Below are 56,008 nucleotides of genomic sequence, written 5' to 3'. Positions count from 1 at the left end.
CCAATACCCGCCGCCTGTCCCGGCGCGGCTTCACTTGGGAAGACATCGTCTGGCTATCGTGGACCGATACCGCCGCCGTTTTGTTGAAAGGGTGACGTGATGCGCCGCTTTACCCTGATTTTCCTGCCCTATATCTGGCTTCTAGCCCTCTTCATGGTGCCGTTCCTGATCGTTTTCAAGATCAGCCTCAGCGATATCGCCACAGCCATTCCACCCTATACGCCAACCTTGGATTTCACCGAGGGCTGGCAGGGGATCAAGGCGTTTTTCAGCGCGTTGGACCTAGAGAATTTCGCCTTTCTGACGACCGATGATCTCTACTGGAAGGCGTATGTCTCCTCACTCCAGATCGCCTTTCTTGCCACCATCCTGACCCTGTTGGTGGGCTATCCCATCGCCTATGGCATGGCCAATGCGCCGGATCACTGGCGCCCGACCCTGATGATGCTGGTGATCCTGCCGTTCTGGACCAGCTTTCTCATCCGGGTCTACTCTTGGATGGGCATCCTCTCGACCGAAGGCTATCTCAATCAGCTGCTCTTGAAACTCGGTCTGATTTCCGAGCCGCTGATCATCCTCAACACGCCCACGGCGGTCTATATCGGCATCGTCTACACCTACCTCCCGTTCATGATCCTGCCGATCTATTCCGCGCTCGAGCGGATGGATGGCTCTCTGCTCGAAGCGGCCGAGGATCTGGGCTGTTCGCGGATCAAGGCATTCTGGTTGATCACGGTCCCCCTATCGAAAACCGGCATCATAGCCGGATGCTTTCTGGTCTTTATCCCGGTTATCGGCGAGTTCGTCATTCCCTCGCTCTTGGGCGGATCGCAAACCCTGATGATCGGCAAGGTGCTCTGGGAAGAATTCTTCAACAACCGGGATTGGCCCGTGGCCAGCGCCGTGGCCGTCGTCCTGTTGCTGATCCTGATCGTCCCCATCGTGCTCTTTCAACGCAACGAGCAAAAACAGCGGGAGGCCGAAGAATGAGACGGCTCACATGGTTCAACGCCACCTCGCTCACGCTTGGATTCGCCTTTCTCTACCTGCCGATGATCATCCTGATCACCTATAGTTTCAACGAATCCAAGCTGGTGACGGTCTGGGCCGGGTTCTCGACCAAATGGTATGGCGAATTGCTCAGCAACCAGTCCTTCCTCGATGCCGCTTGGGTGACGGTCAAGGTGGCGGTGGCCTCCTCGACCATCGCCACGATCTTGGGCACCATGGCGGCCCTCGTGCTGGTGCGCGCCGGGCGGTTCTATGGTCGCACGCTGTTTTCTGGCATGATCTACGCGCCGCTGGTCATGCCCGAGGTGATCACCGGCCTGTCGCTCCTTCTGCTCTTCATCGGCATTGGGCTGGATCGCGGGATCTTCACCATCATTCTGGCGCATACCACGTTCTCGATGTGTTTCGTCTCGGTCGTTGTGTCGTCGCGCCTGGCCACCTTTGATCGCTCGCTCGAAGAGGCGGCACTCGATCTGGGCTGTTCGGCCTTCGATGCCTTCCGCCTCGTGACCCTTCCCATCATCGCGCCCGCGGTCATTTCCGGCTGGCTTCTGGCCTTCACCCTGTCGCTCGATGACCTCGTGATAGCCAGCTTCACCGCCGGTCCCTCGGCCACCACCTTGCCGATCAAGATCTGGTCGGCGGTGCGTCTTGGCGTCTCGCCGGAAATCAACGCGCTCTCGACCATCATGATCGGGATCGTTGCGGTTGGGGTCATCTCCGCCTCGCTGATCACGAAACGCGCCTCGCTGCGCCAACAGGCTGACGAACGCGCCGCCGTGCACGCATGACCCGTGTTTTTCCCGCCCATGCCTATGGGGAAGGCCCGCGCGAGCGCTGTTATTGGCCGACCACGGCGACGCCGCCCGATTACCCCGCAGCAGAGGGGGACATCACCTGTGATGTCGCCGTAATCGGCGCTGGCTTTACCGGCCTGTCCACTGCGCTGCATCTTGCAGAGGCGGGGCAGGATGTCCGGGTGTTCGAGGCCCAGATACCCGGTTGGGGCGCATCGGGCCGCAATGGTGGCTTTTGCTGCCTCGGTGGCTCCGCCGCCTCCGACGCGATGCTGCGCAAGATGCACGGCGAATCCGCCCGGCGCGAATGGTGCCGCACCGAGGTCGAGTCGGTGAATTTCACCCGCGCCCTGATCGACTCCCACGGCATCGCCCCCGACATCCATTCCGATGGCGAAACCGTGCTCGCCCATACGCCCAAGGCCGCCGCTAGCTTTGCCGACCGTGCGATACGGATCAAATCCGATTACGGGCTCACGCCCACCTTCATCCCCGGCTCCGAACTGTCCCAGATGGGGATGAAAGGCCCGTTCTACGCGGCGCTCACCACGCCCCTTGGCGTGGCCCTCAACCCGTTCAAATACGCAAATGGTCTGGCACAGGCCGCAAGCCGGGCGGGCGTGCGTATCCATGCCAACACGCCCGTTACAGCGATCCAGCAGACCGGACTTTTCACTCTCACAACACCCAACGCACGCATTACAGCCCGCCGCCTGATCGTCGCCACCAACGGCTATTCGTCAGATGATCTGCCGGGTTGGATGCGCGCGCGGTATATTCCCACCCAATCCAACGTCATCGTCACCCGCCCCCTGACCGACGATGAGCTGGCCGCCCAAGGCTGGACCACGCGGCAGATGTGCTATGACGACCGCTTTTTTCTGCATTACTTCCGCTTGATGCCCGACAATCGCATGCTCTTTGGTATGCGTGGCGGTCTCTTTAGCTCTCCGGGTTTTGATGCCCGGATGCACCGCACGATCCGGCGGCATTTTGAGGCGATGTTTCCGGCTTGGGCGCATGTCGAAACACCGCATAGCTGGAATGGCCTCTTGTCCCTTGCCCCGGATCTGACCCCCTATGCCGGGCCGATCCCGGATATGCCGGGCGCCTTCACTGGCCTCTCCTATCACGGCAATGGCGTCGCAATGGCGAGCTATGCCGGTGCGATCCTTGCCGACCTGGCGCTGGACCGCACCCCACGTGCCCTCTACCCTGAGATCATGCGCAAACCGCCGCGCCGCTGGCCTCTGGGCCGATTCCGGCGTGCGATGCTGTGGCCGCCCTATGCTCTGGCCACGCTGACCGGAGGCTGATCCTACTCCGGCGTCCGGGCCGAACGTGCGCGATTGCGCTGGATACCCAACTGCCGCTCACGCAGTATGATGATGATGCCCGCCAGAATGACCAGCGACGCCCCTGTCAGCATCGCGCGCGTCGGCACCTCATCAAAGATGAAATAGCCAATCCCCAAGGCAAAGAGGATCGACGCATAGTCAAACGGGGCCACCACACTGGCATCAGCAAAGCGATACGAAGACGTCAGAAATATCTGGCCCAATCCGCCAAGCAGGCCCGCCAGAACAAGCAGTCCAAGCTCCGGTCCGGTCGGCATGACCCATCCGAACGGGATCGTCAGAAACGACAGCACCGTCGACGTGACCGAGAAATAGAACACAATCGCGCTGGTCTCCTCGGTCTGCACCAATTTGCGGACATAGATTTGCGCGAGCGCGGCACAGATCGCCCCTGTCACGGCCAGCATCGCGCCCACCGCCTGCATGGTCTCCACCGTCGGCCCACTCAGCGCCGTCAGGCGCGGTGCCAGAACGATCAACACACCCCCAAGGCCAAGCGCCACCGCGCCAATCCGAAAGACGCCGACCTGTTCATTGAGAAACATCGCCGCAAAGATCACCACCAACAGCGGCGCGGCATAGCTGAGCGCCGTCACCTCTGGCAACGGCAACATACCCAAGGCGGCAAAGCCAAGGCCCATCGCCGCAGTGCCCACGAATCCCCGCCAAAAATGGCTCATCGGCGAGGTGGCCCTGAGACCCGTGCGCAGATCCCCACGCAGCGTCAGCCAGATCAGGATCACCGGAATCGCAAAGAACGAGCGAAAAAACACCGCCTCGCCCGGCGGTACATGCGCCGCCGTGGCCTTGATCAGCGATGACATGGTGATGAAGAGCATCACCGAAATGAGCTTGAGCGATATTCCAGTCAGAGGGCGCATGTTCTCGGGTCCATCGCCCTATGATCTGTAAACTCAGTCTCTGTTCCGCCTCAGGCGTCGGTTTCCGCCGCCTTGCGTGGCAACACCCAATCGGCCCGCGGAAAGTGGCAGGTATAGCCCTGCGGGAACCGCTTGAGATAATCCTGATGCTCCGGCTCCGCCTCCCAGAACTCCCCGACCGGCTCCACCTCTGTCACCACCTTGCCGGGCCAGAGCCCACTCGCCTCGACATCGGCAATCGTGCGCAGCGCCTCGGCCTTTTGCGCTTCGTTGCAAAAGTAGATCGCCGACCGATAGCTCATGCCCACGTCATTGCCCTGCCGGTTCACCGTGGTCGGATCGTGGATCTGAAAGAAGAACTCCAACAGCCGACGATAGGTGACCTTGGCCGGATCAAAGTGGATCTCGATGCCTTCGGCATGCGTCCCATGATTGCGATAGGTGGCATTGGGAACATTGCCGCCGGTATAGCCCACGCGGGTCGATATCACGCCCGGAATCTTGCGGATCAGATCCTGCATGCCCCAGAAACAGCCCCCTGCCAATACGGCACGTTCGCTCATGCTACATCCTCCACCTGATCGAGATACGCTTCGTATCCCTCTGCTTCCATGTCATCACGATGTATGAATCGCAGGCTCGCTGAATTGATGCAATAGCGCAACCCGCCCCGATCCCGCGGCCCATCCGGAAAAACATGGCCAAGATGGCTATCGCCATGCGCGCTGCGCACCTCCGTCCGAATCATGCCCATCGTGAAATCATGTGACTCTTTCACATGCGCAGGCTCAATCGGCTTGGTGAAACTCGGCCAGCCGCACCCCGATTCGTACTTGTCCGAACTGGCAAAGAGCGGCTCGCCGCTGACAATATCCACATAGATCCCCGGCTCCTTGTTGTGCAGATACTTGCCGGTGCCGGGATGTTCTGTTCCGCTCTGCTGCGTCACCCGGAATTCTTCGCGGCTGAGCGCTGCGAGTTTCTCCGGGGTTTTGCTGTACTGGGTCACGGTAGACACCTCCTGTGATCATTCTATGTTAACAGATGGGGTGGCGCGGCAAAAATCAAATAGCGTGACGTGATCCGCAATGTCTGTCACGGCGTATCTCTACAGGTTGACAGGAGGATATCATGCGCCTGCTCGGTTTCATTCTTGTGTCCCTCGTCGCGCTGCCCGCCGCAGCGCTCGACCTCACGGCGCCCTTTGGCAATATCGACGGCGGTGAGATCAGGCTGTCGGATTGGTCTGGCCAGCCCGTGCTTGTGGTCAACACCGCGTCACGCTGCGGCTTTACCCCACAGTATGACGGGCTTCAGACGCTCTATGACCGCTACCGTGACAGGGGTCTCGTCGTGCTTGCCGTGCCCTCGGACGACTTCCGCCAAGAGCTGTCCAGCGAGGCAGAGGTCAAGGAATTCTGCGAGGTCAACTTTGGCCTCGATCTTCCCATGACCACCATCACGTCCGTGAGCGGCAATGCTGCGCATCCGTTCTATGCGTCCCTCCGCACCGAGACCGGATTTGCCCCGTCCTGGAACTTCAACAAGGTTCTGATTGCGCCCGATGGCCGCGTTATCGGCACTTGGGGGTCGACCACTCGCCCAACCTCTGGCCAGATCACGCAAAAGATCGAGGCGTTGATCGACTAAGTCGGGGATGCCCGGCTGCCCTTGGCGGCAGAAACGCCAGCGATCTTAGAAAAATGCCCCGGCGTTTCCGCCGGGGCCAACTGGCAAGCACTTTCGTGAGTGATGGCGCTGCCAATTTGATCGTACACTGCGCGCAACTCGTCAACCTGACCATTCGGGTACATGTCGCAGAAATCAACCTTATCTTCATGGGGAATAACCGGGCTCTTGTCCCGTATGGAAAACCTTACCTTAGGGCCAAATGAGCGCATGACGTCGCGTCACCCACGGCATGAAAAAGGCCCTGGCGTTTCCACCGGGGCCAATGTCAAACGGCGACTGCGTTTCAGTCGGCGTCTTTATCGCCCTTCTCGGGCGCGACCTCTTCACCAGTGACCTGATCGACAACTTTCATCGACAGACGCACCTTGCCGCGATCGTCAAAGCCCAAGAGCTTGACCTTCACGTCCTGACCTTCCTTGAGCACGTCGCTCGGATGGTTCAGACGACGGTTCTCGATCTGGCTGACATGCACCAGACCGTCCCGCTTGCCAAAGAAATTGACGAAAGCGCCAAAATCCACCAGCTTGACGACCTTGCCGTCATAGACCTTGCCCTCTTCCGGCTCGGCCACGATCGACCAGATCATGTCATAGGCCTTCTTGATCGATTCACCATTCGGCGAGGCGATCTTGATGATGCCCTCGTCGTTGATATCGACCTTGGCCCCGGACACTTCGACGATCTCGCGGATCACCTTGCCGCCCGATCCGATGACTTCCCGGATCTTGTCGGTGGGGATCTGCATGGTCTCGATGCGCGGCGCATGAACGCTGAACTCTGCCGCACCCGACAGCGCCTTGTCCATCTCGCCGAGGATGTGCAAACGACCGGCTTTCGCCTGCTCCAGAGCTTTCTTCATGATCTCGGGCGTGATGCCCGCAACCTTGATATCCATCTGCAGCGAGGTGATGCCATCCGCGGTGCCAGCCACTTTGAAATCCATATCGCCGAGGTGATCTTCATCCCCCAGAATATCCGACAGGATCGCAAAAGAGCCGTCTTCTTCCAGCACGAGACCCATGGCCACACCGGCCACAGACGTCTTGAGAGGCACGCCCGCATCCATCATCGACAGCGACCCGCCACAGACCGAAGCCATGGACGAAGAGCCGTTCGATTCGGTGATCTCAGACACCAGACGGATCGTGTAGGGAAAATCGGTCGCGGGCGGCAGAACCGCCTGAAGCGCACGCCAAGCGAGCTTGCCATGGCCGATTTCACGACGACCCGGAGGGCCAACGCGCCCAGCTTCGCCCACCGAATACGGAGGGAAGTTATAATGCAGCAAGAAGTTCGATTTGAAATTCCCGTGCAGCGCGTCAATGAACTGCTCGTCATCGCCGGTGCCCAGCGTGGTCACGACCAGCGCCTGCGTTTCGCCGCGTGTGAACAGCGACGACCCATGGGTGCGCGGCAAAAGACCCGTTTCGCAAACGATCGAACGGATCTCATCTAGACGACGCCCGTCGATCCGGTTGCCATTCTTGACCACGTCGCCGCGCAGAACACTCGATTCCAGCTTCTTGAACGCCGAACCAAGGTTTTCATCGGCAAGCTGCTCTTCGCTCAGCTTGGCCTTAATGGCCTCACGGGCTGCGGAAATCGCATGGGTGCGTTCCTGCTTGTCGCGAATGGCAAAAGCCGCGTGCATCTGCTCTGCACCAGCGGCTTTGACCGCTGCGTAGAGCTCCGAGTAATCCGGCGGGGTAAAGTTGAACGGCTCTTTCGCGCAGTCTTCGGCGAGCGAGATGATCAGGTCACAGACCGGTTGGATTTGCTCATGCGCAAAGGTAACGGCGCCCAGCATTTCCTCTTCGGTCAGCTCATAGGCCTCGGATTCGACCATCATCACGGCATCTTTGGTGCCCGCGACAACCAGATCGAGCCGCTGCTCGGGATTGTTGCGCAGATTGTGCATGTCGTCGATTTCGGGGTTGAGGATATACTCCCCATCCACAAAACCCACCCGGCAACCCGCGATCGGACCCATGAAGGGTGCGCCCGAAATGGTCAGCGCCGCAGAGGTTGCGATCATGGCCACGATATCGGGGTCATTGACCAGATCGTGGCTGAGCACGGTGCACATCACCAGTGTTTCATGTTTGAAACCCGGCACGAACAGCGGGCGGATCGGACGGTCGATCAGGCGTGCGGTCAGCGTCTCTTTCTCAGAGGGCCGTGCTTCACGCTTGAAAAAGCCACCGGGCACTTTGCCGGCGGCATAGTATCTCTCTTGGTAATGAACGGTCAGCGGAAAAAAGTCCTGACCGGGCTTTGCCTCTTTGGCAAAGGTCACATTGGCCATGACCGAGGTCTCGCCAAGGGTGGCAATAACCGTTCCATCCGCCTGACGGGCGATCTTGCCAGTTTCCAGAGTGAGGGTCTCTTCCCCCCACTGCATCGATTTTTTCGTCTCTTTAAACATCACGTTTCCTAATTTGGCCGATCCGGGCGTATCCCGTCGGGCCCATTTGCATCCGGGGCCGCATTGCCCCGCGGCTTTTTGGTCTTCATCCTGCTATCCCGGCAAAGCCAAACCGAGACAGCAATCGGATCATACGAAAACCGCGCCCTTTTGGAGGCGCGGTATTTTGTCTTAGCGGCGGATGCCGAGGCGCTTGATGAGGTCCAGATACCGGCCCTCGTTCTTGCCCTTGAGGTAATCCAGCAGCTTGCGGCGCTGTGCGACCATCATCAAAAGGCCACGACGACCGTGGTTGTCTTTCTTGTGGGTCTTGAAATGCTCGGTCAGCGTGGTGATCCGCGAGGTCAGAATGGCAACCTGCACTTCCGGCGAACCAGTGTCGCCTTCTTTGGTTCCGAATTCCTTGATGACGCGGTCTTTTTCTTCTGCGGTAATCGACATCGGGGTCTCCTTGCATAAAGTGTGTCGGGCACAAGCCGGGATGTCGTCCAGCAAGGTCCATGGAAAGCCCTCGGGACCATGCCCAAAGGATACGCGCGTATAGGAGAAAATCTCTGGAATTGAAAGCGCGAATCGCTGCGGCTGCGCCCTGTGGCTAGAGGCCGCTGATTTCGGCCATTGCGCTCTGCGGTATCAGCGCGATGTGATCCAGCGTCAGGCCGGATGCATTGGCGATCGTTGCGATGGCAACACCATTCAACAGCAGGTTTTGGACCGGGCCGCCCTCTGCATCAGGTTCAAGGCTGAGCGTGGGATCACCACCGCTCAACGCATCATAAAAGACCAAGAGCCGGTCCTCTTCGGTATCAAAATCGACGATCTCCGCCGCATGACCCGCCGAAATCCAATCCCCCAGCACAATCAAATCGGCCCCCTCCCCCGCATCCACCAGATCGTCATGACCGGCGAGGATCAGATCGTCACCGGGGCCACCATTGAGGAAATCACCACCGTCGATGTCATCAAGACCAAAGGTCGCCGGATCATCGACCAGCCCAACGACCACATCATCGCCCCAGCCGCCAAACAGCGTATCACGCCCCAACCCCCCGTGCAGCGTATCATCGTCCAGATCACCGTGCAGCGCATCGTCGCCCGCATCCCCGTGCAAGAGATCATTTCCGGCGCTGCCGACAAGGCTGTCATCGCCCACGCCGCCAGACAGATCATCCGCGTCATTATGGCCATAGAGCGCGTCGCGCCCCTCTCCCCCCGCGAGCACATCCGCCCCATCGCCGCCATGCAGGGTATCGTCGCCGGCCTCGCCGGAAATCCGATCATCACCCTGAGCGCCAAGCAGACTGTCATTCCCGGTCCCGCCGGAAATCGTATCATCTGCCTCCAGACCGTTGATCTGATCGTCCCCCTCGGTCCCGGTGATGTCCTCTGCCTCAGGTGTCCCACTGACGACCTCGCCCGCGCCGACAGGCGGCTGCGGACCAAACACGCTCTGGATCAGGTCAGGCCCCTCATTGCCGCGCTCATCTTCGCCGCTGTCGGTCTCAACCTCCTCCGCCACGGGTTGAAATCCAACAAACGCCGCCGCGCCAACGGCGACCATTCCCAGAAGACTCGCAAACATCAGCATCGCACGCCACTCACATTGACCCGCGATGATTAAAGGCCCAACGCGCCTGTCTGGCAAATCTTTCCCGACTCCGTGGTTAACGGCCTAGCGCCCCGGCGGGACAACCTCATAGCCCTGTTCTTCGGGCTCATCATCAACCATTTCCGCCGGAAACCCCGGGGCGCGAATATCAAGGCCGGTCGCCTCTTCCAGTCGCCGGATGATATCATCCGATTGCGCCCGCGCGCCATAACGCCGAATACCGTCGTCAAAGATCGAGATCATCAGTGGCGAAATTTCCAGCGGCACGCCCGCATCATCGGCGATCTTCTGAAACAGCCCGATATCCTTTTTGACCAGATCCATGGTGAAACTGATGTCGCGGCTCCCGTTGAGGATCACCTGACTTTCGGTCTCATGCACAAAAGACGTGCCCGAACTGATCTTGATCGCCTCATAGGTCGTCGCAAGGTCAAGCCCGGCCCCCTTCATCGTCACCATCGCCTCGCAGAGCGTCAGCAAATTGGCGGTCGCCAAATAATTCGTCATCACCTTGAGCAGAGACGCGCTGCCCAGATCGCCCGTATGCAAAACGCGCCGCCCCATGGTTGTCAAAAGCGGCAGAATACGCTCGAACGTGGCCCGGTCACATCCGGCAAAGATCGAGATATTGCCGGTATCGGCCCGGTGGCAGCCGCCCGAGACCGGGCAATCCACTGCCGCGCCCCCCCGCGCGATCACAAGCCCGCCCAAACGGCGGATCTCATCCGCATCGGTGGTCGACATCTCCAGCCAGATCTTGCCGGGGCCGACCTCGGGCAACATCTGCTGCATGACGGCATCCGAGGCGGCGGGCGACGGCAGGCAGGTGATCACGATCTCGCAATCGCCCATCATCTGCGCCGGGCTTGCGGCGGCCTTGGCCCCGCGCACCACGAAGGATTGCACCAGCTCCGCATTCAGATCGTGCACCGTCAGATCGTGACCGTTGCGCAATAGGCTGCCCGACAGCTTGCCACCAACATTCCCCAGCCCGATGAAACCGATTTTCATGTCTCTCACAGTCCTTCCCTGCACCGCTCTTTGGACGGCTGAGCGCAGCCTTTTGCGATTCGCCTCAGAAATGCAAAGCCATTTGCGACACAAACAGGGAAAAGATGTTCAGCGACGGCGCAGCGTGTCACCAAGGCTCAGCGTCGGTTCCAGCGTGATGCGCACCGGCTCCACTTCACCGGGGCTCACGGCCCGCGCTGCGATGATCTCGGCCGCCTTACGCCCGATTTGCAGCCGGCAGGCATCCATCGTCGCCAACTCGCGTGGCAACCCTTTCAAAAGATCCACGCCGTTGAACCCGGCCAGCCCCATCTGTTCTGGAATGTCGATTCCCTGCTCCAGCAGATAGAGCAAACCGCCGGCCCCGATCATGTCATTCGAGTAGTAGAGGAAATCCAGATCCGGCGTGCGCCGCAGCATCTCAGCGGTCATTTCCCGCCCCTTGAGCAGCGCCGATCCCCCCGAATAAAACTCGTGATCCGCCATCTCGATCCCGGCCTTGGCCAGCGCCTCTGTGAACCCCTCGAACCGTTTGCGCGCCCGGTGATCGAGCGGCATCTTGGTGCCCATGAACCCGATCCGCCGATAGCCCGCCTTGATGATCGCCTGCGCCATCTGTTGCCCGGCGCGCCGGTGCGAAATTCCCACGACCGAGTCAATCGGCGTGCCGTCCACATCCATGATCTCGACCACGGGAATCCCGCTCGCCCGCAGCATGGCGCGGCTGGCATCCGAATGTTCCAGTCCCGCGATGATCACCCCAGAGGGCCGCCACGACAGCATCTCATAGAGGACTTTTTCTTCCTTTTCCGGTCGGTATCCGGTCAATCCAACCACCGGCTGAAGATCGGTCTCCTCCAGCACGGCACTGATCCCGGTCATCACCTCGGGAAACACCATGTTGGACATCGACGGAATGATCACGGCCACCAGATTGACCCGTTGGCTGGCCAAGGCGCCCGCGATCTTGTTTGGCACATATCCCAGCCGCTTGGCCGCCTCGAGCACGCGCTGCCGGGTGCCGTCTGACACATCGCCCTTGTTGCGCAGCACCCGACTGACCGTCATCTCCGACACGCCCGCCGCTTCGGACACATCGCGCAGGGTCAGGGGGTGTCGGTCATGTTGTGTCACGGGAAATATCCACAAAGTCTGATGCCCATTGTTACCGCGAACGCCCGGACAGGATCAAGCATGCTGCGCATCCCCACACCAAAACGTCCCGTCATAGAAATCGGACGATGACAAACGCCCCCGCGCGCGCTAATCAAGTCCCCGCGTGGCCCCGTGGCTCAACAGGATAGAGCAGCCCCCTCCTAAGGGGCAGGTTGCAGGTTCGAATCCTGCCGGGGTCACCAAGAGTGTTCAGACTACGCAGTAATCGCGGGGCATTTGGCCTTGCGCTGAGCGAGGGGAGGAATCGCCTTGGTTTCAGCGTTCTCCCATAGCACCGCAGGCCCGCCTTACAGATCCTGCCGCATTCTGCCCTTCATCACCCGCATCCGCTCCATAGCCTCCCGGTGGCGCTGTTCCATCAGCCGTTCAGTCCGCCCCGAGACCTCCTCTAGCGCGTTGAAGTCCTCGCGGCAGACCAGCGCCGCCACCTCTTTGCCGTGTCGAAAGATCAGCACCCGATCTCCCGTTGTCATGACGTGATCAAGGTAGTTGCGAAAATTCGCACGGATCTTGCGGGTGTTGGCATTGACGAACATGGCTGGCACTCCGGGGCTTTGGCGGGTTGATGTCACCCTGCCTTGATCCCGGTTAACGTCACCTTGACGCGCCGTGCGCCCGCCATCCACGCCGCTTGGATGGCGTGTACAAAACGCGCGTACCTAATGTACCTGCTGTACACATGGTCAGCCCGGCAAGCTGCCGTTCAGGACATACTTGAGAATATCCACCACCTGCGCCGGTTCCCGCGCCACGGCGAGTGCTGCGGCATCCACCTCCTTGAGCGCATGGTCATGTTCCGGGCGTTGCAGGATGATCAGCGACTTGCCAAGTGCGGCCGCATAGCCCGCATCAAAAGCGGCATTCCATTGCTTGTAGTGTTCACCAAAGCGGACAACCACAACATCTGCGTCTGCAATACCCTTGCGGGTGCGGATCGCATTGACCATCGCCCCCTTGTGATCGTGCCAGAATTTGTTGGGTTCTTCCCCCAAAATCGCGACACCGCAATCGTCCGAGGCCGCATGATCGGTGACCGGACTCAAGAACTTGACATCAAGTCCTTGAGATCCCTCAATAATCTGATCCCGCCAGTCGGTGTGGATTTCTCCCGACAGATAAACCGTCAGCATGGTGTCCTCCTCTTGTCTCAGCCCCGCAGCACCCCGCCGGTGGCCTTGGTCACTTTCTCGATGATCTTGGCCGAAACAGTCTCTATTTCGGCCTCAGTCAGCGTTTTATCGCGCGGTTGCAGCCGCACAGTGAGGGCCAGAGATTTCTTGCCCTCGCCCAGATTGCCGCCGATGAACGCGTCAAAGATACGCACATCCTCGATCAACGCCTTATCTGCGCCGGACGCCGCATTGATCAAGGTGAGCGCTTCGATTTGCGCATCCACGACAAAGGCGAAATCCCGTTCAACGGCTTGCAAGTCACTGATATCCAAAGCGCCTCTGCTCGCCGAGCTCTTGCGCGGCAGGGGAATATCAGCCGGATACAGGGTAAAGGCCACGGCAGGTCCTTTGACATCCAGCGCCTGCAAAATACGCGGATGAACCTCTCCGAACACGCCCAGAACCTTCTTCGGGCCAAGACAAATCCGCCCATGCCGGCCCGGATGGAACCAGACCGGACCATCCCGCAGGATCTGCACCTTGGACGGTGCGCCAATCGCTGACAGGATCGCTTCTGCATCCGCCTTGGCGTCAAACACATCAACCGCCCGCGCGCCCCCATGCACGTCCTTCGGTCCGGTGCGACCAACCAGCAGACCCGCTACCTGTAGGTGTTGCTCTCCCGGTTCACCCCCATGGAATGCGTGCCCCACCTCGAATAGGGCCAGATCCATGATCCCTCGCGCCTGATTGCGCGCTGCCGCTTGCAACAGACCGGGCAGCAAATCGGGGCGCATATGACTCATGTCCGAACTGATCGGATTGGCCAGCATTGTCGCATCATCTCCACCGCCAAACAGCGTCGCCGCCGCATGGTCGATAAAGCTGTAGGTGACGCATTCATTATAGCCAAGCGCCGCCCCCGTACGCCGTGCGATCTGCTCGCGCTTTTGCATCGGGCTCAGAATTGGCTTCGGCACGCCCGGCAGCGCACGCGCCATTGGGCGGCCTTTCAGTTTGGTCAGCGACGCAATCCGCGCCACCTCTTCCACCAGATCGGCCTCGCCCAGAATATCCGGTCGCCAGCTAGGGACATAGGCCATGCTGCCCTCAATCTTGAACCCAAGCGCTGTAAGTGTCTGACGTTGCTCGCTTTCTGGAATGTCCATCCCGACGAGAGATTGCACCCGAGCCGGGTCGAGCCGATAGGCGCGGCTCACATCCGGCACCTTGCCCGCGACCACGCGGTTGGACGGAACGCCACCGCAAAGATCCAGGATCATCTGCGTCGCCAGATCCAGCGCCTCCATGTTGAACGCGGGATCAATGCCACGCTCGTTGCGATAGCGCGCGTCAGAGTTGATCCGCAGGGCACGGCCCGTCGTGGCGATTTGCACCGTGTCCCAGACCGCCGCTTCCAGAAAGACATTCACGGTCTCATCGGTGCATCCCGTTGGAAGCCCGCCCATGATGCCACCAATGCTCTCGATGCCGCTGTCATCGGAAATTACCACCTGACCGGGGCCAAAGGTATATTCCTTTTCGTCGAGGCCAATCAGCGTCTCGCCGCCTGTCGTGCGATGCACACGCAGATCACTGCTCACCTTGTCAGCGTCGAACACATGCAAGGGGCGGTTGCGGTCATAGGTGAAAAAGTTGGTAATATCGACAAGCGTTGAAATGGGGCGCAGCCCGATGGCCCGCAACCGCTGTTGCAGCCACTCCGGCGAGGGACCGTTCTTGACCCCCCGGATCAGTCGTCCGGCAAAAACCTCACAGCCGCCGGTCGCGGTATCTTCGTCAATCGTCACGCCAATGGGGCAAGAGAATTGCCCTTCAATATCAACGGTTTTAGCGGGTTTCATCGTGCCCAGCCCCCGCGCCGCGAGATCGACTGCGATGCCGCGCACGCCAAGCGCGTCGGGACGGTTTGGGGTAATCGCAATCTCGATCACCGGGTCCACCTTGGCGGGGTCATGTGTGGCCAACCAATCAGTGAACCGCTCACCAACTTCGCCCGAGGGCAGCTCGATGATGCCGTCGTGCTCTTCGCTCAACTCCATCTCGCGCTCGGAACACATCATGCCATAGCTCTCGATACCACGGATCTTGCCCACGCCGATGGTGGTGTCGATCCCGGGCACATAGACGCCCGGCTTGGCGATCACTACGGTAATCCCTTCACGTGCATTGGGCGCGCCGCAGATGATCTGTGTCTCGCCATCCGCCGTGGCCACCTGACAGACTCGCAGCCGGTCCGCATCGGGATGCGGTTCCGCCTTGAGCACCTTGCCGATGGTAAACTCACGCAGCCGCGCGGCGGGATCGGTGATCCCCTCTACCTCCAGCCCCAGATCGGTCAGGGTCTCGGCGATCTCGGTAACCGAGGCCGTGGTTTCCAGGTGCTCTTTCAGCCAGGACAGTGTGAATTTCATGCGTGCTCTTCCGCCTGCAAATATGGGTTACAGAGGGCTTTACCGGATATGTCGGGCATGGAAAACCCCGCATTGCTGCGGGGCTTTGTCTTGGTCGCCGGTTCAGGCGGATTACTTCTTCCAGCGGCCCGAGAAATCAAAGGCGCTGTCATAACCGAAGAGCGCAACAGAACCCCCGGTATGCAGAAACACAACACGCTCGCCTTTCTTGAAATGCCCCTTGCGGATCAGGTCGATAAAGCCCGCAGCCCCCTTGGCCGAATAGACCGGATCGAGCAGGATCGCCTCCAACTCGGCAAACATGTGAATTGCCTCGATGCCGGATTCTGTAGGAATACCATAGCCTTCGCCGACGTAATCGGTATTGGCGACCACATCCTCGCGCTTGACCACTCCGGCGCAGCCCAGCTTTTCAGCAGTGGCACAGGCGAGGTTATAGACGTTCTCTTCCTGCTTTGCCTTGGGCGCGCGCACGCCAATTCCGAGGAGCGGAATCTGCGCATTCATCGCTTTGAGCCCGGTGATCAGCCCCGCCTGCGTGCCTGCACTTCCGGTGGCATGGACAATGTGATCCACCTTGAGCGCCCGATCATTGAACTGCGCCAGCATCTCAAAGGCGCAGTTGACATAGCCTAGCGCGCCCGTCGGGTTCGACCCACCACCGGGGATGGTATAGACATTGCGCCCCTCGGCGCGGAACTTGTCCGCGACCTTTTCCATCTCGGCATTCATATCGCCGCCGCCGGGGCGCTTTTCCGTGGTCGCGCCGTGCATATGGTCCAGAAGGACGTTGCCGCCATTGTTGTAGTTGGCGTTGTTGGAGCCGGTTCTGTCCTCAAGTAGCAGGTGGCAATCCATGCCCAGCTTGGCCGCAAAGGCCGCCGTTTGGCGCGCGTGGTTGGACTGGGTGGCGCCCTGGGTCATCACCATATCCGCGCCCTGCAATTCGGCCTCGGCCATCAGGAACTCGAGCTTGCGGGTCTTGTTGCCACCGGTGCTGAGGCCGGTGCAATCGTCGCGCTTGATCCAGATTTCCGGCCCGTTCAATTCCTTGGTCAAACGATCCAGCCGCTCCAGTGGCGTTGGCAGATGGGCGAGAAAGCGGCGGGGATAGCGGGCAAGATGCATGGGTGTCCTCCATTAACATGCGTTTTCTGTAGGCTAAGGCGGGACATTGGCCGCGTCTAATGCTATTATCGTCACCTATAATGCAAGGAGTGCAATATGCGGATGGAATGGCTGGATGATATTCTGGCAGTAGCAGATGCGGGATCACTCGCACGCGCCGCCGAGATACGGCATGTCAGTCAATCCGCCTTCACCCGACGTCTGCGTGCCATTGAAGAGGCGCTCGGCGTGCCGCTCTTTGACAGGCGGCGCAAACCCGTGGTGCTTTTACCCGATATCGAGGCGCAGGCAGGCGAGATGCGGGCGCTGGCCACGCAACTGCGCCACCTACGCGAGAACCTGATGCAGAGCTCCGGCGCCCGCGGCCTCACGCTCGCCTGTCAGCATGCCATCACCACCACCCATTCCCCCGCGATTGTCAGCATCCTGACCGCACAAGGCGGGCGACCCGTGCGGGTGCGCTCTGACAACCGCGAGGAATGTCTCTTGCGCCTTTTATCCGGCGAGGCCGATCTGGCCGTGGTCTATGCCGTGCCCGAGATTGCGCCGCTCACGCTCAGCCGAAGTTTTGAGCAGGTGCTCTTGGGACGCGAACGGCTGAGGCCCGTGGCGGCCCCGCGTCTTGCGCAGGGTGACGATCTGCCGTTCATCGGCTATCCGGGAGACGTGTTTCTGGGTCAGATCATGGCCCGCGCGATCCTGCCACGGATTCCCGCGAACCGTATCCTGCGCCGTCGGGCCGAAACCGCCCTGACGCTGGCAGCCCATGAATATGCGCGCCGGGGAATCGGGGTGGCATGGCTTCCCGAAGGCATGGTGCAACGCGATCTGGATGAGGGGCGTCTGGTGCCGCTCGATCTGACCTTGCCGGGGCAGGAAATGGAGCTCTGGATGATCCGGCTCAGTGAACGCAGCGATGATGGCTGGGCGCATGATTGGTCGAGGCTGGTCGCGGCATTGGGTGTCTGAGCCAGCTCAGACCACCCGGATCACATCCTTGTCGATGGCGAGCATATAACCATGACGCGCGATATTCTTGACCAAAAGCTCGCTCACCAACTGATTGCCCAAGGTATCACGAAGGCGTTTGATCCTTGTGGCGCCCGCCGCCTCTTCGCAATCCTCGGGCTTGCGGCCTGAAATCACCGCCTCAATCTCTGCTCCGGTCATCACGTCATCATCCATCCGCGCCTCGGCCAGAACGCTGAGGGTTTCCATGGCGGCATCGGTCAGCTTGAATCCCATATCGTTGAGATAGACCGTCTTTTCATCGCGGCTGATCAACAGCGAACTGACCTGAATTCCCGACCGCTCGATTTGTGCCATCCGGCGGTTGAGGGCAATCAGCATCACCAGAAACACAAGTGAGGCCACGAGGAGCGCTGTTGCAAAGACCAGCAGTACAAAGATGACCATCCTGTAACTGACCAATGTTTCTGAGAATGCCGTGCCAGAAAGAGCAAGGATCTCCAGCAGTTTGATTTCGCCTTGACCGGTCAGTGCGTCGTTCTCGACAAATATCCGCTCGACCCGCGCATTAAAGGCGTTGGCGTCCGGCAGGCTGAGAAACAGGAAAATGGCCGCAATCGTGAGGATCGCCACAATGCCACCCACTCCGGCAATCACCACGCGGTTGCCAGATCGGCGCGCATCGGCGGCGGTGGTGGTTATTCCGCGCATCGGAGTGCCTGTGAAAAAGTCACCTTAGTTTTCCTTCTTCGACAGCACCTTGAGCAAGGTCAGCCCTTGCTGTGCCAGTTGCGCTCGAAGGGCCGCCTCTGCCGAGGCGCAGGGCGCGTTCACGACGGTCACGTCGTAATAAAGCTCAAGCGGTTTGTCGCGCTTGGCCTTGTATTCCACCTGACAGGCCGCATGCGCCGAAGATGCGGCAAGGACGAGGCCAAAGGCAAGAATGAGGGGGCGTATGCTTTGTGTCATTCGGCGAAGATGCGCCAAGGCCAGCAGCTATTCAATAACTTGTGCGACGGAGTGACCGCGAAACGGCGTGTTATCTGATATCATCTGGGCGTTATTGCCTGTCTGGACAGCCTGCCCTCACCCTTGGGTTACAGCGTCCGGTCATGTGGGCCGACGCAGAGTAACGACCGTCAGCATCCTGAAAGGAATGACCATGCATCGCAAGTTCATCGCTCTCATCATCGGCGCGGCTCTGACCGTGACCAGCCTCACCGCCGCACCTGTCCAAGCGCAGAACCGGGGCGAGACCGCCGCCATCATCGCCGGTGTGGCTGCGCTGGCCATCGTCGGCGCCGCGATTTCCGACGACCGTAACCGCGACCGCCGCAAGGATTATGTCACACGTGGTCACGGATATCAGCAACCCTACTATGCCCCCAAAAGACATCACAAGCAGGTCTACAACCACAGCCCCAAGCGGCATCACTACAACCAGCAGCGCTATTATCAACCCCAGCGTGGCTATGGGCGTCCACACCAAGGCCGCCCGGTTTATCAGCGCGGGTATGGCAACCACGTTCCTTACCACCGGGACAATCATCGCAACTAAACTCGTCGCATCTGAAAGGAGCGTCCGATGTTCAGCAAGTTCACCTCAGTCCTTATGATCGGCGCTCTTGCGCTGACCACGGTCACCGCAACGCCTGCGCTTGCCCGCGATAAAAGCGACAATCGCAACCTCGCCGTTGGGCTTGCCTTGGGCGCAATCGTTGGCGCGGCGATTGCCAGCAACAACAAGCAGAAAAACAACGGCGGGTATCGGGACTACGATGGTCGAAATGACTACAACCATGATCGTCGCCATGACAACGCCTATGACGATCGCGGCCATGGCAACGGTCGCGGAGGCTATGGCAACACCTATGGCCGGGCGCAGCGCGTCAACTTGCCGGGGGCCTGTCGTGTCTACGCGGGCAACCGGGCTGGATATTCTGGCCGCTGCCTGAACCAGCGTTACGGTTCTTACAATGCCCTGCCGTCAGCCTGTGCCGTGCGCGTAGGCGGGCATCATCAGGTGATCTATCGCGACAATTGTCTGAACCAATACGGCTATTACTGAACCCTTCGAGCAGACGGGAGGGGGAGGGGCTTGCCCCTCCCTTTGCATTTGCCGCCGCCCTGTGTATTTGCGGGCCATGTCCGGTCCTGATTTCAGCCATGAACACACCGCCCATTCACAGGGCTATCGGCGCATTGCCGGTGTTGACGAGGTCGGGCGCGGACCGCTGGCGGGGCCGGTGACCGCCGCCGCCGTGATCCTGGATCCGGGCAATATTCCCGAAGGCCTGAATGATTCCAAAAAGCTGAGTGCTGCCCGTCGCGCGGCGCTCTGTGGCGTAATCCTCGCGACGGCACATGTCAGTGTCGCCCATGCCAGCGTAGACGAGATTGACCGGCTTAATATCCTGCGCGCCTCACATCTCGCGATGGAGCGTGCAATTGCGGGGCTTGGACTTGCGCCTGACCTCGCGCTGATTGATGGCAACCTGATCCCACGCGGTCTGACCCTGCCAGCCCGCGCCATTGTGCGCGGCGATGCCATTTCACTCTCTATTGCGGCAGCCTCAATTGTCGCGAAAATCAGGCGCGATCAGATCATGTGGGATTTGGCGCAACAGTTTCCCGGTTATGGCTGGGAGCGAAACGCAGGATACCCGTCGAAAAGCCACAAGCAAGCGCTTCTAAATCTTGGGGTGACCCCACACCATAGACGTTCATTCAAACCAGTCCACAATATATTGTATCAAGAAGAATAACTAACCCTATGATTCAAAAAAGAAATTGACGGCGAATCAGCTTTGACTCATCTTGGTCCCCAACCACCAGAGCGCAAAAGCGCCGGGACAGAGGCAGAAGATGACAACAATGACCAAAGCCAAGAGCGCGCCTGCGCTCCCTCTCAATACGATTATTGCCGGTGATTGCATCGAGGTGATGAACAGCTTGCCAGAGGCAAGCGTCGATCTCATTTTTGCCGATCCACCCTATAATCTCCAACTCAAGGGCGATCTGCATCGTCCTGACAATAGCCAGGTGGATGCGGTCGATGATGCGTGGGACCAGTTTGCCAGCTTCGCTGCTTATGATAAGTTCACCCATGACTGGCTCAAAGCGGCGCGCCGACTGCTTAAACCCCATGGGGCAATCTGGGTCATCGGATCTTATCACAACATTTTTCGGGTAGGGGCGGCGTTGCAGGACGCGGGCTATTGGATCCTGAACGATGTGATTTGGCGCAAGTCCAACCCGATGCCGAATTTCCGCGGCAAGCGCCTGACCAACGCGCATGAAACGATGATCTGGGCCTCGAAATCAGAGGGCGCGAAATACACATTCAATTACGAGGCGCTGAAATCGCTGAATGATGGCGTGCAGATGCGCTCGGATTGGGTGCTCCCGCTCTGCACCGGGCATGAGCGGCTCAAGGATGACAAGGGCGACAAGGCGCATCCGACGCAAAAACCCGAGAGCCTGTTGCACCGCGTCTTGGTCGGGTCCACCAACCCCGGAGATGTCATTCTGGATCCATTTTTTGGCACGGGCACCACAGGGGCCGTTGCCAAGATGCTGGGCCGCGACTACATCGGCATCGAGCGTGAGGCCGCCTATCGCGTGGTCGCGGAAAAGCGGCTGGCAAGCATTCGCAAATTTGACCGCGACGCGCTTCAGGTCTCGACCTCGAAACGGGCAGAGCCGCGTGTGCCCTTTGGTCAGTTGATCGAGCGCGGCATGTTGCGTCCCGGTGAAATGCTCACATCCATGAACGGGAAATGCGCCGCAAAGGTGCGCGCTGATGGCACTTTGGTGGCTGATAGTATCAAGGGCTCGATCCATCAGGTCGGCGCACATCTCGAAGGCGCGCCCTCTTGTAATGGCTGGACCTATTGGTGCTTCAAGCGCGAGGGCAAGGTTGTGCCCATCGACGTGCTACGCCAGCAAATACGCTCGGAAATGGAAGAGCGCCCCAACTGATCCCCAAGACACCGCCGGTGCCCAAGGCCTGACTTTCTCGGGCACCATTGACCTGCCCCGCCTTCATGGCGGGGCTTTTTTCGTCACTGGTCCGGGGCACGAGTGACAAGAGCGGTCAGCTCGGAAAAGAGTGTATTGGGCTGCAATAGTCTCTCTTTCATATCCCAGAGCGCGGAGATGCGCCCTGCGGACAGAACATGACCAGCCATTGCATCTAACTTGGCTCTTATGTCCGCCTCGGGCATCGGGGCCTCAGGTCCGCCGCGCGCATTGACATCGCCTGAGGAAAGCCGCCGCCCGTCCCGCAGGATGGCCGTGACATCCGACCAGCGCCCGGCGGGAAAGCGGGCGGAATGGCGCGGTTCTTCGCGCACGGTGATACGGGCATGTATCTTGGCAACGTCTGCATTCCGAAGTCCTGCGCCGGTTATGTGTTCCGGGCCGATCCGCCCATGAACCAACAAGGACGCGAGAGCAAAGCCAAGCGAATACTGTGCCTCGCTGGTGGTGGTGGGAAGTCCGGAGTAAAGCGCAGCAGATTCAGCAAAGGTTGCAACCTCAAGCGTCTCGATTTCGGGTCCAGTAACCGCGTGCTCGACCATCAGCACGCGAACGCCTTCGAGCGCACCATGGGCCCAACGACAGATTGGATAGGGCTTAATGTAGTTCCGCAAGAGCGTCCAATCCTGTCCCAAATCTCCCCAAATATGCGTCACGTCGGCCCCTTCGACCGTGATGGCGGGCGCGCCGATAAAGCCACGCTCGGCCTGTATCAGAGACGAAATCCCAACCAATGCGCCCATTCCTGAGCCATCATGCAGCATGGTGGGATTGGCAATCTCGCGCATCATCTGACTGCGCGGCCCATGGTATTCGGCGATACCCATGGCCTGACGCAACACCTCGGGCGTTTGCCTCCGAAGATGTGCCCCGAGTGTCGCGACCCCTAATGCATTCCATGCCCCCGACGTGTGGTAATCAGCGGTGGTTGCATGCAGCGCGACGCCCGCCCGCGCGGCTATCTCATAGCCCACGGCAAGGGCTGTGAGCGCCTGCCGCCCGGTCAGATCCAAGGATTGCTCGGCATAGGCAAAGAGCGCTGGCACCAGGGCACAGCCGATATGTCCCTTGGTCGGGTTGTAGCCATCATGCCCATCGAGATTGTCAATCTGCGTGGCCAAGGCCCAAGCCGCCCCCGGCCTCGCGCAGCGCCGACCATCAAAGAGCAAAGTTGCGCTGTGTTTGTCACTACTCGCACCGTGAAAATCGACCGCAAACTCGCGCGCGATCCTACTCACGTCGAGCGATGCCGCCCCCGCCGCAACCCCAAGTGTGTCGACAAGCAGTAATGCGGCCCGTTCAAGCACCGCCTCAGGAATGGAAACCGAAGGATCAAGCGAAAAGTCAGCGATCTTATCAAACTGATGAGGCACCGGAGCAAAGGACATCAAGGCATCTTTCTGCAAGGAACATTTCCTCACCCTGACGCGATTACGCGAAGCCTTGAGTCCTGTTTGCGACATGTCCTATCCTGCAATCTCCTCTTGCAGCATAAGAAATCGGCTGTTAGCTATTGGCAACATCCGTTGGGGTGCCCGTTTTCGGGCTGAGAGACATTACGTCAACCCATCGAACCTGATCCGGTTGATACCGGCGTAGGGAACGGACATCAGCACGCAACACGCGTCCCAAGTCCGTTTCCCTCGACATGAGAGGACTGGCCGATGGTGGCAACGGCATTGACAATCGCGGGCTCCGATAGCGGTGGAGGTGCGGGGATTCAGGCGGACCTCAAAACCTTTTCGGCCCTGGGTGTTTACGGCACCAGTGTGATCACCGCGGTGACCGCACAAAACACCTGTGCGGTCACCGATGTGCATCCCGTTCCGAATGCCGTTGTTGCCGCTCAGATCGCTGCTGTTTTGGGCGATATCAGGGTCGATTGTATCAAAATTGGCATGTTGGGCGATGCCAGCCTGATCGAGACCGTGGCAGAGGCTCTGGCGGGGTACTCCGGACCGATCGTGCTTGATCCGGTCATGGTTGCCAAATCCGGAGCAAAGCTCTTGCCGGATGCAGCCCGAGAGGCTTTGATCGCGCTGCTTTTGCCGCGTGCCGATCTAATGACCCCGAATTTACCCGAGGCCGCGAGCCTTCTTGGCGCCTCAGAGGCTGAGGATGACGCTGAGATGCAAGCTCAAGGTCAGCGCCTGCGCGACATGGGTGTTCAAGCGGTACTGATGAAGGGTGGACACGGACGCGGCGACACTTGCAGCGATTGGCTGATCTCTGACGGGGTGGTGAGGTTCGACGCGCCCCGTATCGCCACGCGCAACACCCATGGGACGGGATGTACTCTGTCCTCTGCCATCACGGCGGGGCTCGCAAAGGGCCTAACATTGCCCAAAGCGGTAGAAAACGCACATATCTGGCTGCATCGGGCGATTCTGGCCGCCAACATGTTGGAGATCGGCCAAGGACATGGCCCGGTGCATCATTTTCACGAGATCTGGACATGAGCAAGGCGATCACCATACGAGGGGCGGGGATCGTGGGCCTCTGCGTTGCCACAGAGTTGATCGCACAAGGCGCGCGCGTGATCCTGCGTGATCCTGCGCCAGAGCCGGGACCAACCGCATGTTCTTGGTGGGCGGGGGGTATGCTTGCGCCTTTTTGTGAAGGATTCAGTGCAGAAGAACCCGTAGTCCGCCTGGGTCAACAGGCGGCGGATTGGTGGTCAGCACAGGGCGTCAAAGTCGAGCGTAAAGGCACTCTTGTGGTAACGTTGCAACGTGATCGCCGCGAACTGGATCAATTTGCCCGAAGGACCAAGGGGCACCGGCTGGTATCAAGTGAGGAACTGGCCAAGTTAGAGCCGCATTTGGCCGAGCATCACGCTCGTGCGCTGTATTTCAAAGATGAGGCGCATATTAACCCGCGCATGGCCCTCGCGCAGTTGCGGGATTGGCTTGTTCTCTCTGGCGTCGTATTCGAGCAAAGCGCTGAGACCCCGCATGGCCCTGTGATCGATTGCCGCGGACTTGCGGCGCAAGATGCATTGCCTGAACTGCGGGGCGTCAAAGGCGAAATGGTCATCCTGCGCGCCCCGGATGTGACCCTAAATCGGCCCATCCGTCTACTTCATCCCCGCTTTCCACTCTATATTGTCCCACGTGGAGACGGTGTTTTGATGCTGGGTGCGACGCAGATCGAAAGTGAGGAACGCGGGCGCACCTCGGTCCGGTCTGTGATGGAGTTGCTCTCTGCTGCCTACGCACTGCACCCGGCCTTTGGCGAGGCGGAGGTGATGGAGATCGGTGCAGACGCTCGCCCAGCTTTTCCCGACAACCTGCCGCGCATCATCCGCAAAGGGGACACGATCTATGCCAACGGCCTCTTTCGTCACGGCTTTCTTCTGTCGCCTATCGTGGCACGGATGGTGGCCGGTTTGGTGACAGGCGACAATGCAAACCCGGAGTTTTTGGCCCATGAATATCACGGTTAACGGCACCACGCAGGATACCGCAGCCACAACGCTCGACGCGCTGCTGACCGAGTTGGGCTATGGCGAGGCCAAGGTGGCCACAGCGGTGAATGAAAGTTTTGTTCCTGCTATAAAAAGGCCGGAACAGAGACTGAATCACGGCGACCGCATCGAGATCGTCGCACCACGGCAAGGGGGCTGAGATGCCTGTTTTCTACGAGACCGAGATCGCATCGCGGCTGATGTTGGGCACTGCGCAATACCCGTCGCCGGCGATCCTCGCGCAGGCGTTCCGCCGCTCTGGCGCGGGCATCGCCACCGTTTCGGTGCGCCGGGAGTCCGGGGGCGACCGCGCGGGACAGGCATTCTGGGACATGATCCGCGAACTAGGCGTGCACGTCCTGCCCAATACGGCCGGCTGTCACTCGGTGCGCGAGGCGGTGACCACGGCGCAAATGGCGCGCGAGATCTTTGACACCAACTGGATCAAACTAGAGGTAATCGGCCATGCCGACACCCTGCAGCCCGACCCCTTTGGATTGGTCGAGGCGGCCCGAATCCTGTCTGAGGACGGGTTTCAGGTGTTCCCTTACTGCACCGAGGATCTCGTGCTCTGCGAGCGGCTTGTCGAGGCCGGGTGCCGGGTTCTGATGCCTTGGGGCGCACCCATTGGTACGGGGCTGGGACTCAACAATATCTATGGATTGCGCAGTTTGCGCGCGCATTTCCCCGATCTGCCCTTGGTGATCGACGCTGGCCTTGGCCTTCCCTCACAGGCGGCGCACGCGATGGAACTGGGCTATGACGCCGTTCTTCTGAACACCGCCGTCGCCAAGGCTGGCGATCCGGCCATGATGGCCGAAGGGTTCGCGCGCGCGCTAGAGGCCGGGCGGCTGGCCTTTGAAGCCGACCCGATGGAGCCGCGCGACATGGCGGCACCTTCGACCCCCGTTCTGGGGAGGGCCTTTACCTGATGACCTTGCCGCGTTTCTATCCGATTTTCGATCACGCCGACTGGTTGCACCGTCTGCTGCCGCTCGGCGTGGGGTTGGTCCAATTGCGGATCAAGGATGTTCCCAACGGCATGCTGAAACAGCAAATCGCGCTGGCACAGGGTCTGTGCCGCGCCCATGGTGCAATTCTCGTGGTTAACGATCACTGGCAGGCGGCGATTGATGCAGGCTGCACTTGGGTGCATCTGGGGCAAGAGGATCTCGATACCGCCGATATCCCTGCGCTCCGCCGCGCCGGGATCAAGATCGGGCTTAGCACCCATGACCATGCCGAACTGGACCGCGCGCTGTCCTATGCCCCTGATTACGTGGCGCTTGGTCCGGTTTATCCGACCATCCTGAAAAAGATGAAGTGGCACGAACAAGGGCTGGGCAAGCTGACGGAATGGAAGCACCTGATCGGTGATATCCCCCTCATCGCAATCGGCGGCATGTCGGTGGAGCGTGCGCAAGGCGCGTTGAGCGCCGGGGCGGATGTGGTCTCTGCCGTGACGGACATTACCCTCAACCCTGACCCCGAAGCTCGGGTGCGGCAATGGTTGGACGTGACTGGATGAGTCGTTATGCGCGTCAGATCGCCCTCCCCGAGTTCGGGACCGTGGGGCAGGACCGGCTGGCCGCGGCGCATGTGCTGGTCGTGGGCGCAGGCGGGCTGGCGGTGCCGGTGCTGCACTACCTCGTGGGTGCAGGCGTCGGGCGGATCACGTTGATGGATGGTGACCACGTTTCCCTCAGCAACCTGCACCGTCAGACGCTGTTTCGCATGGCGGATATCGGCAAACACAAGGCACGGGTTGCGGCCACACATATGACCGCTCTCAACCCGGATTGCACGATTTCCGCCGTGTTAGAGCCGCTTGATCCGCTAAACGCTCCCCGCTATGTCGCTGCCGCCGATCTGGTTCTCGACTGCGCTGACAGTTTCGCGGCGAGCTATGTGCTGTCCGACACCTGCCTGACGCAAGGCAAGCCGCTGATCAGCGCCTCCATCGTTGGCACCTCTGGCTATGTGGGCGGCTTCTGCGCTGGCGCGCCCTCTTTGCGCGCGCTTTTCCCGGATTTGCCCGACCGGCTGGGCAGTTGCGATGCCGATGGCGTGCTGGGCCCGTCGGTTGGCGTCATAGGTAGCCTTCAGGCGCAGATGGCACTGGCCGTTTTGGCCGGAATAGAGCCTGATCCGCTTGGTCAACTCGTGACGTTCGAGGCGATTGGCCATCGCTTTGGCGGTTTCCGCTTTGATGGTGCGCCCGAGCCAGAGAACGGTTTCCGCTTTATCGCGACCGGTCAGATCACACCCGACGACTGGCTGATCGACCTGCGCGCCGAGACTGAGAGCGGTCCCGCGCTGCCAAACGCCATCCGCCGCTGCGTCCCCGATTTCAATAACCCCGACACCCGCCCCCAAGGCGCGCGTGCCGTGCTCGCCTGCCGTTCCGGCCTGCGGTCTTGGCAGGCCGCGACGCGATTGCGCGCCTATTGGGACGGAGAGATTGCCTTGATCGCCCTTGGCGACGTTCAACAGGAGACTGACACATGAGACACCTCACCCTGATCCTTGCCCTGATGGCGAGTCCAGCCTTGGCGCAGGACAAGATGACCCTGATCCTCGACTGGTTCATAAACCCGGATCACGGCCCGATCATTGTGGCCGAGGAACTGGGCTATTTCCAAGACGCTGGACTTGAGGTCGAGGTGATCGCCCCTGCCGATCCCTCTGACCCGCCCAAGATGGTCGCTGCCGGCCAGGCTGATCTGGCGATTTCCTATCAGCCGCAGTTGCATATGCAGATCGAGAACGGGCTGCCGCTGCGCCGCGTTGGCACGTTGGTCGCCACGCCGCTCAACTGCCTCTTGGTGCTCGAGGATGGGCCGATCAAATCCACGGCCGATCTCAAAGGTCGCAAGGTGGGCTTCTCGGTGGCGGGTGTCGAAGAGGTTTTGCTCTCGACCATTCTCGCGCAGCATGGCCATAGCCTGAGCGACATTGAACTGGTCAGCGTCAACTGGTCACTCTCGCCCTCGCTTATGTCTGGCCAAGTGGACGCGGTCATCGGCGCCTATCGCAATTTTGAACTCAATCAGATGGAGATCGAGGGCGTTCCGGGGCGCTGTTTCTACATCGAGGAAGAGGGCGTACCCGCCTATGACGAGCTGATCTATGTCGCCAATCCCGACACGATGAGCGCCGACATGATCCGCCGCTTTCTCCATGCCACAGAGCGTGCGACGCAATACATCATGAACCATCCGCAAGAGAGCTGGGAGATTTTCGCAGGCACCTCGCCCGAATTGCAGGATGAGTTGAACGAAAAGGCGTGGATTGACACCTTTCCGCGCTTTGCCACCCGGCCCGCGGCCCTTGATCACGCGCGCTACAAGCGGTTCGAACAATTCCTGCTCGACACCGGGATGATCGAGAATGCAACACCTGTCTCCGGGCTGGCCATGGACCTGAACGCAGAATGACCCAAGGATACGGAGCAACCTTTCCCCGCCTGCGCGATGCGGCGGGTACGGTTTGGCAGGATTACACCCATCACGCCTTTGTCGAGGGGCTGCGCGAGGGCACGCTGCCACGCAAGGCGTTTCTAGGCTATCTGGTGCAGGACTACGTGTTTCTCATCCATTTCGCCCGGGCCTGGGCCTTGGCCGTAACCAAGGCTGATGCTCTCGAGGAAATGCGCGCCTGTGCCGTCACGGTGAATGCGCTGGTCAATCACGAACTCAGCCTGCATGTGAAAACCTGTGCCGAGGCGGGGCTGAGCGAGGCAGACCTCTACCGCGCCGAAGAGCATCCCTCCAATCTGGCCTATACGCGCTATGTGCTCGATGCCGGGCATTCCGGCAACTTCCTCGATCTGCTGGCGGCGCTTGCCCCTTGTGTCATGGGCTATGGCGAGATTGGCGCGCGGTTGGGTCCGGTTGCGGCCGATCATCCCTATGCCGATTGGATCAACACCTATGCAGGTGATGCCTATCAACAGGTGTGCCGTGATGCGGGCGCGCTGTTTGATGGGGCTGTGGCCCGCCGTCTGGGTGCAGGAGCGCAGAGCACGCCGGGTTGGGCGCGCCTCTGCCAACGCTTCACCACCGCCACGCGGCTTGAGGTGAGTTTCTGGGATATGGGTCTGTCCTTTGGCCACTAAGTTCGACTGCCGCGCGGCCTGACATGCTCAGGCTGCGCGGCTGGCGACGATGGCAAAGAGCGCCACATAAGTGAGCTGATGCGCGGCCTGATCGAGACCAAGGTAATGCCAGAAACGCGGGTCAGCATCATCAACACCGTTCTGGCGAACAGCGCGGGATTTTGCCCAGTCGATGTGATAATGCAGGACCGTTTCCGCGATTGCGAGTCCAAGAGAAAATTTCCAAGTCAGACCGAACCAGAGCAGGATGGGCAGGCTGAATGCGCCATGCAATCCGGCGTGAAGGACACCGGAAGGATGACCATAGCGTCCCTTGTTGGCAGCCATCCACCCGGTCTGAAGCTGAAAATCGGCAAGGTAATGCTTGATCTGAAACAAGATCAAAAAAAGACTTAGGTTGAAAATGCTCGTCATGTGACACCTCGCGGCGCGGGCGTGTAGGCGGAGCTATCAGTGCAACGGTTCTCCGACAGAAACGCGATTTGAACCAAATTGGGTCGAGCGGTAATTCCGAAAGTCTAGCACATCGTACAGGCTGATGCATCAACGCCGCGGGAGTCCCATGGCGACTAGGGTTTCCAAATCGGTCTTGATACCTGCGACCAGCGCGGGCCACTTTGGAAAGTGAAAACCGTATTTGATCACCTCAAGTGTGAAATCAGGACGCACAGTGAGCGCTTGCTCCAAGGCTCGTTGAGCGGTACCCCGGTTGCCCGCACGCAGGGACAGGACGGCATAGGCCGAATGCACAAAGGCCTCGGCCCCTGGATTGCGCGCCGCTGGTTCGAGATATTTGCGCATGTTCTCACCCAAGGTCATGTCGCGCATCCAGATCGCAACGGCGAGCATCCAGTAAAACGACCAGAGCATCGGGTCTTGCGGGCTGAGGCGAATGGCCTCCAACCCAGCCTCTTCCATCTCTGCGGTGTCGGGGGTCTTTTGAAAGAGGTTGATAAAGGTCTGCGCATTATAAACCAGCGCGTCATTGTGATTGAGGGCGCGCGCGCGGGCCAGGGCGTCGCGGGCGTCCTTCTCTTGCCCTTGTAGGGTCAAGAGCTGTGCTAGGGTGATGTGGCCCAGTTCAAGCCGATCATCGAGTTCGATGGCCCGATTGCCGTGATACATACCCTTGATCACATCCTCGCGGGGATTGCGGCTCCGGCCGGAATAGATGCGCACCGCATGCACCCGACCAATCAACGCATGCGGCAGCGCATAGGTCGGATCGGCCTCGGCTGCAGCGTGAAAAAGGGCGGTCGCATTGCGAATGCCGCCGGTGGTCCGCATGTCGATCTCGGTCAATCCACGCTGGCACATTTCCCAGGCCGAAAGGCTCTCGGTCGGTTTGGCGCGGGACATTGCGCGTTCATGCGCACCGATTTCGGGGGTAAGTCCGGTGACGATACAGCGCGTGATGTCATCCTGAAGCGCAAAGAGATCGGCCATGTCACGGTCATAACGATCAGACCAGATCTGATGGCCTGTCTCGGCCTCGATCAGTTGCGCGGTGACACGCAGACGAGCGCCCGCGCGGCGCACGGACCCTTTGACCACGTAACGCACACGCATGTCCTGCGCGATCTGGCGCATGTCCTGTGCCCGGTCCTTGTAGGCAAAGGAGGACCCGCGAGCGATCACAAAGAGCGAACGAAAGCGCGACAGCTCATTGATCAGATCCTCGGCGATCCCATCGGCGAGAAAGCCGTCCTCGACGGAAGACGACAAGTTATCAAACGGCAGGACGATGACCGAAGGACGATCAGCGCTCTGGGTTACGGTGCTGCGGCTCTCTGCCTCGACCCCTGTGGCGATATGCCAGACCTCGACTGGTGTTGGGATGTTTCGGACATATTGCATGCCCTGTCCAGTGATGCTCAGACTGGCATCTTGAGCCAGCATATCGCGCACCGTGCGTGACACGCAGATGCCGCCGGGGGACGACAGTGTTTCGAGCCGGGCCGCAATATTGACCACATCGCCCAAGACATCAGATCCGTCTATCAGAACGCTGCCATGATTGATGCCCACCCGCAAACGAATGCGCAGATCCTCTGACTGAGTCAGCTCATGTGCGGCAATCGCACGCTGTGCCGAAAGAGAGGCATATACCGCAGCGGTCGGACCCGGGAATTCAACGAGCAGCCCGTCACCCATGGATTTGACGACGCGTCCGCCATGCGTGGCAATAGCCGGGTCGATTATGTTCTGACGCAGCCGCCGAAGGCGGTCAAATACCGCATCTTCGTCCATCGCAACAAGACGAGAGAACCCCACCACATCAGCGGCAGCGATGGTTGTCGCCCTGCGCTCCAGCGTCTTCACCTTTGTCCCCTTTGTCGCGGTGCCCTTTCCGCGTCCTATCTCTAGGCCATGCGGGTGATCTTTGTCACCTGAGCATTTAAAGTGATAGCTAGTGTGGGTGCCATCTGAGTCCAGATATCAAGCCAACCTTTTGACAGGACGGTTACGGCCGGTTTGTCGCTAAAGATCAGCCCAAGCGTCAAAGGAAGTGAAATCCAGATCATACCGTAATAGGCAGGAATCTGTTTCAACGGGCCGTATCCCTGAACGGAATAGGCGTATTCCAACATACCGGTGAGGATGAGCAGATCATTCTTGGCGAGAAAGTCGTAAAAGCTGTCATACTGTAGTAACTCGGTCGGCGCGCTCAGCGGCATCGGCAGGGTCAGGCCACGATAGAGCGCCAGCAAGACGTCATATTCCGCGAGGCGCACGAAAATCTCGGCCTTGACCTTGTCCGCATCGAACCCCGCCATCCAGGTTTCGGGATCGGCAAACGGTTGATTGGCCTCGTAATACCCCTTGAGCAGGGTGTACTCGTCATAATCCATCAACGTCGCCGGGGCAGGCACGCCGGGAAACTGTCCGGTCGTCACCATGGCGCGGATGGTGTGGCCCGCCGGGTCCTGATGGTCGGCGGTCAGATACATGCCCTCGCGGATATTGCCCTCCATGAACCCACTGGCGGCGAAATCTGCCGCCATATGATCATAGGCAGGCGAGAGATAGCAGGTGCCTAATTCGCAGGCCGTCGGCTGACGATCGGGCGAGGGGGCATCAAAAGTGACAGTGTGCGTCTTACCACCGAAACGCGCTGAGGACTCGAGGATTTCGACATTGGTGTATCCCAACCCTTGCAGACGATGCGCGAACATCATCCCAGAGGGACCGGCCCCCAGCACGATGATCGGTGCCGTCTTGTCTGTGGGTAGCGACCAGCCAAGCTTTTCCTGGTGATCCAGTAAGAGCCCGCCGTACTGCCAGCATTGCAGCACGGATTCAAAACAGGTCGAGCCATGCACAAAGAGGGTGTTGTTCTTGCCCTGAAGGCTCAGGTAATTCCAAGGCCCGCCCGCGCGCAGCCCATCAATGTCGAAATGGTCGAAATAGGGCGTCCGCAGATCAACCGTCGCGCCCGCGCTGTCGGTGACGATCTCGTAATCGGGATAGGGCCACCAGTCGAGTGTGGGCAGGGTCTGTTCCAGATTTGCGAGAAACTCGGCTTCGGTCATCGGCGTATCGGTAGGCCCCTGCAACTGATAGACGGTGACAAGGTTCTCGGTCATGGAGTTTGCGGTCTCGAGCGAGAATTGCTTGGCTGTCTCGTTACGAAAGCCGCTGACATGGCCTGCCATCGCGCTAATTTCCGTGGGGGCGAGGATGATGCCATACGTCGGGGCAGGATTGGGGACCGTTACGCGCACCAACGTGGTGTGAAAGGTGAAATTGCACAGCTTTCCAAACACGGCTTGTTCCGTCGCGGTGTAATCGCAGATACTGCTCAGGTTACGCGGCTCGCAGGCAATGACCAGAAGATCACAGGTCTTGGTCGTGGGCGCGGCCCCGTCAATCGACAGGGTTAGAGTGACCGGCGTGCCGGGGGATTTGTCTGCGTTCAAAACCGGTCTCCTGAATTGGGTGATGGATCGTATCCCCGGAATAAGGGACAGGTCGAAGCGTACACCAATTTTCCAATTGGTTGAATCAATTTTGCTGACCACGCCTTTTCCGCGTGCATCGTCAGGCGGCAGTGGCCCCGGAGTTTCCGGGTCAGGAGAAAGGATCATCCGCGCGAGGAAATCCGACTGGAGAGCAGATCACCCGTTTCTGTCAGGATTGGATAGGCAACCATGGTAAAGCTGGTGTTCACCTGTTTGAGCGCGCGCAACGTCTCTTGATGGATATTGCTGGTTTCAATGCTCTCGGCCAAGCCTTCGCGCAGGCGGCCGAGATGGGCGCGTTGCAATTCTTGTTCGAGCGTGCGGATACTGTCCTTTTCGGCCACCAATTCGCGGGCATCGTCAGGATGCTGGGTCATCATCACACTGAGCGCGAGCTGTGCATTGGCCAGAACCCGGTCGTGGAAATCGCAGATTTCTTGCCATCCGGGGCGCGAGAATTGCACGCCTTCGCTGTTCAGGCGACGGGCGAGGCTCAACATGGTGGTCGCGATGGCGTCCCCCCCAGCTTCAAGATTGGTGGCGATCGTAGAAAGGTCCATCGAGCGTTGGCTTCGCTCCTCGTTCAGACCGTTGCGGTTGAGTTGCGCAAGATAGAGTTTGGTGTCGAAGTGGCGTTTGCGCAGAGAACCATGGGTTTCGGTGATGGCCTCGGCTGTGGTGTCGTCCCACTGCGCATAGAGTGCCGGGATCGGTCGTAGCATCGCTTCGACCAACTCGCCGATACGGATCACCTCGCGCGTGGCGCAGGACAGGGCTCGGTCCGGGGCGCCAAGCGCGCCGGGATCAAGCGCGGTGATGTGATCAAGTGCTGAAGCTGTGCTTGGGTTGGGAATAAATGCACCGATTGCCCGCGAAGCTGTGCTTGTAAACGGCAGGATCAATAAAAGCAGCGCAAGGTTAAACAGGATATGCAGGTGAATAGCCTGCGCTGCCGGAGTTGCCCCGAGCCAGCCCATCGGTGGCTGAAGGGCCGTAAGGGCGGCCAACGTCAGTGCTGCACCCCCACCGCGCAATATAAGATTGGAGAGGATCAATCTACGCGCCTCGACATCAGCGGCAAGTGTCAGCGCAAAGGCGATAAAGGCACCGCCAAGATTTGCCCCGAGGATCAGCGCGGTCGCGGCAGAGGTCGGCATCAGCCCTTGAAGCACAAGGGTTACAAACAGCAGCACGGCGGCCACTGAGGAATGGACGATCCAGGCAAAAATAGCGCCGATTACGAAAGCGGTGAGTGTGTCGCGCCCGAGATACTGCATGGCTGCGACCGCTGCTGTACTCTCGGTTAACGGCTCAGTTGCAGCGCGCAGCATGTCCAGCGAGACAAAGATCAGCGCCAGCCCGATCAGGATGCGTCCACCTTGTCGCACACGTTTCTGATGCCCGCGCAGGAACATCACCACTCCCGCCAGCAAGAGAACCGGGATGAGCCAAGTCTGGCGTACCAAAAGCAGCTTTGCGACCAAGGCCGAGCCCAGATCAGCGCCCAAAAGGATTGCCAGCCCTGCCGCTACAGCGATGCCGCCTGAGGATACAAAATTGGCCGTGAGAACGGCAACGGCGGTTGAACTTTGCAGAGCCATGGCCGAGGTCAAGCCGGTCAAGGCCGCAAGAATTCGGCTCTGACCTGAACGGCGCAGCCAAAGGCGCAACTGAGCGGAAAAGGCACGTTCCACGCCAGTGCGGACGAGGCGCACAGACCAAATCAGAAGCGCCGCCGCCCCAGCGATCTGAAGAAAGAAAAGCGTAAGGTTGGGATTTTCCAAGGCTGTGGCTCATGCTCCGGCTGGACTCTGAAAGCACCGAGAGTGACCTGTGAGGCCGAGCGGCGCAAGGGGGCGCTGGGCAGGAGTTGTGAAGTGTGACGGTTTTGTGAATGTTTTATGACAGACGACCGATCAACGATAGGTCCGATCCTCTATGGGCGTCGCGTCGATCCGGGCCAGCAGGCGGTCAAGCAGGCTCTGTTCCGCACGATTGAGCACGGCGCGCGGGTTCCAGACCACATGCACATCCACCGCCGCCGTCTGGTCATAGGGCGGCAATTGCCACAAGAGCCCGTCTTGAACATCGCGGGCCGCCACATGCAGGGGTAGCGGACCCACACCGATCCCCGCGATGATCATGCGGCGCACTTCCTCCAGATGGCTGGAGGTGGCGATGATCTGATCCCCCAATTCCGCCTGCGCCCGCATCAGGGTCACGGGTTTCAGCGCGTCCTGCAAACGGTCCGTCTCAAAGCTGACCGCAGAACGCCCGGCAAGATCTGCGCGCGTCAGATCGCGCTGGCCAAAGAGCGCATGGCGCGGCCCGCAAAAGAGGCCAAAGAACTCCCGATAAAGCCGCATGTACTCCAGCTTGGGATTGCGCTGATGCACGAGGCAGATGGCAAAGGAGGCCGAACGCGCCGACACCGTTTCAATCGCCTGCGCCGAGGAATGCACCTCAATGGCGAGCGTCGCGCGCGGGTTCTCGGCGTGAAATTCCGCCAGCACTTGATCAAAAACCGGGCAGATCACGTGAGAGGCCAACGACAGCCGCACGTGACCCGTCACCTCATCCGTCATATCGCGCATGAGGGTCGAAAGGCGCAGGATAGAGCCTTGGATATCCAGCGCCTCGCGATACAGAACTTCGCCTGCCTCGGTCAGGGCGAAATGCCCCGGCGCGCGATGGATAAGGCGCTTACCCACCCGATCCTCTAGCCTTTTCAACGCCGTAGACACAGAAGGCTGCGTGAGACGCAAGCGGTGCGCGGCGTCTGTGACGGAGGTGGACTGCGCCAGCACGACAAAGGTGCGCAAGAGATTCCAATCCATCTCGCGCATGATGCGTTCGGGGCTGTTGCGATCCTCTATAGGCTGCATCTATTGTGACAATTCCTATTATCTATTTGATTAATGATTGCCTGCTTTGCACCCTGCTCGCAAGCCCGGACATCATGGGCAAAGCGTGAAGGGGCGATGCATGTCGGTCGAGGCCCGCGAAGCGAGGCAGCCGTGGATTCTGTTGTCACCCGCCTTAGGTGCGGTGGCGCTGCTTTTGCTCGTGCCACTGATGTTCATCGTGGTCTATTCGTTCTGGCTCCGCTCGGCCATGGGCGCAGATACGGTTGGGTTCTACCTCGACAACTGGCAAAAGACGCTCACCGATCGCTTTTACCGGGACATCCTGCTCAACACCCTGAAAATAGCGGCGATCACCACGGTGATTTGTGCCCTGATGGGCTATCCGGCGGCCTATTTCATCGCCCGGTCACGCAGCAACAAGATGGTGTTGCTGCTCTTGCTGATGCTGCCGTTCTGGATCAGCTATATCATCCGCACGATGAGCTGGATCAACATTCTGGGCACGTCGGGTGCGCTCAATTCCTTGCTCATGTCTCTTGGGATCATCAGCGAGCCGATCCAGATGCTCTATAACGAGGCCACGGTGATCCTCGGTCTCGTGCATTTCTTGCTGCCCTTCATGGTGCTGAATGTCTACGTCAGCCTTGAGGGCATCGACACCAACCTTGAGGATGCCGCCAATTCCCTCGGGGCAACCCGGTGGCAGGCGTTTACCCAAGTCACCTTGCCCCTTTCTCTACCTGGTCTCGCGGCTGGAGGATTGCTGTGCTTCGTGCTGGGCGCGGGCACCTACATCACGCCCGTCATCCTCGGTGGGCCGCGCGATGCGATGTTCGCCAATCTTGTGTTCGAGGCGATCATCACACAATTGAACTGGCCACTCGGCTCGGCGCTGTCACTCTTGCTGTTGATCGTGCTGGGCCTCTTGGTGGCGATCTACAACCGCTACCTGGGCATGGCGCAACTGGCCAAGGGACTAGGCTGATGGGCTGGCAGATCATCCGCGCCTGGACCATTGTGGTCTATGGCTTCATGTTCCTGCCGGTGGCAGTGGTGGTATTGTTGTCCTTCAACGCCAATCAGTTTGGCAGCTTTCCGATGACCGGCGTCTCGCTGCACTGGTTTCAGGAATTGTGGAACAATGACGCGGTGATGCGCGCCTTTCGCACCTCGCTTGTGCTGGGGCTGATGACGGCGGTGATTTCCACCACGCTGGGGATTTTGGCGAGCCTTGCTCTGGTGCGCTACAACATCCCCGGCCGCAACGCGATCACCACGCTGCTGATCGCGCCCATCCTTGTGCCAGAGGTGGTTCTGGCGGTGGCGCTCTTACTCTTTCTCAACTGGCTGGGCATCGGCAAGAGCTTTGCGCTGCTGCTCGCTGGCCATGTGATATTCACCCTGCCGTTCGTGATCCTCGTCGTGCAAGCGCGGCTTGTCAGCATCAAGCGGGATATGGAAGAAGCGGCGCTCAGCCTCGGCGCATCGCCGGTGCAGACCTTTTTTTCGGTGACCCTGCCGTTGATGCTGCCCGCCGTCGCGGCAGGCGCGCTCTTTGCCTTTACCATCAGTTTTGACGACATCACCGGCACACTCTTCTGGAAACCCGGCGGGGTCGAGACCGTGCCGACGCAGATTTTCTCGATGCTGCGGAATTCGATCAGCCCTGAAATCAACGCGCTGGGCACGGTGATGATCGTGATGACCGTGGGCCTGCCGCTGCTGGGAGCAGCGGTAGCCCGCAAACTCGCCATGAAAGGCGGCACCTGAGAACCGCCCCAACATTCAACAAGGAGACCTGAGAAATGGATAATACCAAACGTTACGAACGACTGCTGGATCGCTTTCGCAATGGTGATCTGGACCGGCGCAATTTTCTGGGCCTGATCGGTGCTGCGGGCCTCGCTTACGGCGTGCAGACGCCCTTTGCCAAATTCGCCCATGCACAGGATGTGAAACAGGTCCGGTTTGACGGCTGGGGCGGTGTCGTGTCCGAAGCATTCCGTACATATGCGTTTGACCCCTACACCGCAGAGACCGGGATTACCGTTGTCGATGGCACATTTGCAGGCGGCGATGAATATCTGGCCCAGGTCCGCTCCAGTCAGGAGGGTGAGTACAACATCGCGCACCTGTCGGGCGTGTTCGACTATGCCCGTTATGTGAATTTCGGCCTGACGGTCGAGTTGAACCTCGACAATATCCCCAACATGTCGCTGGTGATGGATGCGCTGACCAACGCGTTCCGCGGCGTCACGCCGGACTACCTCTCGGCGGTGCCCTACGACTACGGCACCACGGGTCTTGCCTATAACCGCAAGTATATCTCCGACGAAGAGATGAAGGAAAAGGGTGCCAAGATCCTGATCGACGAGGCCTACAAAGGCAAGATCGGCGGCTGGACGGATTGGCGCACGCGGGTCTGGTACGGCGCGTTGCAGACCGGGCAAGACCCAAACAATATTCAGGATATGGAAGCGGTCTGGGATGCGATCCGCAGTCACCGTGATCTGGCACTGAAATACTGGTCCTCGGGCGCAGAACTCATGAGCCTTCTGGCAGAAGAGGAAATCTACGTCACCGAAGGCTGGTCGGGCCGCATCGCCGCCTTGCAACAGGAAGGTCACGACATCGGTTATTACGACGCCCCCGGCAGCTTTGCCTGGCAGGAATGTCTGCATGTGCTCAAGGGCAGCCCGGTCGAGGCCTGCGAGGAGTTGTTGAACTTCATGCTGGCGCCCGAAACGTCGATTGCTGTGGCCGAAGGGCAGAATTATCCGCCCGCTCTCGACGGAACCAAGGTCGATCTGGGTGCCAAGATCCCGACGCTGCCCGCCTTTGATCCGACGGGCACGCTGGCGTCGCTCACCTTTGCCAACCCGACCTATTGGAATGGCAACGAGGCCGAATGGTCCGAAACCTTCAGCCGCGTCCAACGCGGGTATTAACCCCTTGCCGCGCCCCTTTATCGGGGCGCGGCCCGTGACTCAAAAGGACCCCGCCAATGAGCGCCGTCACCCTGAAGAACATCGTCAAGCGGTTCGGCACCTTTACTGCCGTGCATCGCACCACGCTGGAAATCCCGGAGGGCGCATTTGTCACGCTTTTGGGCCCTTCTGGCTGTGGGAAGACGACCAATCTGCGGATGATCGCCGGTCTTCTCGATCCCACCGAAGGCGAAATCCTCATTGGGGGCAAGCGGGTCAACGATGTGCCCATCCACAAGCGCAATCTGGGTCTCGTCTTTCAAAACTACGCCCTTTTCCCGCACAAGACCGTGGCCGAGAACGTGGCCTTTGGCCTCAAATACCGCAATGTGACGAAATCCGAGATTGCGGCCAAGGTGCGCGACGCCCTCGACCTCGTGCAACTGCCCCATGTCGGCGACCGCTACCCCAAGGAACTGTCGGGCGGGCAGCAACAACGCATCGCACTCGCGCGCGCCATCGTGATCGAGCCAGACGTTTTGCTCTTGGACGAACCGCTTTCGGCGCTCGATGCCAATCTGCGCGAGGATATGCGGGTAGAACTCAAACGCATTCAGGAACGCATCGGCGTGACCACGGTCTTTGTCACCCATGACCAATCCGAGGCGCTGGCACTGTCCGATCTGATCGTCGTGATGTCCGAGGGGCGCGTCGAACAGGTGGGCAAGCCTGAAGAGGTCTACAACACCCCCGCCTCGGAATTCGTGGCGAACTTTCTCGGCGCATCCAACATCTCCGAGGGACGTTGCATCGAGCACGGCGCGACGATCGTGGTTGAGGATGCCGTTTTTGGTCGTGTCACCGTCCCTGCCGCCAAGGCCCCCAACCTGACCGGCACTGGCAAGGCAAAGCTGGTGGTGCGTGCTGAAAAGCTTCTGCTTTCAAAAGCGCCCGCACCTGCGGGTGTAATCTCTGTTCCCGCCACCGTGGAAACGGTGGATTATCAGGGACAGGCGGTGCGGTATTTCGTGCGCGCGGGTGAGGTGCAGTTACAAGCCATCAACATGATCGACGACCACCCGTTTGCAGCGGGTGAGGCGGTCCATCTGCATTTGCGCCCGCAGGATTGTGCGGCGTTACCGGGGTAAGATTATGAACGTGAAACCCTCACACCTTTTCTATCAGGGGCGCGAGCGCAAGCCGGTGCTCGATCAGGCGCGCGGCGTCTATATGTGGGACGTGGATGGCAAACGCTATCTGGACGGGTCATCGGGCGCGATGGTCTGCAACATCGGGCATTCGAATGAGAATGTGCTCGAGGCGATGCGCCGCCAGATGGAGAAATCCACATTTGGCTACCGCCTGCATTTCGAGACCGAGGCATCAGAGAAACTTGCCGCCAAGACCGCCGCACTCTGCCCTGAGGGGCTGAACCGGGTATTCTTTGTCTCGGGCGGGTCCGAGGCGGTGGAATCGGCGATCAAATTGGCGCGGCAATATGCGCTGGCAATCGGAGAAGGCAGCCGCTGGAAAATCATCAGCCGCGCACCGTCGTATCACGGCTGCACCCTCGGCGCGCTCGCCATCACCTCTTACGCGCCGCTGACCGAAGCCTTCGCGCCGCTGATGCAGGCAATGCCGAAAATCCCCGCGCCGCGCGCTTACCTTGATGGGTTGGACCCCGAGGATGAGGCCACTGGCCATCATTACGCGGACATGCTGGAGGCCAAGATACTGGAGGAAGGCCGCGACAGCGTGCTGGCCTTCGTGGTTGAGCCCATCGGCGGTGCCTCAACGGGCGCGCTGGTGCCGCCGCGCGGCTATATGGAAAGGGTGCAGGAGATTTGCCGCAAATACGGCGTGCTCTTCATTCTGGACGAGGTGATGACCGGGGCCGGGCGCACCGGCAGGTTCCTCGCCTCAGAGCATTGGAACCTCGCCCCTGATATCGTCGTCATGTCCAAGGGCTTTGCGGCTGGCTATGTGCCGCTTGGCGCGATGGTGGCGCATGAGCGACTGGTCGAGCCGGTCTTGGACGCGGGCGGCTTCTTGCATGGTTTTACTTACGCTGGCAATCCGCTGGCCTGCGCCGCCGGTCTAGCCGTGATAGACGAGATCGAGCGCATGGATCTGGTGGGCAATGCCGCGCGCATGGGGGACCAGCTGCAAGAGCGCCTGCGCGGCCTGATGCAGCGCTATGCCATCATCGGCGACGTGCGCGGCAAGGGGCTGCTGACGGCATTCGAATTCATGGCGGATCGCGGCACCAAGGCCCCTCTGCCCAAATCCCTGCGCGCCTTTGACCGTTTTGTGCAGATCGCCTATGACAAGGGACTGATCGTCTATGCGCGGCGCACCCGTGACGGGATTGAGGGGGATCACATCATCGTTGCCCCCCCGATGATCGTGACCGAGACGCATCTGGACGAGATCACCGAAATGCTGGATGCCTCGCTGGCAGAGTTTACCGACGAAATCCGCCCCGCGCTGGAGCAAGCCGTGTAATGCGCGAGATCATAATTACCTGCGCGCTCACAGGCTCGATCCACACCCCCTCCATGTCGCCACACCTGCCGATCACCGGCGACGAAATCGCCCGTGCCGGGATCGAGGCGGCCGAGGCCGGGGCGGCCATCCTTCACCTGCACGCCCGTGATCCTCAGACCGGGCGGCCCTCGGCTGATCCCGAGCATTTTCGCGCCTTCCTGCCTCGCCTTAAGCAGGGCTGCGATGCGGTGCTAAACCTCTCGACCGGGGGCAGTGCGACAATGACCCTCGATGAAAGGCTTGCAGCACCCAAGAAAGCAGCCCCAGAAATGGCCTCACTCAACATGGGCACGATGAATTTCGCCCTCTACCCCTTGGCCGAACGTATCACTGACTGGCGGTATGATTGGGAGAAACCGTTTCTCGAAGGCTCTGACGATCTGGTGTTCAAGAACACCCCTCGTGACATCGCCCGCATTCTGACCGAATTGGGCCAGGAACGCGGTGCGCGGTTCGAATTTGAATGCTACGACCTGAGCCATCTCTACATGCTCCGGCATTTCGCGGATCGCGGGCTGATCCGCGCGCCTTATTTCATTCAATTCGTCTTTGGTGTTCTGGGCGGCATGGGCGCGGACCCTGAGAACCTCACGCATATGGTGCGCATCGCGGACAAGCTCTTTGGTCGCGACTATATGTTTTCCGTGCTGGCCGCCGGCCGGCATCAGATGCCTATGGCGGCACAGGCGGCAGCAATGGGCGGGCATGTGCGTGTGGGGCTTGAAGATAGCCTGACCATTGCGCGTGGCACTCTGGCAAGCTCCAACGCCGAACAGGTCGCCAAGGTGCGCGGGATCGTCGAGGCGTTGGGCCGGGTAGTGGTTAGCCCCGACGAGGCGCGCGCGCTGCTGGGCCTCAAGGGCGCTGACCGGGTGGCAATCTGAGCAATGGTAGAATTTCGGATGGTCGAAACTGAGAATGATCTGGCCTTGCTGGACGCGGCCTTGCGCGAACTGAGCGCGGATTTGGGCGACCCGTATAGCGCTGGGCTGGACGCATTAAGCGCCGGTCTGACGGGCGAGATTCCGGCGGCTTACGGCTTGCTTGCGCTAGAGCACGATCTAATCGGCGCGGCCCTCTTTGGTCCGATGTTTTCCACCGTACGCGGGGCGGCGGGCGTTTATGTCTCTGACCTCTGGGTTACGGAGGCAGTGCGCGGCAAGGGGTTGGGCCGCGCACTCCTATCTCAGGTGGCGCGCCGCGCGGGCGCACTCTGGCGCGCGGAATGGATGATGCTGGCGGTCTATGCCCATACGCCCGCCTCGCGCCGGTTCTACGAACGGCTGGGCTTCGAAGCACAAGATCACGTGACACAGATGCGCCTGCCACAGGCGGCCATGCGCAGATTGATGGGAGAGGACGGATGAAGGCAATCTTTGACGCGCGGCAATGGCAGCACGATCCCAAGCATTTCATGGCCAACGGAGTAATCAAACCCAGCCCGGAACAGCCCGAGCGCATCGCGCGACTGACGGACGGGGCCAAGGCGGCTGGCTGTGACTTTGTGTCGCCCGACGATGCCGGGCTTGGCCCCATCGCGGCAATCCATTCGCCAGAGTATGTTACCTTCCTGCGCAACATCCACACGCGGTGGCAGCATATCGACGGCGCGGGAGAAGAGGTGATCCCCAACATACATCCCGCCAACCGCAGCGATAATTACCCCAAATCTGCAGTAGGGCAGGCGGGCTACCATCAGGCTGACACCGCCTGCCCCATTGGGGCAGGCACATGGGAGGCTGCATACTGGTCGGCACAAACCGCTGTCACTGGCGCGGATCTGCTGGTCGACGGAGAGTGGTCCGCCTATGCGCTCTGCCGTCCGCCGGGGCATCATGCCTTTGGCGATCTGGCGGGGGGGTTCTGCTTTCTCAATAACGCCGGGATCGCGGCAGAGCGGTTGCGCGCATATGGCCTGCGCGCGGCGATCCTCGATGTCGATGTGCATCACGGCAATGGCACCCAAGGCATTTTTTACGACCGCGACGATGTGCTGACCGTCTCGATCCATGCCGACCCGGCGCGGTTCTATCCCTTTTTCTGGGGGCATGCGGACGAGCGCGGCACAGGACGCGGCATGGGCTATAACCTCAACCTGCCGCTGCCGCGTGGCACCGATGACGATGCCTATCTGCAGACACTCGACATCGCTCTGGAGCGGGTGACGAATTTCGGGGCCGATGTGGTGGTCGTGGCCCTTGGTCTTGATGCCTATGAGGGCGATCCGTTTCAGGGACTGGCAATCACCACGCCCGGATTTGGGCGTATTGGCGCGGCGATTTCTGGGCTTGGGTTGCCCTCCCTCTTTGTGCAAGAGGGCGGGTATCTCTGCGCGGAGCTGGGTCAGAATCTGACTTCGGTCCTGACAGGCTTTGAGGGGGCGTGACCGTGACCGATGTGATCGTGATCGGCGGTGGCATCGCCGGAATCAGCGCGGCGGCAGAGCTTGCGCGCGGCGGTGCGGTTGTGCTCGTGCTCGAGAAGGAACCGCAGATTGGCTATCATGCCACTGGCCGCTCTGCCGCCATCTTTATCCGCAATTACGGCAATGCCACCCTGCGCGCACTCAACGCCGTGGCCGAACCGATTTTCGAGCAGCCGGGCGAGATCAGCGATAAACCTTTACTCAGCCCGCGCGGCGAATTGATGGTCGCCTCCGAGGAAGAGTTGCCGATCCTCGACGCCTATCTCGACGGCTCGACCGGCATCGACCGTCTGACCGGCAAAGAGGCCGCCGAAATCGTCCCAATTCTGCGCGCTGACCGCATCGCGGGTGCGATGATCGAACGCGGCGCGCGTGGCATCGACGTGGACCTCTTGTTGCAAGGCTATGCGCGCATGCTGCGGGCGCGGGGCGGACAGATCGTGACCAACGCTGAGGTCACAGCCCTGTCGCAGAGCGCCGGGTTATGGCAGATCGAAACCGCACAGGGACAGCATTGCGCGCCGATCATCGTCAACGCGGCGGGTGGCTGGGCGGATGAGGTGGCAGCCTTGGCTGGGGTGCCGCGCGCAGGATTGCAACCCTACAGGCGCTCCGCCGCGATCATTCCGGCACCCCAGGGCTATGAAACCGAGCATTGGCCGATCTTCGGCTCTATCGCAGAGACATGGTATGCCAAACCCGAGGCCGGCAAGCTGATGGTTTCCCCCGCCGATGAAGACCCGGTCGAACCCCATGATGCCTGGGCTGATGACATGGTGCTGGCCGAGGGGCTCTATCGGTTCGAGCAGGCGGTCAGCATGCCGGTGACACGGGTTGAACATAGTTGGGCGGGCCTGCGCACTTTTGCCCCAGACCGCACGCCAGTGGTGGGGTTTGATCCGCAGGCGGACGGGTTTTTCTGGCTTGCGGGTCAGGGCGGCTACGGTGTGCAGACCGCGCCTGCGCTCTCACGGCTGACGGCGGCGTTGATTGCAGGGAACCCACCCGAGGTGCCGGATCATGTTCTGGCAGCCATGGCGCCGGGACGGTTCAGATCGGCCTAAGGGGGCACGTGGCGCGCAGGCATCGCTCCCCCTCAAACACTTTGCGCTCATCCTTGCGTCTTGGCCTTGATCGAGGCGAACTTGCGCAAGAGGTGGTCCTTCATCAGCTTGCCACAGCGTTCGGCATCCCGCCTGCTCAGCGCTTCTAGGATGGCCTCATGTTCCTCGACTGCCGCGCGCCAGCGTTCCGCAGTCAGATTGGCCTGATAGCGCGCCCGCTGCACGCGATAGGCCAGCAATTCATGCGAGCGCAGCAGCATATCATTGCCCGCAGCAGTGAGGATCGTCTTGTGGATTGCCTGATTGATCCGGAAATAAGTGGGGCGGTCTGCCTCGTCAAAGGTGCGGCGCAGCGCCCGTGTCATATCTGCGATCTCGTGAAGGATGTCTTCACTGGCGTGCTCGGCCGCCAATTCCCCTGCCAGCCCTTCCAGAGCGGCCAGCACGCAGAATACCTCCGCCAGTTCAGCCTCGCTCTGCCGGGTGATGACCGCGCCGCGATGCGGGATGAGGTCGAGCAGACCTTCGGCGGCCAGCACCTTTAGCGCCTCGCGCAGCGGCGTGCGCGATACGCCAAATTGCTCGGTTAAAACTTTCTCGTTGATCTTCTCACCGGGCTGCAATTGACCCTCGAGGATCATCTGGCGCAGGCGGTTGGAAATCTCGACGGCAAGCGCTGTTCGTCCGATTGGATCGGGTTTGAGGGCGGTCATGGGGGGCTCTTGACTATGGTCATCCATCATTTCGGCCCTCCCTTACAGTAGTTTCCGACGCTCTGTCGAAGATTTCTGCAATGTGCAGCGCGCGACGTTCGGTCCCGTCGAAGATTTGGTGACGACAAGAGGTGCCATTGGCAATCAAAAGGTCATCGGGGGCAGCGGCGCGCACAGCGGGCAAGAGCGTCAATTCCCCCATCCTGAGCGAGATATCGATCGTCTCGGCCTGATAGCCAAAGGCCCCCGCCATGCCGCAACAACTGCTCTCGATGGTCTTGGGGTCAAGACCGGGGATGAGCGCCAGAGCCTGCGCCATATCGCCCATCACCCCCGACGCCTTTTGATGGCAATGGCCGTGCACATGGGCTGCCCGACCGAGATCGGACAGGGGCAGGTTGAGCTTGTTCGCCCGGGATTCGCGGGCGATGAACTCTTCGAAGAGATAGGCGTTCTCCGACAGCAAACGCGTGTCCTCACCCGGCAGCAAAGTCAGGAACTCGTCGCGCAGGGTCAGAAGGCACGACGGCTCCAGGCCCACCACCGGCACGCCTGCGCGAATATAGGGCAAGAGCGCATTGAGCGTGCGCTTCGCTTCGGCGCGGGCCTTGTCGATCATGCCCGCCGCCAGATAGGTCCGCCCACAGCAGAGCGGGCGACCGGGCGATTGGGCGGTGATCACCTCATAGCCTGCGCGCGTCAACACGCGCAGCGCGGCGCGGGGAATCTCTGGCTCCATCCAGCGATTGAACGTGTCGGTAAAAAGGATGACCTTGCCCGCCTTGGCCGAAGACCGGGCGCGTTTGACCTCTGAATCCTTGAAAAAATCTCCCCGGAAGAGCGGCAGAGAGCGCGCCCGCGCCAGCCCTGTGATCCGCTCACCCAAGGCGGCAAGCATCGGCACACGGTTACGCAACGCGATGAGGGCGCGCAACGTCACGGCAAACCGCGCATAGCGTGGCATCTCTGCAATAAGCCGTGCGCGCAGGCCGAATCCCAGCTTTTGCCCGCGCTGATACAGCACTTCGGTCTTCATCTTGGCCATGTCCACGCCGGTCGGGCACTCGCGCTTGCAGGCCTTGCACCCGACGCAGAGCTTGATCGTTTCCGCCATCTCGTCAGAGAAAAGCGCGTTCTGACCCAACCGTCCCGACAGCGCCAGCCGCAGCGTATTCGCGCGGCCTCGCGTCACGTCCCGCTCGTCGCGCGTCACGCGATAACTCGGGCACATCGCACCGCCTGCCAGTTTGCGACAGGCCCCGTTGTTGTTGCACATCTCGACCGCGCCCTGGAATCCGCCGCCCTTGCCGGTCCAGGCGGACCAGTCATGGCCGGTTTTCAGATCGACGAAATCATAGCCCGGCGGATAGCGCATCAGGCTGCGGTCATCCATTTTTGGCGCATGCACGATCTTGCCGGGGTTGAGGCGGGTGTCGGGATCGAACGCCGCCTTGACCTCCTCGAACGCGCTCAGGATACGCGGACCGAACATCGCGCCGTGAAACTCCGACCGCACGATCCCATCGCCATGTTCGCCGGAATGCGAGCCCTTATATTGCCTCACCATCTCAAACGCGGCTTCAGCGATGTCACGCATCTTGCGCACGTCCTGCTCCAGCTTAAGGTTCAGGACGGGGCGCACGTGCAGGCACCCCTCAGAGGCATGGGCATACCATGTGCCGGTGGTGCCGTGGCTATGGAACACCTCTGTCAGCCGGTCAGTATAATCCGCCAGATGCTCCAGCGGCACGGCGCAATCCTCGACAAAAGACACAGGTTTGCCCGCCTCCTTCATCGACATCATGATGTTGAGCCCCGCCTTGCGCAGCTCGCCAATCTCGGCGGCAAGGGCCATATCCCAGACCTCGACCACACCGCCCTCATGGGCACCCCCCATGCCAAACCCATAGCCAAGGTCCGACATGGTATCGGCCAGACGGCGCATGTTCTCTTCGTTCTCCGGCGGGCTATCGGCGAATTCAACGAGCAGCATCGCGGCGGGTGCGCCGCGCACGAATTGCTCCAGCGTTTTCGCGTAGAGCGGGATGGCGCGCGCAAGGTCGATCATGGTGTTATCCACCAATTCGACCGACGTCGGCCCCAGCTCGACCAGCCGTTTGGCCGCTTCCATCGCGGCGCGGAAGGTGGGGAAATGGCAGACGCCCAGCACACGGGTTTTCGACGGCAGCGGTGAGAGCCGGATTTCGATAGCAGTCGAGGTGGCCAGCGTTCCCTCGGACCCGATCAGCAGATGCGCAAGGTTGATGGGCCTCTCACCGGGGACCAGTGCGTCGATATTATATCCGCCCACACGGCGTTGCACCTTGGGGAACCGCGCGGCGATTTCCTCAGCCTCGCGTGCGCCCAGATCGAGCATTTGCCGCAACAGGGGTTCTGGCACGCGATTGCCCGATCCGGGGCCGAAATCGAACGGCGTCCCATCGGCCAGAAACCCCTCGATCCGCTCCACATTGTCCCGTGTCGTGCCATAGCGCAGCGACCGCGAGCCACAGGAATTGTTTCCCACCATACCGCCGATCGTGGCGCGCGAGGCAGTCGAGACATCGACCGGAAACCAAAGGCCATGCGGCTTCAGCGCCCGGTTCAGATCGTCCAGAACGATCCCCGGCTCGACCACCGCGCGTCGACCCGCGACATCCAGCTCCAGAATTCGGTTTAGGTATTTCGAGCAGTCGACGATCAGGCCGGAGTTGACCGTCTGCCCACATTGCGAGGTGCCGCCGCCGCGCATCGTCAGGGGCAAACCCGCCTCACGCGCAGCGTCCAATGCGGCCAGAATATCCCCCGGCACCTTGGCAATGAGCACCCCCGCAGGCATGATCTGATAGATCGAGGCATCGGTCGCATACCGCCCGCGCGAAAAGGCATCAAAGCGCGTTTCGCCCTGCACCTCTCGGTCGAGGCGCTGTTGGATTGTACTGCCGAGCATGGGTCCCCGATCCGGTCGATGGTCTGAGTTTAGTCTTGACAGAATATTGAATTCAGAATTCAATTCAACAAAATTCACCTGTGTGCCAGCAATGACGATCAACAGAACCGGCTGCACAGGGACGTATCTTGGGAGGATCGACAATGACCGCTGGCCGCCACTTTCTGCAAATCCCCGGCCCGTCGAACGTGCCGGACCGAATCCTGCGGGCGATGGACTACCCGACCATGGACCACCGCGGCCCGGCCTTTGCCGAAGTCGGGCGCAAGGCGCTCGAGGGTATGAAGAGAATTTTCAAGACCGAATCCCGCGTGGTGATCTATCCGTCCTCCGGGACCGGCGCTTGGGAGGCGGCACTGGTAAACACGCTCTCACCGGGCGACACGGTGCTGATGTATGAAACCGGCCATTTTGCTATGCTCTGGCAGAAACTGGCGCTGAAGCTGGGGCTCAATCCTGTCTTCATCGACAGTGACTGGCGCGCCGGTGCCGATGCCGCGCAGATCCAAGAGCATCTGCGCGCCGACAAGACCCACGACATCAAGGCCGTCTGCGTCGTGCATAACGAGACCTCGACCGGCTCCGTGACCGACGTAGCCGCCGTGCGCCGCGCGATGGATGCCGCCAATCACCCGGCGCTTTTGATGGTCGATACGATTTCCTCGCTCGCCTCTGTAGAGTACCGGCATGATAACTGGGGCGTGGATGTCACAGTCTCCGGATCGCAAAAGGGTCTGATGCTGCCGCCGGGACTGTCGTTCAATGCGATTAGCGCCAAGGCGATGCAAGTATCCGAAAGCGCCGCGCTCAAACGCTCTTACTGGAGCTGGGCTGAAATGACCGGGCCAAATGATACCGGCTATTTCCCCTACACCCCCGCAACCAACCTGCTCTATGGCCTGAACGAGGCCATCGACATGCTGCACGAAGAAGGGCTCGACAATGTCTTTGCTCGGCACAAACGGCACGGCACTGCGGCGCGTGCGGCGGTCGAGGCGTGGGGGCTTGAGGTGCTCTGCAAAAAGGCGCCTGACTGCTCGCCCGTGCTCACCGCGGTGATGATGCCCGAAGGACATTCTGCCGACAACTTCCGCTCCGTCACCTTGCGCAACTATGATATGTCGCTTGGCAACGGTCTGTCCAAAGTGGCGGACAGGGTGTTCCGTATCGGTCACTTGGGGGATTTCAATGATCTCATGCTGATCGGCACATTGGCTGGTGTTGAAATGGGCCTGCGAGATGCAGGCGTGCCGCACCGGGCCGGGGGCGTGCAGGCTGCGATGGAGGTGCTGGGTCAGAAGTTTGATAGCGCGCGCGCTGCAGCCTGACGATCGCGCGTTCCGGGTGGGAGGAGGAGCCTGCCCGGAACATTATGATCCCTACCGGGAGAACGCATGACGACCGCGCGGCAAAATCCGCGTCAATAACGAGAAACCAAGGGAGGAAGACCATGAAAAAGACATTGATTGCATCCGTAGTAGCGTCCTTCATCGCGCTGCCCGCAATGGCAGCAGATATCACGATGAAGTTCGGCCATGTCGGTGCGCCAGGATCACTATTCGAGGCGACCGCCAATCACTATGCCGCCTGCGTCGCTGAGAAATCTGGCGGCAAGGTCGAAGTCCAGACTTTCGGCTCGTCGCAGTTGGGCAAGGACAAGGAACTCTTGCAAAAGCTCAAGCTAGGTCAGGTAGATTTTGCGCTACCCTCATCAGTGATGTCTTCGGTGGACGGCATCTTTGGCGTCTTCGAGATGCCATATATCATCAAGGATCGCGACCACATGCGCCGCGTTCAGGATGCGATGATGGACAAGTTTCAGGGGGCCGCCAACGAAAATGGCTATCACATAGTGGGCCTTGCCGAGAACGGCTTTCGCCACATCACCAACAACACCCGGCCGATCAATGTCCCTGAGGATCTGCAAGGCATCAAGCTACGCACGCCCAACGGCGAATGGCGCGTCAAGATGTTCCAGGAATACGGCGCCAATCCCACACCGATGGCCTTTTCTGACGTGTTCACCGCTTTGCAGACGGGCGTGATCGACGGGCAGGAAAACCCCTATGCCCAAATCGCCTCGGCCAAGTTCCAAGAGGTCCAGAAGTATCTCTCGATCACGGGCCATGTCTATACGCCAGCGTATATTCTGGCGTCCAAAAAGCATCTCGATGATCAACCTGACGACGTGAAGGCGGTGCTGACCGACTGCGCCGGCGAGACGCAGACCTTCACATATGAGAAAGCGGCAGAGCTTGAAACCGAGCTTCTCGACGTGATCAAAGAGGCCGGCGTCGAGGTGAACGAGGCCGACAAGGCAGCGTTCATCGAAGCGTCCAAACCAATCTATGATGCCTTCGCAGCCGAAGTTGAGGGCGGTCAGGAACTGGTTGATGCGGTTCTTGCTCTTGGCGAATCGAGCTAAGAGCGACGGTCGGCGGTCCCGTTCAGGGGCCGCCGTTTCACCCTGGACATGACATTGCGGATCAATCCCGGCCTAGCGCTGCCGGGCAGGTTCGATGCACCCGAACGCAGGACCAAATGAACGCTCTTCTTCAACGCACCAACATGATGGCAAGCCGCCTTCTGGAATGGATTACGATCTTTTTGATGGTTGCACTCACGGTAACCGTGATCGTCGCTGTTATTGCCCGCCTGATGGGGCAGAGCTTTTCGTGGTATGACGAAGTGGCCGCGATTATGCTCGCTTGGATTACCTATTACGGCTCGGCTCTCGCAGCGCTGCATCGACGACATATCGGATTTGACACCGTATTGCTGGCCATTCCGCCGCGTGGCCGCATGATTGCGGTCTTGATTGGCGAAGGCCTCGTTCTCTTGTTCTTCGTTCTGATGGCGCGTGCCGGGTTTCAGGTGCTTGAGGTCCTAGAAGGCGATCATCTGACGGCCCTGACTTGGGTGCCGGTGCAATTCACTCAATCGGTTATTCCTATCGGTGCAATCCTGTTCATCACCTGCCAATTGCTGAGCCTGCCAAATTATTGGACCCAGACCGCACGCGGCATTTCTCTGGAACATGCCGAGATAGAGGAAGAGGTCGAAACCGAACTCGACAAGAACAAGGAGCGCGTGTGATGCTGATGCTGGGAATTTTCGCGGCCCTCGTGGCGATGATCTGCATCAACGTGCCGATCGCCATCGGGCTGGCATTGGCAGGCGTGTTGGGTCTCTTCGTGACCGAAGGTGCCAACAGCCTCGTGACCATCGCGCTCGACATGTACGATGGCTCCACCAAGTTTTCCCTGATTGCCATTCCAATGTTCGTTCTTGCGGGTGCGATCATGAATGCGGGGGGAATCACTGACAGGCTGATCAATTTTGTCTCGTCGCTGATTGGCTTCATTCGCGGTGGCCTCGCGATGGTGAACATCGGGGTTTCCCTCTTCTTTGCCGAGATCTCAGGGTCTGCCGTGGCCGACGTCGCAGCCATGGGTTCCATCCTTATTCCGCAAATGAAGAAGCGCGGCTATTCCAAGGAACTATCCGCCGCAGTCACCTCTTCGTCCGCATCGCTGGCGATCATCATTCCACCATCGATTCCCATGATCCTCTATGCGGCCTCTGCCAATACATCAGTTGAGCAACTCTTCGTTGCAGGCGTGGTCCCCGGTCTCTTGGGGGCCGCTGGCTTGATGCTTGTGGCCTATATTTTTGCCCGCCGCTACAATCTGCCAACCGAAGAAGCGTTCAATATACCGCGCGTGCGGGAAACGTTCATGGATGCGCTGCCAGCTTTCTTTCTGCCGGTCATCATTCTGGGTGGCATCTTTGGCGGCTATGTCACAGCGACCGAAGCAGCGGGGCTGGCCGTGATCGCGGCTATCGTGGTCTCGGCCTGGTATCGGCAGATTGATCTCAAGCATCTTCGCCGCGCCATGCTGGACGGCGGTATGCAGACGGCAGTCGTCATGCTTCTGGTGGCGGCTTCGGTTCTGATGGGTGGGTTTCTCACCCGCGCGCAGATCCCGCAGCAACTGGCACAGGGCATTCTCAATATAACCGATCAACAATGGGCGATCCTGCTCATTCTCAACTTCTTCTTTCTGATCATCGGCTTTTTTCTGCACTCTGCTGCGGCGATCATTCTGGTGATTCCAATCGTAATGCCGCTGATTGCCGCTGCTGGCATCGACCCGGTGCACTTCGGGCTGGTCGTCACGCTCAACCTCGCCATTGGCCAACAGACGCCACCGGTCGCCTCGGTGCTGATTACTGCCTGTGCGGTGGCGCGGGCGAATATCTGGGAAGTGTCCAAGGTCAATATCTGGTTTATTCTGGTACTTTTGGCAGTGCTGTTGCTCTGCACCTATGTGCCGTCGGTGCCACTCTTCCTTGTTGAATACTTTTACCGCTAAGGGGATGCAGATGACCGAGATCCTGTCCGAGGTCCGGGGCAATACCCTCTGGATTACCTTCAACCGTCCACAGGCCCGCAATGCGCTGACCTTTGCGATGTATGAGGGGCTCGCAAAACTCTGCAGCGAGGTGCCGACCGATGGAAGCATCCGGGCCGTGGTTATCCACGGCGCGGGCTGCAAGGCCTTTGCCGCAGGCACCGATATGACACAGTTCCGCGCCTTCGAAAGCGCGCAGGATGCGCTGGTTTACGAGGCCCGGATCGAGACTGTGCTCGAGGCGGTCGAGCGCTGCCCACTGCCCACGGTCGCCGTCATCAACGGTGCCTGCACCGGCGGTGGGGCGGCGATTGCCGGGGCCTGCGACATTCGCATCGCCGCCCAAAACCTCAAGTTCGGTTTTCCGATCGCGCGCACACTTGGCAATTGTCTTGCCGCCGCGAACTTGGCGCGGCTGTCCTCGTTGATGGGGGCGGGTCGGGTGCGCGAGATGATCTTTACCGCGCGGCTGATAAGTGCCCCGGAAGCCTTAGACTATGGCCTCATCTCCGAGGTGTTAGAGGACGAGGCCGCTCTGATGGCCCGCGCCGAAGATCTTGCCGGCACGTTGGCGCAGATGGCTCCCTTGACCCTGCGCGCCACCAAAGAGGCCATGCGACGTGTGAGCGCCGCCACCCGCGTCGAAGACGCCGACCTGATCGAAATGTGCTACATGAGCAATGATTTTCGCCACGGGATGGAAGCATTTCTTGCCAAGGAGAAACCCGAATGGAGCGGCACATGAGGGCGACCGGCCCGCTTGCGGGGATGAAGGTGATCGAGCTTGCGCATATCATGGCCGGGCCTGTCTGTGGCCTGATGCTGGCCGATATGGGCGCAGATGTGATCAAGGTGGAAAAGCCCGATGGCGACGATAGCCGCCGCTTTGTTCCCCCGGCGATCGAGGGCGAATCCGCCGCCTATATGATGATGAATCGCAACAAGCGCGGCGTGGCGCTGAACCTCAAGGAACCCGATGCGGTCGAGGCGCTGCATCGTCTCTTGGAAGAGGCCGATGTGGTGATCGAGAATTACCGCATGGGTACGATGGAGCGACTGGGGCTGAGCTACGAAGCCCTGCGCACCATCAACCCCCGTCTGATTTATTGCGAAATATCGGGCTTTGGCCGTACGGGTCCGTATGCGGAGCGCGGTGGCTTTGATCTGATCGCACAGGGCATGTCGGGCCTGATGTCGATCACCGGCGAGGGACCGGGGCGACCCCCGGTCAAGACGGGCGCGCCGGTGTCGGACATCACGGCTGGGATCGTGGCAGCGATGGGGGTGTCCGCCGCCTATGCGCGCATGCTGCAAACCGGGCAGGGGCAAAAGGTCGATACCTCGCTCTTTGAGGCAGCGATCACCCAGACCTATTGGCAATCGGCGATTGCCTTTGCCACGGGCGTTGCCCCCGGTCCGATGGGGTCGGCGCATCCCCTCAACGGTCCCTATCAGGCATTCCAAACCGCAGATGGCTGGATCAACGTGGGTGCTGCCAATCAGCGCAACTGGCTGCGCTTTCTCGATGTCATCGGTGCGCCCGAGTTGAACGACGACTCTCGCTTTGCCTCCAACCATGACCGCATGCAGCATCTCAAGCAGCTGGAAGACATCCTCAACGATCACCTGCGCCACGAAACCTCTGAGGTTTGGCTGGATCGGATGGAGCGCGCTGGGCTGCCCGCCGGTCCGGTGCTCGACATATTGCAAATGCAGGCCGATCCACAGGCGCACGCCCGCGACATGATCGTTGAGGTGGATCATCCGGTTGCGGGTCAGGTCAAGACGCTTGGCCATCCGGTCAAGTTCAGCGAGACCCCTGCCAGCATCCGCCGTGCCGCACCCACGCTTGGGCAACACAGCCGCGAGGTTTTGCATGAGGCCGGGTATGCGGCGGACCAGATCACGGCGATGATCGCCTCCGGTGCGGTGATCGCAGCATGAGTGACCCCATGGTGACAGCGCTGATCGCAGCGCGAAACGGGGGTCCAAAACTGCCTGCATCGGCAGGCGACGGGCTGACGCGCGATCGGATCTTTACCGTACAGGCGGCGGTCGCGGCGCAACTTGGACCTGTCGGCGGCTTCAAGGTCGCGTGCCCAACCGGTGCCCCAATTATCATCGCGCCAATCTTTGTCACTGACATTCACGCCAGCCCGGCCATAATTCAGTGTTCCGAGGGCGAAGAGGTGGGCGTCGAACTGGAATACGCCTTTCGCCTGATTGCTCCCTTGCCTGATATTGCCGCTTCGGATTTCGAGACACAGTTGCGCAATGCGGTCGAACTGCTGCCGGTCTTTGAACTTGTGCAGACCCGACTTGCTGACCCCAAGGGCGCTACGCCTGCGCTCAAGATGCTGGACAATCAACTCAACGGTGCGGTGGTGTTGGGTGAACCCCGCCGAGACTGGCACACCATCGACGTCACCCGCGCCGAGGCGCATCTGACTCTTGGCCAAGACTCCCTGCTTGACGGTCCAGCATCGGTGCCCGGCGGCGATGCCTTTGCCACGCTCTGCGCCCTCGTTCGCGCCTTGGGGAACCATTGCGGCGGCTTGCAGCCGGGGCATGTGGTGATCACCGGATCACTCAACGGGCTGCCTTGGGTGACGCCGCCGACCACAGCTACGGGCCGGATCGACGGCTTGGGTGAGGTCAGCATGAGGCTGACACGGGTCTGAGCCCCTCAGGCCGTGCGGGCCATGGCGACGTCAGCCGCCTGCCAATGCGCCATGTGATCCGCCATCGCCCTGACAAACGCCGGACGCGCCTCAGCGCGCACAACATAGGCGCTCAGGACGGGCATATCGTCCAGCACGCCCTCGCCCGCTAACACGCGCAGCGTGTCGACCATCGCAACATCGGCCAGACTGAAATCGCCTGCGATCCAGTCATGTCCCTGGATCACAG

General features: G+C 60.2%; 57 protein-coding genes, 1 tRNA gene and 1 riboswitch (2 of these 59 only partly in view). Of the genes, 35 read left to right on the top strand and 23 right to left on the bottom strand.

The annotated features are described in order from the left end of the window. The 4 genes in view from ROS217_RS05685 to ROS217_RS05670 are tightly spaced (at most 4 nt apart) and all read left to right on the top strand, a layout consistent with a single transcriptional unit that may run on beyond the window. A protein-coding gene (locus tag ROS217_RS05685) for an ABC transporter ATP-binding protein (RefSeq protein WP_040651142.1) crosses the window boundary here: on the top strand, positions 1-95 show its end. It extends 1,030 nt beyond the left edge of the window; the window shows 95 of its 1,125 coding nt (coding positions 1,031-1,125); its start codon lies off the left edge, out of view; the stop codon is at positions 93-95. 4 nt (positions 96-99) lie between these two features. Then, positions 100-990, top strand: coding sequence for an ABC transporter permease subunit (locus tag ROS217_RS05680; protein ID WP_009816727.1), 891 nt, complete (start codon positions 100-102; stop codon positions 988-990). Continuing rightward, entirely contained in the window at positions 987-1,802 is an 816-nt protein-coding gene (locus ROS217_RS05675) for an ABC transporter permease (RefSeq protein ID WP_009816726.1), read from the top strand. The genes ROS217_RS05680 and ROS217_RS05675 overlap by 4 nt, the downstream gene beginning before the upstream one ends. Further along, entirely contained in the window at positions 1,799-3,124 is a 1,326-nt protein-coding gene (locus ROS217_RS05670; RefSeq protein ID WP_009816725.1) for an NAD(P)/FAD-dependent oxidoreductase, read from the top strand. Before ROS217_RS05675 ends, ROS217_RS05670 begins: the two co-directional genes overlap by 4 nt. A 2-nt stretch (positions 3,125-3,126) precedes the next feature. Here ROS217_RS05670 and ROS217_RS05665 read toward each other — a convergent pair whose 3' ends face one another. From ROS217_RS05665 to msrB, 3 genes are read right to left on the bottom strand one after another with little or no spacing between them, the layout of a single operon-like run. Further along, complete coding sequence (locus ROS217_RS05665) at positions 3,127-4,047, bottom strand: DMT family transporter (protein ID WP_009816724.1); 921 nt, start codon at positions 4,045-4,047, stop codon at positions 3,127-3,129. Between the two features lie 50 nt (positions 4,048-4,097). Beyond that, positions 4,098-4,610: a peptide-methionine (S)-S-oxide reductase MsrA gene (msrA, locus tag ROS217_RS05660; protein WP_009816723.1), complete on the bottom strand. Its 513-nt coding sequence runs from the start codon at positions 4,608-4,610 to the stop codon at positions 4,098-4,100. Beyond that, positions 4,607-5,056, bottom strand: a complete 450-nt coding sequence (gene msrB, locus ROS217_RS05655; protein WP_040650377.1) for a peptide-methionine (R)-S-oxide reductase MsrB — start codon at positions 5,054-5,056, stop codon at positions 4,607-4,609. Before msrB ends, msrA begins: the two co-directional genes overlap by 4 nt. Positions 5,057-5,178: 122 nt before the next feature. Here msrB and ROS217_RS05650 point away from each other — a divergent pair, with 122 nt between their 5' ends. Then, on the top strand, positions 5,179-5,697 hold the full coding sequence (locus ROS217_RS05650) for a glutathione peroxidase (protein ID WP_009816721.1): 519 nt from the start codon (positions 5,179-5,181) through the stop codon (positions 5,695-5,697). 325 nt (positions 5,698-6,022) lie between these two features. Here ROS217_RS05650 and pnp read toward each other — a convergent pair whose 3' ends face one another. The 5 genes from pnp to ROS217_RS05620 all read right to left on the bottom strand — a co-directional run bounded on the left by pnp (position 6,023) and on the right by ROS217_RS05620 (position 11,918). Further along, a complete protein-coding gene (gene pnp, locus ROS217_RS05640; RefSeq protein WP_009816719.1) occupies positions 6,023-8,164 on the bottom strand; it encodes a polyribonucleotide nucleotidyltransferase in 2,142 nt (713 codons plus the stop codon). 171 nt (positions 8,165-8,335) lie between these two features. Then, a complete protein-coding gene (rpsO, locus tag ROS217_RS05635; protein WP_009816718.1) occupies positions 8,336-8,605 on the bottom strand; it encodes a 30S ribosomal protein S15 in 270 nt (89 codons plus the stop codon). Positions 8,606-8,759: 154 nt separating this feature from the next. After that, positions 8,760-9,752 carry a calcium-binding protein gene (locus ROS217_RS24880; RefSeq protein WP_009816717.1) on the bottom strand — a complete coding sequence of 331 codons (993 nt, stop codon included), beginning with the start codon at positions 9,750-9,752 and terminating at the stop codon, positions 8,760-8,762. 84 nt (positions 9,753-9,836) lie between these two features. After that, positions 9,837-10,784, bottom strand: coding sequence for an NAD(P)-dependent oxidoreductase (locus ROS217_RS05625; protein ID WP_009816716.1), 948 nt, complete (start codon positions 10,782-10,784; stop codon positions 9,837-9,839). A 108-nt stretch (positions 10,785-10,892) separates the two neighbouring features. Further along, positions 10,893-11,918: a LacI family DNA-binding transcriptional regulator gene (locus tag ROS217_RS05620; RefSeq protein ID WP_009816715.1), complete on the bottom strand. Its 1,026-nt coding sequence runs from the start codon at positions 11,916-11,918 to the stop codon at positions 10,893-10,895. Positions 11,919-12,065: 147 nt separating this feature from the next. On the opposite strand from ROS217_RS05620, the gene ROS217_RS05615 reads away from it, so the two are divergent. Beyond that, a tRNA-Arg gene (locus ROS217_RS05615) sits at positions 12,066-12,142 on the top strand. Positions 12,143-12,247: 105 nt separating this feature from the next. On the opposite strand, the gene ROS217_RS05610 is transcribed toward ROS217_RS05615, so the two are convergent. From ROS217_RS05610 to ROS217_RS05595, 4 genes are all read right to left on the bottom strand, one after another. Further along, positions 12,248-12,496, bottom strand: coding sequence for a type II toxin-antitoxin system Phd/YefM family antitoxin (locus ROS217_RS05610; protein WP_009816714.1), 249 nt, complete (start codon positions 12,494-12,496; stop codon positions 12,248-12,250). Between the two features lie 147 nt (positions 12,497-12,643). Continuing rightward, the gene (locus tag ROS217_RS05605) at positions 12,644-13,090 is read right to left on the bottom strand and encodes a YtoQ family protein (RefSeq protein WP_009816713.1); all 447 of its coding nucleotides are present in this window, start codon (positions 13,088-13,090) and stop codon (positions 12,644-12,646) included. A 17-nt stretch (positions 13,091-13,107) separates the two neighbouring features. Then, positions 13,108-15,507 (bottom strand): phenylalanine--tRNA ligase subunit beta, encoded by a 2,400-nt coding sequence (gene pheT / locus ROS217_RS05600; protein ID WP_009816712.1) that lies wholly within the window; start codon positions 15,505-15,507, stop codon positions 13,108-13,110. A gap of 111 nt (positions 15,508-15,618) precedes the next feature. After that, positions 15,619-16,635 carry a D-cysteine desulfhydrase gene (locus tag ROS217_RS05595; protein ID WP_009816711.1) on the bottom strand — a complete coding sequence of 339 codons (1,017 nt, stop codon included), beginning with the start codon at positions 16,633-16,635 and terminating at the stop codon, positions 15,619-15,621. Positions 16,636-16,731: 96 nt separating this feature from the next. Between ROS217_RS05595 and ROS217_RS05590 the strand changes: the two genes are divergently transcribed. Then, positions 16,732-17,604: a LysR family transcriptional regulator gene (locus ROS217_RS05590; protein ID WP_009816710.1), complete on the top strand. Its 873-nt coding sequence runs from the start codon at positions 16,732-16,734 to the stop codon at positions 17,602-17,604. Between the two features lie 6 nt (positions 17,605-17,610). Here ROS217_RS05590 and ROS217_RS05585 read toward each other — a convergent pair whose 3' ends face one another. Both ROS217_RS05585 and ROS217_RS05580 read right to left on the bottom strand, forming a co-directional pair. Continuing rightward, a complete protein-coding gene (locus ROS217_RS05585) occupies positions 17,611-18,315 on the bottom strand; it encodes a winged helix-turn-helix domain-containing protein (protein WP_009816709.1) in 705 nt (234 codons plus the stop codon). A gap of 24 nt (positions 18,316-18,339) precedes the next feature. Continuing rightward, on the bottom strand, positions 18,340-18,573 hold the full coding sequence (locus tag ROS217_RS05580) for a hypothetical protein (protein WP_009816708.1): 234 nt from the start codon (positions 18,571-18,573) through the stop codon (positions 18,340-18,342). Positions 18,574-18,766: 193 nt separating this feature from the next. Between ROS217_RS05580 and ROS217_RS05575 the strand changes: the two genes are divergently transcribed. The 4 genes from ROS217_RS05575 (at position 18,767) to ROS217_RS05560 (ending at position 21,585) form a co-directional block, all read left to right on the top strand. Next, positions 18,767-19,162 (top strand): hypothetical protein, encoded by a 396-nt coding sequence (locus tag ROS217_RS05575; protein WP_254656375.1) that lies wholly within the window; start codon positions 18,767-18,769, stop codon positions 19,160-19,162. A gap of 27 nt (positions 19,163-19,189) precedes the next feature. Then, positions 19,190-19,672 carry a hypothetical protein gene (locus ROS217_RS05570; RefSeq protein WP_009816706.1) on the top strand — a complete coding sequence of 161 codons (483 nt, stop codon included), beginning with the start codon at positions 19,190-19,192 and terminating at the stop codon, positions 19,670-19,672. A gap of 76 nt (positions 19,673-19,748) precedes the next feature. Beyond that, the gene (locus ROS217_RS05565) at positions 19,749-20,369 is read left to right on the top strand and encodes a ribonuclease HII (RefSeq protein WP_009816705.1); all 621 of its coding nucleotides are present in this window, start codon (positions 19,749-19,751) and stop codon (positions 20,367-20,369) included. A 100-nt stretch (positions 20,370-20,469) separates the two neighbouring features. Then, entirely contained in the window at positions 20,470-21,585 is a 1,116-nt protein-coding gene (locus ROS217_RS05560) for a site-specific DNA-methyltransferase (RefSeq protein ID WP_009816704.1), read from the top strand. A gap of 83 nt (positions 21,586-21,668) precedes the next feature. On the opposite strand, the gene ROS217_RS05555 is transcribed toward ROS217_RS05560, so the two are convergent. Next, complete coding sequence (locus ROS217_RS05555; RefSeq protein WP_009816703.1) at positions 21,669-23,033, bottom strand: MmgE/PrpD family protein; 1,365 nt, start codon at positions 23,031-23,033, stop codon at positions 21,669-21,671. Between the two features lie 129 nt (positions 23,034-23,162). Further along, a riboswitch (TPP riboswitch) is annotated at positions 23,163-23,264 on the top strand. 45 nt (positions 23,265-23,309) lie between these two features. Between ROS217_RS05555 and thiD the strand changes: the two genes are divergently transcribed. From thiD to tenA, 8 genes are read left to right on the top strand one after another with little or no spacing between them, the layout of a single operon-like run. Continuing rightward, the gene (gene thiD, locus ROS217_RS05550) at positions 23,310-24,104 is read left to right on the top strand and encodes a bifunctional hydroxymethylpyrimidine kinase/phosphomethylpyrimidine kinase (RefSeq protein WP_009816702.1); all 795 of its coding nucleotides are present in this window, start codon (positions 23,310-23,312) and stop codon (positions 24,102-24,104) included. Then, on the top strand, positions 24,101-25,090 hold the full coding sequence (locus ROS217_RS05545) for an FAD-dependent oxidoreductase (protein WP_009816701.1): 990 nt from the start codon (positions 24,101-24,103) through the stop codon (positions 25,088-25,090). The genes thiD and ROS217_RS05545 overlap by 4 nt, the downstream gene beginning before the upstream one ends. Further along, positions 25,074-25,271, top strand: coding sequence for a sulfur carrier protein ThiS (gene thiS, locus ROS217_RS05540; protein WP_009816700.1), 198 nt, complete (start codon positions 25,074-25,076; stop codon positions 25,269-25,271). The genes ROS217_RS05545 and thiS overlap by 17 nt, the downstream gene beginning before the upstream one ends. Position 25,272: 1 nt before the next feature. After that, positions 25,273-26,043 carry a thiazole synthase gene (locus ROS217_RS05535; protein WP_009816699.1) on the top strand — a complete coding sequence of 257 codons (771 nt, stop codon included), beginning with the start codon at positions 25,273-25,275 and terminating at the stop codon, positions 26,041-26,043. After that, positions 26,043-26,639, top strand: coding sequence for a thiamine phosphate synthase (locus ROS217_RS05530; protein ID WP_009816698.1), 597 nt, complete (start codon positions 26,043-26,045; stop codon positions 26,637-26,639). Before ROS217_RS05535 ends, ROS217_RS05530 begins: the two co-directional genes overlap by 1 nt. Next, positions 26,636-27,619, top strand: coding sequence for a HesA/MoeB/ThiF family protein (locus tag ROS217_RS05525; protein ID WP_009816697.1), 984 nt, complete (start codon positions 26,636-26,638; stop codon positions 27,617-27,619). The genes ROS217_RS05530 and ROS217_RS05525 overlap by 4 nt, the downstream gene beginning before the upstream one ends. Further along, positions 27,616-28,548 (top strand): ABC transporter substrate-binding protein, encoded by a 933-nt coding sequence (locus ROS217_RS05520; protein WP_009816696.1) that lies wholly within the window; start codon positions 27,616-27,618, stop codon positions 28,546-28,548. Before ROS217_RS05525 ends, ROS217_RS05520 begins: the two co-directional genes overlap by 4 nt. Then, on the top strand, positions 28,545-29,228 hold the full coding sequence (gene tenA / locus ROS217_RS05515; protein WP_009816695.1) for a thiaminase II: 684 nt from the start codon (positions 28,545-28,547) through the stop codon (positions 29,226-29,228). Before ROS217_RS05520 ends, tenA begins: the two co-directional genes overlap by 4 nt. A gap of 27 nt (positions 29,229-29,255) precedes the next feature. Here the strand turns inward: tenA and ROS217_RS05510 are convergent, their stop codons facing one another. The 5 genes from ROS217_RS05510 to ROS217_RS05490 all read right to left on the bottom strand — a co-directional run bounded on the left by ROS217_RS05510 (position 29,256) and on the right by ROS217_RS05490 (position 36,075). Continuing rightward, on the bottom strand, positions 29,256-29,642 hold the full coding sequence (locus tag ROS217_RS05510; protein WP_009816694.1) for a DUF3307 domain-containing protein: 387 nt from the start codon (positions 29,640-29,642) through the stop codon (positions 29,256-29,258). 129 nt (positions 29,643-29,771) lie between these two features. Next, positions 29,772-31,550, bottom strand: coding sequence for an adenylate/guanylate cyclase domain-containing protein (locus tag ROS217_RS05505; protein WP_009816693.1), 1,779 nt, complete (start codon positions 31,548-31,550; stop codon positions 29,772-29,774). Positions 31,551-31,591: 41 nt separating this feature from the next. Then, on the bottom strand, positions 31,592-33,148 hold the full coding sequence (locus ROS217_RS05500; RefSeq protein WP_157046554.1) for an NAD(P)-binding protein: 1,557 nt from the start codon (positions 33,146-33,148) through the stop codon (positions 31,592-31,594). A gap of 164 nt (positions 33,149-33,312) precedes the next feature. Next, complete coding sequence (locus ROS217_RS05495) at positions 33,313-34,974, bottom strand: Na/Pi cotransporter family protein (RefSeq protein WP_009816691.1); 1,662 nt, start codon at positions 34,972-34,974, stop codon at positions 33,313-33,315. A gap of 132 nt (positions 34,975-35,106) precedes the next feature. After that, positions 35,107-36,075: a LysR family transcriptional regulator gene (locus tag ROS217_RS05490; protein ID WP_009816690.1), complete on the bottom strand. Its 969-nt coding sequence runs from the start codon at positions 36,073-36,075 to the stop codon at positions 35,107-35,109. Positions 36,076-36,175: 100 nt separating this feature from the next. Here ROS217_RS05490 and ROS217_RS05485 point away from each other — a divergent pair, with 100 nt between their 5' ends. From ROS217_RS05485 to ROS217_RS05445, 9 genes are read left to right on the top strand one after another with little or no spacing between them, the layout of a single operon-like run. After that, complete coding sequence (locus ROS217_RS05485) at positions 36,176-37,042, top strand: ABC transporter permease (RefSeq protein ID WP_009816689.1); 867 nt, start codon at positions 36,176-36,178, stop codon at positions 37,040-37,042. Next, positions 37,042-37,827, top strand: coding sequence for an ABC transporter permease (locus ROS217_RS05480; protein WP_009816688.1), 786 nt, complete (start codon positions 37,042-37,044; stop codon positions 37,825-37,827). Before ROS217_RS05485 ends, ROS217_RS05480 begins: the two co-directional genes overlap by 1 nt. 35 nt (positions 37,828-37,862) lie before the next feature. Then, entirely contained in the window at positions 37,863-39,005 is a 1,143-nt protein-coding gene (locus ROS217_RS05475) for an ABC transporter substrate-binding protein (RefSeq protein WP_009816687.1), read from the top strand. Positions 39,006-39,061: 56 nt separating this feature from the next. Next, on the top strand, positions 39,062-40,132 hold the full coding sequence (locus ROS217_RS05470) for an ABC transporter ATP-binding protein (RefSeq protein WP_009816686.1): 1,071 nt from the start codon (positions 39,062-39,064) through the stop codon (positions 40,130-40,132). A gap of 4 nt (positions 40,133-40,136) precedes the next feature. After that, positions 40,137-41,489 carry an aminotransferase family protein gene (locus tag ROS217_RS05465; RefSeq protein WP_009816685.1) on the top strand — a complete coding sequence of 451 codons (1,353 nt, stop codon included), beginning with the start codon at positions 40,137-40,139 and terminating at the stop codon, positions 41,487-41,489. Continuing rightward, positions 41,489-42,415 carry a 3-keto-5-aminohexanoate cleavage protein gene (locus tag ROS217_RS05460; protein ID WP_009816684.1) on the top strand — a complete coding sequence of 309 codons (927 nt, stop codon included), beginning with the start codon at positions 41,489-41,491 and terminating at the stop codon, positions 42,413-42,415. The genes ROS217_RS05465 and ROS217_RS05460 overlap by 1 nt, the downstream gene beginning before the upstream one ends. Positions 42,416-42,433: 18 nt before the next feature. Then, positions 42,434-42,898: a GNAT family N-acetyltransferase gene (locus tag ROS217_RS05455; RefSeq protein ID WP_009816683.1), complete on the top strand. Its 465-nt coding sequence runs from the start codon at positions 42,434-42,436 to the stop codon at positions 42,896-42,898. Then, entirely contained in the window at positions 42,895-43,917 is a 1,023-nt protein-coding gene (locus tag ROS217_RS05450; protein ID WP_009816682.1) for a histone deacetylase family protein, read from the top strand. The genes ROS217_RS05455 and ROS217_RS05450 overlap by 4 nt, the downstream gene beginning before the upstream one ends. Further along, positions 43,914-45,020: an NAD(P)/FAD-dependent oxidoreductase gene (locus ROS217_RS05445; RefSeq protein ID WP_009816681.1), complete on the top strand. Its 1,107-nt coding sequence runs from the start codon at positions 43,914-43,916 to the stop codon at positions 45,018-45,020. The genes ROS217_RS05450 and ROS217_RS05445 overlap by 4 nt, the downstream gene beginning before the upstream one ends. A gap of 47 nt (positions 45,021-45,067) precedes the next feature. On the opposite strand, the gene ROS217_RS05440 is transcribed toward ROS217_RS05445, so the two are convergent. Further along, complete coding sequence (locus ROS217_RS05440; RefSeq protein ID WP_040650375.1) at positions 45,068-45,733, bottom strand: GntR family transcriptional regulator; 666 nt, start codon at positions 45,731-45,733, stop codon at positions 45,068-45,070. 19 nt (positions 45,734-45,752) lie between these two features. Beyond that, the gene (locus ROS217_RS05435; RefSeq protein ID WP_009816679.1) at positions 45,753-48,683 is read right to left on the bottom strand and encodes an FAD-binding and (Fe-S)-binding domain-containing protein; all 2,931 of its coding nucleotides are present in this window, start codon (positions 48,681-48,683) and stop codon (positions 45,753-45,755) included. A 143-nt stretch (positions 48,684-48,826) separates the two neighbouring features. Between ROS217_RS05435 and ROS217_RS05430 the strand changes: the two genes are divergently transcribed. The 7 genes from ROS217_RS05430 (at position 48,827) to ROS217_RS05400 (ending at position 55,779) form a co-directional block, all read left to right on the top strand. Further along, positions 48,827-50,011: a pyridoxal-phosphate-dependent aminotransferase family protein gene (locus ROS217_RS05430; RefSeq protein WP_009816678.1), complete on the top strand. Its 1,185-nt coding sequence runs from the start codon at positions 48,827-48,829 to the stop codon at positions 50,009-50,011. A 122-nt stretch (positions 50,012-50,133) separates the two neighbouring features. After that, a complete protein-coding gene (locus ROS217_RS05425; RefSeq protein WP_040650374.1) occupies positions 50,134-51,108 on the top strand; it encodes a TRAP transporter substrate-binding protein in 975 nt (324 codons plus the stop codon). A 116-nt stretch (positions 51,109-51,224) separates the two neighbouring features. Next, entirely contained in the window at positions 51,225-51,779 is a 555-nt protein-coding gene (locus ROS217_RS05420) for a TRAP transporter small permease (protein WP_009816676.1), read from the top strand. Next, on the top strand, positions 51,779-53,059 hold the full coding sequence (locus ROS217_RS05415) for a TRAP transporter large permease (RefSeq protein ID WP_009816675.1): 1,281 nt from the start codon (positions 51,779-51,781) through the stop codon (positions 53,057-53,059). The genes ROS217_RS05420 and ROS217_RS05415 overlap by 1 nt, the downstream gene beginning before the upstream one ends. Positions 53,060-53,069: 10 nt before the next feature. Next, positions 53,070-53,843, top strand: coding sequence for an enoyl-CoA hydratase/isomerase family protein (locus ROS217_RS05410; RefSeq protein ID WP_083781576.1), 774 nt, complete (start codon positions 53,070-53,072; stop codon positions 53,841-53,843). Next, entirely contained in the window at positions 53,840-55,042 is a 1,203-nt protein-coding gene (locus tag ROS217_RS05405; protein ID WP_198134914.1) for a CaiB/BaiF CoA transferase family protein, read from the top strand. The genes ROS217_RS05410 and ROS217_RS05405 overlap by 4 nt, the downstream gene beginning before the upstream one ends. Continuing rightward, on the top strand, positions 55,039-55,779 hold the full coding sequence (locus ROS217_RS05400) for a 2-keto-4-pentenoate hydratase (RefSeq protein WP_009816672.1): 741 nt from the start codon (positions 55,039-55,041) through the stop codon (positions 55,777-55,779). Before ROS217_RS05405 ends, ROS217_RS05400 begins: the two co-directional genes overlap by 4 nt. A gap of 5 nt (positions 55,780-55,784) precedes the next feature. Here the strand turns inward: ROS217_RS05400 and ROS217_RS05395 are convergent, their stop codons facing one another. After that, positions 55,785-56,008, bottom strand: the final stretch of a protein-coding gene (locus tag ROS217_RS05395) for a glutathione S-transferase family protein (RefSeq protein ID WP_009816671.1). 445 nt of this gene lie beyond the right edge of the window; the window shows 224 of its 669 coding nt (coding positions 446-669); its start codon lies off the right edge, out of view; its stop codon occupies positions 55,785-55,787.

Source organism: Roseovarius sp. 217 (genome assembly GCF_000152845.1).
Classification (GTDB): domain Bacteria; phylum Pseudomonadota; class Alphaproteobacteria; order Rhodobacterales; family Rhodobacteraceae; genus Roseovarius.
This window is presented reverse-complemented; position numbering and strand designations above follow the sequence as displayed.

What these genes read in the sequence shown, in the direction of transcription:
- ROS217_RS05610 (WP_009816714.1), bottom strand. Translation starts at nt 12,496, where the DNA reads ATGTTCGTCAATGCCAACACCCGCAAGATCCGTGCGAATTTTCGCAAC.
- ROS217_RS05665 (WP_009816724.1), bottom strand. Translation starts at nt 4,047, where the DNA reads ATGCGCCCTCTGACTGGAATATCGCTCAAGCTCATTTCGGTGATGCTC.
- ROS217_RS05680 (WP_009816727.1), top strand. Translation starts at nt 100, where the DNA reads ATGCGCCGCTTTACCCTGATTTTCCTGCCCTATATCTGGCTTCTAGCC.
- thiD (WP_009816702.1), top strand. Translation starts at nt 23,310, where the DNA reads ATGGTGGCAACGGCATTGACAATCGCGGGCTCCGATAGCGGTGGAGGT.
- ROS217_RS05440 (WP_040650375.1), bottom strand. Translation starts at nt 45,733, where the DNA reads ATGACCGCCCTCAAACCCGATCCAATCGGACGAACAGCGCTTGCCGTC.
- ROS217_RS05510 (WP_009816694.1), bottom strand. Translation starts at nt 29,642, where the DNA reads ATGACGAGCATTTTCAACCTAAGTCTTTTTTTGATCTTGTTTCAGATC.
- ROS217_RS05595 (WP_009816711.1), bottom strand. Translation starts at nt 16,635, where the DNA reads ATGCATCTTGCCCGCTATCCCCGCCGCTTTCTCGCCCATCTGCCAACG.
- ROS217_RS05670 (WP_009816725.1), top strand. Translation starts at nt 1,799, where the DNA reads ATGACCCGTGTTTTTCCCGCCCATGCCTATGGGGAAGGCCCGCGCGAG.
- ROS217_RS05625 (WP_009816716.1), bottom strand. Translation starts at nt 10,784, where the DNA reads ATGAAAATCGGTTTCATCGGGCTGGGGAATGTTGGTGGCAAGCTGTCG.
- ROS217_RS05560 (WP_009816704.1), top strand. Translation starts at nt 20,470, where the DNA reads ATGACAACAATGACCAAAGCCAAGAGCGCGCCTGCGCTCCCTCTCAAT.
- ROS217_RS05530 (WP_009816698.1), top strand. Translation starts at nt 26,043, where the DNA reads ATGACCTTGCCGCGTTTCTATCCGATTTTCGATCACGCCGACTGGTTG.
- ROS217_RS05675 (WP_009816726.1), top strand. Translation starts at nt 987, where the DNA reads ATGAGACGGCTCACATGGTTCAACGCCACCTCGCTCACGCTTGGATTC.
- ROS217_RS05555 (WP_009816703.1), bottom strand. Translation starts at nt 23,033, where the DNA reads ATGTCCTTTGCTCCGGTGCCTCATCAGTTTGATAAGATCGCTGACTTT.
- ROS217_RS05475 (WP_009816687.1), top strand. Translation starts at nt 37,863, where the DNA reads ATGGATAATACCAAACGTTACGAACGACTGCTGGATCGCTTTCGCAAT.
- pnp (WP_009816719.1), bottom strand. Translation starts at nt 8,164, where the DNA reads ATGTTTAAAGAGACGAAAAAATCGATGCAGTGGGGGGAAGAGACCCTC.
- ROS217_RS05570 (WP_009816706.1), top strand. Translation starts at nt 19,190, where the DNA reads ATGTTCAGCAAGTTCACCTCAGTCCTTATGATCGGCGCTCTTGCGCTG.
- ROS217_RS05490 (WP_009816690.1), bottom strand. Translation starts at nt 36,075, where the DNA reads ATGCAGCCTATAGAGGATCGCAACAGCCCCGAACGCATCATGCGCGAG.
- ROS217_RS05520 (WP_009816696.1), top strand. Translation starts at nt 27,616, where the DNA reads ATGAGACACCTCACCCTGATCCTTGCCCTGATGGCGAGTCCAGCCTTG.
- ROS217_RS05465 (WP_009816685.1), top strand. Translation starts at nt 40,137, where the DNA reads ATGAACGTGAAACCCTCACACCTTTTCTATCAGGGGCGCGAGCGCAAG.
- pheT (WP_009816712.1), bottom strand. Translation starts at nt 15,507, where the DNA reads ATGAAATTCACACTGTCCTGGCTGAAAGAGCACCTGGAAACCACGGCC.
- ROS217_RS05435 (WP_009816679.1), bottom strand. Translation starts at nt 48,683, where the DNA reads ATGCTCGGCAGTACAATCCAACAGCGCCTCGACCGAGAGGTGCAGGGC.
- ROS217_RS05455 (WP_009816683.1), top strand. Translation starts at nt 42,434, where the DNA reads ATGGTCGAAACTGAGAATGATCTGGCCTTGCTGGACGCGGCCTTGCGC.
- ROS217_RS05450 (WP_009816682.1), top strand. Translation starts at nt 42,895, where the DNA reads ATGAAGGCAATCTTTGACGCGCGGCAATGGCAGCACGATCCCAAGCAT.
- ROS217_RS05605 (WP_009816713.1), bottom strand. Translation starts at nt 13,090, where the DNA reads ATGCTGACGGTTTATCTGTCGGGAGAAATCCACACCGACTGGCGGGAT.
- ROS217_RS05545 (WP_009816701.1), top strand. Translation starts at nt 24,101, where the DNA reads ATGAGCAAGGCGATCACCATACGAGGGGCGGGGATCGTGGGCCTCTGC.
- ROS217_RS05415 (WP_009816675.1), top strand. Translation starts at nt 51,779, where the DNA reads ATGCTGATGCTGGGAATTTTCGCGGCCCTCGTGGCGATGATCTGCATC.
- rpsO (WP_009816718.1), bottom strand. Translation starts at nt 8,605, where the DNA reads ATGTCGATTACCGCAGAAGAAAAAGACCGCGTCATCAAGGAATTCGGA.
- ROS217_RS05470 (WP_009816686.1), top strand. Translation starts at nt 39,062, where the DNA reads ATGAGCGCCGTCACCCTGAAGAACATCGTCAAGCGGTTCGGCACCTTT.
- ROS217_RS05410 (WP_083781576.1), top strand. Translation starts at nt 53,070, where the DNA reads ATGACCGAGATCCTGTCCGAGGTCCGGGGCAATACCCTCTGGATTACC.
- thiS (WP_009816700.1), top strand. Translation starts at nt 25,074, where the DNA reads ATGAATATCACGGTTAACGGCACCACGCAGGATACCGCAGCCACAACG.
- ROS217_RS05590 (WP_009816710.1), top strand. Translation starts at nt 16,732, where the DNA reads ATGCGGATGGAATGGCTGGATGATATTCTGGCAGTAGCAGATGCGGGA.
- ROS217_RS05525 (WP_009816697.1), top strand. Translation starts at nt 26,636, where the DNA reads ATGAGTCGTTATGCGCGTCAGATCGCCCTCCCCGAGTTCGGGACCGTG.
- ROS217_RS05425 (WP_040650374.1), top strand. Translation starts at nt 50,134, where the DNA reads ATGAAAAAGACATTGATTGCATCCGTAGTAGCGTCCTTCATCGCGCTG.
- ROS217_RS05420 (WP_009816676.1), top strand. Translation starts at nt 51,225, where the DNA reads ATGAACGCTCTTCTTCAACGCACCAACATGATGGCAAGCCGCCTTCTG.
- ROS217_RS05535 (WP_009816699.1), top strand. Translation starts at nt 25,273, where the DNA reads ATGCCTGTTTTCTACGAGACCGAGATCGCATCGCGGCTGATGTTGGGC.
- ROS217_RS05430 (WP_009816678.1), top strand. Translation starts at nt 48,827, where the DNA reads ATGACCGCTGGCCGCCACTTTCTGCAAATCCCCGGCCCGTCGAACGTG.
- ROS217_RS05460 (WP_009816684.1), top strand. Translation starts at nt 41,489, where the DNA reads ATGCGCGAGATCATAATTACCTGCGCGCTCACAGGCTCGATCCACACC.
- ROS217_RS05405 (WP_198134914.1), top strand. Translation starts at nt 53,840, where the DNA reads ATGAGGGCGACCGGCCCGCTTGCGGGGATGAAGGTGATCGAGCTTGCG.
- ROS217_RS05400 (WP_009816672.1), top strand. Translation starts at nt 55,039, where the DNA reads ATGAGTGACCCCATGGTGACAGCGCTGATCGCAGCGCGAAACGGGGGT.
- ROS217_RS05650 (WP_009816721.1), top strand. Translation starts at nt 5,179, where the DNA reads ATGCGCCTGCTCGGTTTCATTCTTGTGTCCCTCGTCGCGCTGCCCGCC.
- ROS217_RS05565 (WP_009816705.1), top strand. Translation starts at nt 19,749, where the DNA reads ATGTCCGGTCCTGATTTCAGCCATGAACACACCGCCCATTCACAGGGC.
- ROS217_RS05480 (WP_009816688.1), top strand. Translation starts at nt 37,042, where the DNA reads ATGGGCTGGCAGATCATCCGCGCCTGGACCATTGTGGTCTATGGCTTC.
- ROS217_RS05485 (WP_009816689.1), top strand. Translation starts at nt 36,176, where the DNA reads ATGTCGGTCGAGGCCCGCGAAGCGAGGCAGCCGTGGATTCTGTTGTCA.
- ROS217_RS24880 (WP_009816717.1), bottom strand. Translation starts at nt 9,752, where the DNA reads ATGCTGATGTTTGCGAGTCTTCTGGGAATGGTCGCCGTTGGCGCGGCG.
- ROS217_RS05580 (WP_009816708.1), bottom strand. Translation starts at nt 18,573, where the DNA reads ATGACACAAAGCATACGCCCCCTCATTCTTGCCTTTGGCCTCGTCCTT.
- msrA (WP_009816723.1), bottom strand. Translation starts at nt 4,610, where the DNA reads ATGAGCGAACGTGCCGTATTGGCAGGGGGCTGTTTCTGGGGCATGCAG.
- ROS217_RS05575 (WP_254656375.1), top strand. Translation starts at nt 18,767, where the DNA reads ATGCATCGCAAGTTCATCGCTCTCATCATCGGCGCGGCTCTGACCGTG.
- tenA (WP_009816695.1), top strand. Translation starts at nt 28,545, where the DNA reads ATGACCCAAGGATACGGAGCAACCTTTCCCCGCCTGCGCGATGCGGCG.
- ROS217_RS05585 (WP_009816709.1), bottom strand. Translation starts at nt 18,315, where the DNA reads ATGCGCGGAATAACCACCACCGCCGCCGATGCGCGCCGATCTGGCAAC.